Annotated in this window: 54 protein-coding genes (2 of these 54 running past the window's edge); 43 read left to right on the top strand and 11 right to left on the bottom strand. The window is 51.1% G+C overall.

The window, feature by feature from the left end; genetic code table 11:
• From BCV73_RS24255 to BCV73_RS24200, 12 genes are all read left to right on the top strand, one after another.
• Positions 1-950: the 3' portion of an epoxide hydrolase family protein gene (locus BCV73_RS24255; protein ID WP_089548854.1), read on the top strand. 214 nt of this gene lie to the left of the window's left edge; 950 of the gene's 1,164 nt are visible here — the last part of the coding sequence; the start codon falls outside the window, past its left edge; its stop codon occupies positions 948-950.
• 215 nt (positions 951-1,165) lie between these two features.
• Positions 1,166-1,726, top strand: coding sequence for a helix-turn-helix domain-containing protein (locus tag BCV73_RS24250; RefSeq protein WP_089548853.1), 561 nt, complete (start codon positions 1,166-1,168; stop codon positions 1,724-1,726).
• Between the two features lie 228 nt (positions 1,727-1,954).
• Positions 1,955-3,184, top strand: a complete 1,230-nt coding sequence (locus BCV73_RS24245) for a CynX/NimT family MFS transporter (protein ID WP_089548852.1) — start codon at positions 1,955-1,957, stop codon at positions 3,182-3,184.
• 5 nt (positions 3,185-3,189) lie between these two features.
• The gene (locus tag BCV73_RS24240) at positions 3,190-3,621 is read left to right on the top strand and encodes a universal stress protein (RefSeq protein ID WP_089548851.1); all 432 of its coding nucleotides are present in this window, start codon (positions 3,190-3,192) and stop codon (positions 3,619-3,621) included.
• Positions 3,622-3,891: 270 nt separating this feature from the next.
• Positions 3,892-6,666, top strand: coding sequence for an Ig-like domain-containing protein (locus tag BCV73_RS24235; RefSeq protein WP_143811892.1), 2,775 nt, complete (start codon positions 3,892-3,894; stop codon positions 6,664-6,666).
• 527 nt (positions 6,667-7,193) lie between these two features.
• Positions 7,194-8,363: an ROK family transcriptional regulator gene (locus tag BCV73_RS24230; RefSeq protein ID WP_089548849.1), complete on the top strand. Its 1,170-nt coding sequence runs from the start codon at positions 7,194-7,196 to the stop codon at positions 8,361-8,363.
• A gap of 255 nt (positions 8,364-8,618) precedes the next feature.
• Positions 8,619-9,698 carry an extracellular solute-binding protein gene (locus tag BCV73_RS24225; protein WP_089548848.1) on the top strand — a complete coding sequence of 360 codons (1,080 nt, stop codon included), beginning with the start codon at positions 8,619-8,621 and terminating at the stop codon, positions 9,696-9,698.
• Positions 9,699-10,082: 384 nt separating this feature from the next.
• A complete protein-coding gene (locus BCV73_RS24220) occupies positions 10,083-11,165 on the top strand; it encodes an ABC transporter ATP-binding protein (RefSeq protein WP_089548847.1) in 1,083 nt (360 codons plus the stop codon).
• Positions 11,166-11,181: 16 nt separating this feature from the next.
• Complete coding sequence (locus BCV73_RS24215; RefSeq protein ID WP_089548846.1) at positions 11,182-12,924, top strand: ABC transporter permease; 1,743 nt, start codon at positions 11,182-11,184, stop codon at positions 12,922-12,924.
• A gap of 202 nt (positions 12,925-13,126) precedes the next feature.
• Entirely contained in the window at positions 13,127-15,676 is a 2,550-nt protein-coding gene (locus BCV73_RS24210; protein WP_481855844.1) for an NEW3 domain-containing protein, read from the top strand.
• Between the two features lie 166 nt (positions 15,677-15,842).
• The gene (gene argH / locus BCV73_RS24205; RefSeq protein WP_089548844.1) at positions 15,843-17,354 is read left to right on the top strand and encodes an argininosuccinate lyase; all 1,512 of its coding nucleotides are present in this window, start codon (positions 15,843-15,845) and stop codon (positions 17,352-17,354) included.
• On the top strand, positions 17,351-18,397 hold the full coding sequence (locus tag BCV73_RS24200; protein ID WP_089548843.1) for an N-acetylglucosamine kinase: 1,047 nt from the start codon (positions 17,351-17,353) through the stop codon (positions 18,395-18,397). The genes argH and BCV73_RS24200 overlap by 4 nt, the downstream gene beginning before the upstream one ends.
• On the opposite strand, the gene BCV73_RS34830 is transcribed toward BCV73_RS24200, so the two are convergent.
• Together BCV73_RS34830 and BCV73_RS24195 are read right to left on the bottom strand one after the other, a co-directional pair.
• Positions 18,394-18,543: a helix-turn-helix domain-containing protein gene (locus BCV73_RS34830; RefSeq protein ID WP_256993169.1), complete on the bottom strand. Its 150-nt coding sequence runs from the start codon at positions 18,541-18,543 to the stop codon at positions 18,394-18,396. The genes BCV73_RS24200 and BCV73_RS34830 overlap by 4 nt on opposite strands.
• Before the next feature lie 92 nt (positions 18,544-18,635).
• Positions 18,636-19,028, bottom strand: coding sequence for a RidA family protein (locus tag BCV73_RS24195; protein WP_089548842.1), 393 nt, complete (start codon positions 19,026-19,028; stop codon positions 18,636-18,638).
• A 105-nt stretch (positions 19,029-19,133) separates the two neighbouring features.
• Between BCV73_RS24195 and BCV73_RS24190 the strand changes: the two genes are divergently transcribed.
• The 5 genes from BCV73_RS24190 to BCV73_RS24170 all read left to right on the top strand — a co-directional run bounded on the left by BCV73_RS24190 (position 19,134) and on the right by BCV73_RS24170 (position 23,200).
• Positions 19,134-19,478: a winged helix-turn-helix transcriptional regulator gene (locus BCV73_RS24190; RefSeq protein WP_089548841.1), complete on the top strand. Its 345-nt coding sequence runs from the start codon at positions 19,134-19,136 to the stop codon at positions 19,476-19,478.
• An 85-nt stretch (positions 19,479-19,563) separates the two neighbouring features.
• Complete coding sequence (locus BCV73_RS24185) at positions 19,564-20,487, top strand: GNAT family N-acetyltransferase (protein WP_089548840.1); 924 nt, start codon at positions 19,564-19,566, stop codon at positions 20,485-20,487.
• A 123-nt stretch (positions 20,488-20,610) separates the two neighbouring features.
• The gene (locus BCV73_RS24180; RefSeq protein WP_089548839.1) at positions 20,611-21,186 is read left to right on the top strand and encodes a dihydrofolate reductase family protein; all 576 of its coding nucleotides are present in this window, start codon (positions 20,611-20,613) and stop codon (positions 21,184-21,186) included.
• Between the two features lie 235 nt (positions 21,187-21,421).
• On the top strand, positions 21,422-21,775 hold the full coding sequence (locus tag BCV73_RS24175) for a hypothetical protein (protein WP_089548838.1): 354 nt from the start codon (positions 21,422-21,424) through the stop codon (positions 21,773-21,775).
• A gap of 198 nt (positions 21,776-21,973) precedes the next feature.
• A complete protein-coding gene (locus BCV73_RS24170; RefSeq protein ID WP_089548837.1) occupies positions 21,974-23,200 on the top strand; it encodes a multidrug effflux MFS transporter in 1,227 nt (408 codons plus the stop codon).
• A 164-nt stretch (positions 23,201-23,364) separates the two neighbouring features.
• Here BCV73_RS24170 and BCV73_RS24165 read toward each other — a convergent pair whose 3' ends face one another.
• Complete coding sequence (locus tag BCV73_RS24165; RefSeq protein WP_089548836.1) at positions 23,365-24,327, bottom strand: NAD(P)-dependent alcohol dehydrogenase; 963 nt, start codon at positions 24,325-24,327, stop codon at positions 23,365-23,367.
• A 105-nt stretch (positions 24,328-24,432) separates the two neighbouring features.
• Here BCV73_RS24165 and BCV73_RS24160 point away from each other — a divergent pair, with 105 nt between their 5' ends.
• Positions 24,433-25,005 carry a Crp/Fnr family transcriptional regulator gene (locus BCV73_RS24160; protein WP_089548835.1) on the top strand — a complete coding sequence of 191 codons (573 nt, stop codon included), beginning with the start codon at positions 24,433-24,435 and terminating at the stop codon, positions 25,003-25,005.
• A 219-nt stretch (positions 25,006-25,224) separates the two neighbouring features.
• A complete protein-coding gene (locus BCV73_RS24155; protein WP_089548834.1) occupies positions 25,225-26,127 on the top strand; it encodes an AraC family transcriptional regulator in 903 nt (300 codons plus the stop codon).
• A gap of 72 nt (positions 26,128-26,199) precedes the next feature.
• On the opposite strand, the gene BCV73_RS24150 is transcribed toward BCV73_RS24155, so the two are convergent.
• Positions 26,200-27,153: an SDR family NAD(P)-dependent oxidoreductase gene (locus BCV73_RS24150; RefSeq protein ID WP_089548833.1), complete on the bottom strand. Its 954-nt coding sequence runs from the start codon at positions 27,151-27,153 to the stop codon at positions 26,200-26,202.
• A 198-nt stretch (positions 27,154-27,351) separates the two neighbouring features.
• On the opposite strand from BCV73_RS24150, the gene BCV73_RS24145 reads away from it, so the two are divergent.
• Together BCV73_RS24145 and BCV73_RS24140 are read left to right on the top strand one after the other, a co-directional pair.
• The gene (locus BCV73_RS24145; protein WP_256992975.1) at positions 27,352-28,338 is read left to right on the top strand and encodes an AraC family transcriptional regulator; all 987 of its coding nucleotides are present in this window, start codon (positions 27,352-27,354) and stop codon (positions 28,336-28,338) included.
• Positions 28,339-28,393: 55 nt separating this feature from the next.
• Positions 28,394-28,939, top strand: a complete 546-nt coding sequence (locus BCV73_RS24140) for an HAD-IIIA family hydrolase (RefSeq protein ID WP_089548832.1) — start codon at positions 28,394-28,396, stop codon at positions 28,937-28,939.
• Positions 28,940-29,102: 163 nt separating this feature from the next.
• On the opposite strand, the gene BCV73_RS24135 is transcribed toward BCV73_RS24140, so the two are convergent.
• A complete protein-coding gene (locus BCV73_RS24135; protein ID WP_089548831.1) occupies positions 29,103-29,948 on the bottom strand; it encodes an alpha/beta hydrolase in 846 nt (281 codons plus the stop codon).
• Between the two features lie 185 nt (positions 29,949-30,133).
• On the opposite strand from BCV73_RS24135, the gene BCV73_RS24130 reads away from it, so the two are divergent.
• The 7 genes from BCV73_RS24130 (at position 30,134) to BCV73_RS24100 (ending at position 34,403) form a co-directional block, all read left to right on the top strand.
• Positions 30,134-30,364, top strand: a complete 231-nt coding sequence (locus BCV73_RS24130; RefSeq protein WP_089548830.1) for an AbrB/MazE/SpoVT family DNA-binding domain-containing protein — start codon at positions 30,134-30,136, stop codon at positions 30,362-30,364.
• Entirely contained in the window at positions 30,358-30,699 is a 342-nt protein-coding gene (gene mazF / locus BCV73_RS24125) for an endoribonuclease MazF (protein ID WP_089548829.1), read from the top strand. The genes BCV73_RS24130 and mazF overlap by 7 nt, the downstream gene beginning before the upstream one ends.
• 295 nt (positions 30,700-30,994) lie before the next feature.
• Positions 30,995-31,306, top strand: coding sequence for a rhodanese-like domain-containing protein (locus BCV73_RS24120; RefSeq protein WP_089548828.1), 312 nt, complete (start codon positions 30,995-30,997; stop codon positions 31,304-31,306).
• A gap of 108 nt (positions 31,307-31,414) precedes the next feature.
• On the top strand, positions 31,415-31,813 hold the full coding sequence (locus BCV73_RS24115; RefSeq protein ID WP_343219997.1) for a rhodanese-like domain-containing protein: 399 nt from the start codon (positions 31,415-31,417) through the stop codon (positions 31,811-31,813).
• A 64-nt stretch (positions 31,814-31,877) separates the two neighbouring features.
• Positions 31,878-32,261 carry a DUF302 domain-containing protein gene (locus tag BCV73_RS24110; RefSeq protein WP_089548826.1) on the top strand — a complete coding sequence of 128 codons (384 nt, stop codon included), beginning with the start codon at positions 31,878-31,880 and terminating at the stop codon, positions 32,259-32,261.
• Positions 32,262-32,478: 217 nt separating this feature from the next.
• Complete coding sequence (locus BCV73_RS24105) at positions 32,479-33,561, top strand: Gfo/Idh/MocA family protein (protein ID WP_089548825.1); 1,083 nt, start codon at positions 32,479-32,481, stop codon at positions 33,559-33,561.
• The gene (locus BCV73_RS24100; protein WP_089548824.1) at positions 33,558-34,403 is read left to right on the top strand and encodes a Gfo/Idh/MocA family oxidoreductase; all 846 of its coding nucleotides are present in this window, start codon (positions 33,558-33,560) and stop codon (positions 34,401-34,403) included. The genes BCV73_RS24105 and BCV73_RS24100 overlap by 4 nt, the downstream gene beginning before the upstream one ends.
• 378 nt (positions 34,404-34,781) lie before the next feature.
• Here the strand turns inward: BCV73_RS24100 and BCV73_RS24095 are convergent, their stop codons facing one another.
• On the bottom strand, positions 34,782-35,978 hold the full coding sequence (locus BCV73_RS24095) for an acyltransferase family protein (RefSeq protein ID WP_089548823.1): 1,197 nt from the start codon (positions 35,976-35,978) through the stop codon (positions 34,782-34,784).
• Positions 35,979-36,074: 96 nt separating this feature from the next.
• Between BCV73_RS24095 and BCV73_RS24090 the strand changes: the two genes are divergently transcribed.
• The 8 genes from BCV73_RS24090 (at position 36,075) to sigJ (ending at position 45,491) form a co-directional block, all read left to right on the top strand.
• Positions 36,075-37,001 (top strand): helix-turn-helix transcriptional regulator, encoded by a 927-nt coding sequence (locus BCV73_RS24090; RefSeq protein ID WP_076173907.1) that lies wholly within the window; start codon positions 36,075-36,077, stop codon positions 36,999-37,001.
• 134 nt (positions 37,002-37,135) lie between these two features.
• Positions 37,136-38,449 (top strand): ABC transporter substrate-binding protein, encoded by a 1,314-nt coding sequence (locus BCV73_RS24085; protein WP_089548822.1) that lies wholly within the window; start codon positions 37,136-37,138, stop codon positions 38,447-38,449.
• Between the two features lie 76 nt (positions 38,450-38,525).
• A complete protein-coding gene (locus BCV73_RS24080) occupies positions 38,526-39,476 on the top strand; it encodes a carbohydrate ABC transporter permease (protein WP_089548821.1) in 951 nt (316 codons plus the stop codon).
• A gap of 3 nt (positions 39,477-39,479) precedes the next feature.
• Entirely contained in the window at positions 39,480-40,313 is an 834-nt protein-coding gene (locus tag BCV73_RS24075; protein WP_089548820.1) for a carbohydrate ABC transporter permease, read from the top strand.
• Between the two features lie 173 nt (positions 40,314-40,486).
• Positions 40,487-42,208 (top strand): outer membrane protein assembly factor BamB family protein, encoded by a 1,722-nt coding sequence (locus BCV73_RS24070; protein WP_218828181.1) that lies wholly within the window; start codon positions 40,487-40,489, stop codon positions 42,206-42,208.
• 198 nt (positions 42,209-42,406) lie between these two features.
• Positions 42,407-43,099, top strand: coding sequence for an aspartate/glutamate racemase family protein (locus BCV73_RS24065; RefSeq protein WP_089548818.1), 693 nt, complete (start codon positions 42,407-42,409; stop codon positions 43,097-43,099).
• A gap of 207 nt (positions 43,100-43,306) precedes the next feature.
• On the top strand, positions 43,307-44,608 hold the full coding sequence (locus tag BCV73_RS24060) for a phytoene desaturase family protein (protein ID WP_256992974.1): 1,302 nt from the start codon (positions 43,307-43,309) through the stop codon (positions 44,606-44,608).
• Complete coding sequence (sigJ, locus tag BCV73_RS24055) at positions 44,586-45,491, top strand: RNA polymerase sigma factor SigJ (RefSeq protein ID WP_089548816.1); 906 nt, start codon at positions 44,586-44,588, stop codon at positions 45,489-45,491. The genes BCV73_RS24060 and sigJ overlap by 23 nt, the downstream gene beginning before the upstream one ends.
• A gap of 159 nt (positions 45,492-45,650) precedes the next feature.
• Here sigJ and BCV73_RS24050 read toward each other — a convergent pair whose 3' ends face one another.
• Complete coding sequence (locus tag BCV73_RS24050) at positions 45,651-46,289, bottom strand: TetR/AcrR family transcriptional regulator (RefSeq protein ID WP_089548815.1); 639 nt, start codon at positions 46,287-46,289, stop codon at positions 45,651-45,653.
• A gap of 184 nt (positions 46,290-46,473) precedes the next feature.
• On the opposite strand from BCV73_RS24050, the gene BCV73_RS24045 reads away from it, so the two are divergent.
• From BCV73_RS24045 to BCV73_RS24035, 3 genes are all read left to right on the top strand, one after another.
• Positions 46,474-47,232, top strand: coding sequence for a glucose 1-dehydrogenase (locus tag BCV73_RS24045; RefSeq protein WP_089548814.1), 759 nt, complete (start codon positions 46,474-46,476; stop codon positions 47,230-47,232).
• Positions 47,233-47,321: 89 nt separating this feature from the next.
• Positions 47,322-48,206, top strand: a complete 885-nt coding sequence (locus BCV73_RS24040; protein ID WP_089550385.1) for an SDR family oxidoreductase — start codon at positions 47,322-47,324, stop codon at positions 48,204-48,206.
• A 240-nt stretch (positions 48,207-48,446) separates the two neighbouring features.
• Positions 48,447-48,626 carry a hypothetical protein gene (locus BCV73_RS24035; protein WP_089548813.1) on the top strand — a complete coding sequence of 60 codons (180 nt, stop codon included), beginning with the start codon at positions 48,447-48,449 and terminating at the stop codon, positions 48,624-48,626.
• A 191-nt stretch (positions 48,627-48,817) separates the two neighbouring features.
• On the opposite strand, the gene BCV73_RS24030 is transcribed toward BCV73_RS24035, so the two are convergent.
• Positions 48,818-49,279: a copper amine oxidase N-terminal domain-containing protein gene (locus BCV73_RS24030; RefSeq protein WP_089548812.1), complete on the bottom strand. Its 462-nt coding sequence runs from the start codon at positions 49,277-49,279 to the stop codon at positions 48,818-48,820.
• A gap of 138 nt (positions 49,280-49,417) precedes the next feature.
• On the opposite strand from BCV73_RS24030, the gene BCV73_RS24025 reads away from it, so the two are divergent.
• From BCV73_RS24025 to BCV73_RS24015, 3 genes are all read left to right on the top strand, one after another.
• The gene (locus BCV73_RS24025) at positions 49,418-49,933 is read left to right on the top strand and encodes a DUF4241 domain-containing protein (RefSeq protein ID WP_089548811.1); all 516 of its coding nucleotides are present in this window, start codon (positions 49,418-49,420) and stop codon (positions 49,931-49,933) included.
• A gap of 18 nt (positions 49,934-49,951) precedes the next feature.
• Positions 49,952-50,809 carry a copper amine oxidase N-terminal domain-containing protein gene (locus tag BCV73_RS24020; protein ID WP_089548810.1) on the top strand — a complete coding sequence of 286 codons (858 nt, stop codon included), beginning with the start codon at positions 49,952-49,954 and terminating at the stop codon, positions 50,807-50,809.
• Positions 50,810-50,987: 178 nt separating this feature from the next.
• A complete protein-coding gene (locus tag BCV73_RS24015) occupies positions 50,988-52,406 on the top strand; it encodes an N-acetylmuramoyl-L-alanine amidase family protein (protein WP_089548809.1) in 1,419 nt (472 codons plus the stop codon).
• A gap of 319 nt (positions 52,407-52,725) precedes the next feature.
• Here the strand turns inward: BCV73_RS24015 and BCV73_RS24010 are convergent, their stop codons facing one another.
• Positions 52,726-53,256: a GNAT family N-acetyltransferase gene (locus BCV73_RS24010; RefSeq protein WP_076173894.1), complete on the bottom strand. Its 531-nt coding sequence runs from the start codon at positions 53,254-53,256 to the stop codon at positions 52,726-52,728.
• A 185-nt stretch (positions 53,257-53,441) separates the two neighbouring features.
• Positions 53,442-53,936 carry a DUF1036 domain-containing protein gene (locus tag BCV73_RS24005; RefSeq protein WP_089548808.1) on the bottom strand — a complete coding sequence of 165 codons (495 nt, stop codon included), beginning with the start codon at positions 53,934-53,936 and terminating at the stop codon, positions 53,442-53,444.
• A 453-nt stretch (positions 53,937-54,389) separates the two neighbouring features.
• On the opposite strand from BCV73_RS24005, the gene BCV73_RS24000 reads away from it, so the two are divergent.
• Positions 54,390-55,517, top strand: a complete 1,128-nt coding sequence (locus tag BCV73_RS24000) for a beta-ketoacyl-ACP synthase III (protein ID WP_089548807.1) — start codon at positions 54,390-54,392, stop codon at positions 55,515-55,517.
• A gap of 137 nt (positions 55,518-55,654) precedes the next feature.
• On the opposite strand, the gene BCV73_RS23995 is transcribed toward BCV73_RS24000, so the two are convergent.
• On the bottom strand, positions 55,655-57,671 hold the end of the coding sequence (locus BCV73_RS23995) for a glycosyl hydrolase (protein WP_089548806.1). Its footprint extends 2,462 nt past the window's final position; only the last 2,017 of its 4,479 coding nucleotides appear in the window; its start codon lies off the right edge, out of view; its stop codon occupies positions 55,655-55,657.

Genomic DNA, 57,671 nt, shown 5'->3' with positions numbered 1-57,671 from the left:
AATACGAGGCGCAATTGAACGAGTATCCGCAATTTACAACGACAATCGACGGAGCCCAGATCCATTTCATGCATGTTCGCTCGCCAGAGCCAGATGCATTTCCTTTACTGCTTACCCACGCTTGGCCCAGTTCGATTGTCGAATTTCTCGAATTGATTGGACCGCTAAGCGATCCGCGCAGCCACGGCGGCGATCCGGCGAACGCTTTCCATCTCGTTATCCCTTCCGTTCCCGGATTTGGATTCTCTGGTCCGGAGCTCGGCTCCGAATGGAATATTGCCCGCATTGCAAAGGCGTGGGATACGTTAATGAAACGTTTGGGATATACAGAGTACGGAGCACACGGCAGCGACTGCGGCGCACTTGTATCCAGAGAGCTTGGTATACAAAAGCCGGAAGGCCTTCGCGGCATCCATGTACTGCAGTTATTTTCTTTCCCTTCTGGAGATCCTGCGGAGATGGCGGATTTATCGAAAGATGATCAGAAGCGGCTTCAATTTCTGGCGAATTTTCATGAACGGGCGGGCTTCAATTCGATCCAATCCACCCGGCCGCAGACGCTCTCCTATGGGCTTGCGGATTCGCCGGCAGGTCAGCTCTCTTGGATAGCCGAGTTATTTAACGGATTCGGCGATCATGTGGATTTTATTGACAGGGATGCACTTCTGACGAATGTCACGCTGTACTGGTTGACCAATACGGCGGAATCGTCCGCCCGGTTATATTACGAGAACGCGCATCAGCAGCAGGAGCCGCAAGGACCGAATTCGACTCCGACAGGAGTGGCGGTGTTCGGTGATGATTTCAAATCGATAAAACGGTTTGCCGAACGCGACAATACCAATATTGTGCAATGGTCGGAGTTTGAGCGCGGCACCCACTTTGCCGCTATGGATGCGCCGGATCTTCTGATTCCTGACATCCGGTCATTCTTCAGCCGATTCCGCTGATATCAGAGATATGGGAAAAAGCCAAGAGGGTGATGTTCACCTTCTTGGCTTTTTCATCAAACGCCATTCAGCTGCTCGGCAAACAGCTTGGGCTACTCCGGGTAGCCGTATGGAAAAGAATGCAGATAAACAATATACTGTATAGGATGAACTAAAGAAATGAATGTCATAGATCTATATCACTATAACTGTTTTTTATTGAGGTGAACATCAATATGGAAGAAATCGATGATTCAAAACAAATTGTATTACAAATCGGCGGTGCCTTGAAAAAGTACAGAAAAGAAAAAAATATGAGCTTAGACGACTTAGCGGAGTTAACGGGCGTCAGCAAGCTTACTCTGGGGAATATCGAACGTGGCGAGACAAATCCAACTTTGGGGATGATATGGAAAATTTCAAAAGGCATATCTTTACCGCTATTGGCTTTGTTCAAATCAGAAGAACCTGTTAGTTTGTATCGAGCAGGGGAAGGATTGCGATTTTCTAATGGTCAAAAAAATTGGGTCATTGAACCTGTCTTTAAAAGCAACGATATTGAAATGTGTCGGGCATACTTACAGCCAAAAAGCTCGTATTACCCGGAAGGTCATCATGTGAATACAACGGAAATTGCGACAGTCATGACGGGTTCCATTGAAATACAAGTCAACGGAGAGAATTACACATTGAATCAATACGATACGATGAGTTTCCGTGCAGACTATGCTCACTCTTATACGAATCATACGAATAGTGAGACCGTACTCCATATCTCCTTAAAGTATGGTTTCTAAAAATCGAAATTCCACTTATTACATACAACTCCGAATTCCATGATAGGGATTCAGAGTTGTATTTTTGTTTTATATGAGATTCGGTTTACTATAAAATACTTCTTGTTAAAAATAGTATATTATAATATACTTTTGTTGTTCGCGCGAATGTACTTGCATCGGTTTTTCATTTTTTTCAATCGATAGGAAACAAATCATAGGCATGAATTCAGGAAGGAGAATGGAAGAATGCCGAAACAAAATATAAAAGGGGTACCATCCTCTATAGGGCTGATCATTCTCGGCATTATTGTTATTGCAGCTAATTTACGTACTCCCTTAACCTCTGTCGGTCCTTTAGTGAGTCTCATAAGGGATGACGTTCATATTTCAAATACATTAGCGGGCCTGATCACAACGGTACCCTTGCTTGCGTTTGCTTTATTATCTCCTCTAGTACCGAAATTAGGACGAAAATATGGGGTTGAACGGATCATCTTGATGGCCCTCATCTTTCTGACCGTTGGTATTGTCATACGTTCTTTATCTGGCGCAGTTGATCTGTTTATTGGAACAGCAATTCTTGGATTCGCCATTGCCGTATGTAATGTATTACTGCCAAGTATAATCAAAAGGGATTTCCCGAATAAAATTGGCTCCATGACAGGAGTTTACTCCATTTCAATGAGTTTATGCGGAGCAATCGCATCGGGAATCAGTGTACCGGTCGCCGTGAACGCAGGTCTAAAATGGCAGGGAGCATTGGGAATATGGGGGATGCTAAGCTTTGTTTCGGTCCTCTGTTGGTTACCCCAATTAAGAAATCAAACGAAGCAAACGGCCACGACGAGTCAACAGGTGGCCGGCAACGAGGTGAATGTTTGGAGATCCCCGCTTGCCTGGCAAGTAACCTTGTTTATGGGGATACAGTCCATGGTTTTCTATGTGTTGATCGCTTGGTTGCCTGAAATTTTAAAGCAGCAAGGAATTGACTCCAGCCAATCTGGATGGTACCTCTCGATCATGCAGTTGGCTATGCTTCCATTTACCTTTATTGTCCCCGTTATTGCGGGGCGCATGTCTAGCCAACGTTTGTTAGTAGTCATTACAACCATTTTGCTGTTGACGGGAACGCTCGGGATCCTTTACGGTAGCTCCGATATCATTCTGTTGTGGATCATCTTACTCGGAATTGGTGGAGGCTTCGCCTTTAGTTTGTCCATGATGTTTTTCGGGTTGCGTACTGAAAATGCGCATCAGGCAGCGGAACTGTCCGGCATGGCACAATCGATCGGATATCTGCTCGCCGCAATCGGTCCTGCCCTTATCGGATACCTGCATGATGCGACAAATAGTTGGAACCTGCCGCTTTTCATTCTGCTTGGCGCTTCGGTCTTACTCTTTCTAGTCGGTTTAGGCGCAGCCAAAAACCGTTATGTAGGTAGCCGAAATCGTTACGAGCTGCCACGGAGAGGATGATTGGAATGTTTGACAAAATGATGGTGGCCATTGATCAAGCTGAAATAACGAACAAGCTCCTTGATGCAACTGTTGAAATCGCCCGAAACAAACAAACGCAAGTAACCTTGGTTCATGTCAGCCAGGAATATGTGTCGAATGGCATGACCTATGTACCAGAGAATTTCTTGGAAGAAATATTGAACGAAATGGAGAAAGCGGGTTTGGAACAGCTGCAGCAAGCCAAATCTAAATTGAAATCTGCGGGGATTAACGCGGAAACCGTTCATCTTAAGGGTGATCCTGCACATGAAATATTAAATTATGCAAGGGATACCGAGCAGCAACTTATTATTATCGGAAGCCGCGGGCTAAGGGGCATCAAAGAAATGATGCTTGGAAGCGTCAGCCACAAGGTTTCACAGCTATCCCATTGTCCAGTCCTCATTATGCATTAACTCCTTCGGGAACTGCAGAGATGATGTGGGAAAAGCCAAGAGGGTGAAGATTACCTTCTTGGCTTTTTTGGTGTCGTCATGAGGCTGATCGGGCGATTCTATGAAAATATTATGTTTAGATTCCAGGCAAGTCGATTGTTAGATTCGTTGCTAAAACCTATAATGGAGAGTGACATGGAAGGAATAAAATAACAGTTTGATAGATGAATAGAAAAACAAGGAGAGGTCTATGTGTACCATGTGAAAAAAATATGGAGGTTATTTCTGTGTTTGATCATTATAGCGGGGGCGCTTCCTTTAACAACAATCAATGAAGCGTCCGCCGGTGATGAAGCAGCCGCTGTCCAGTCGTCAGGGAGCGTGAACACGCCAGCCAGCGACGAAGCGGTTAGTTTGGCCGAATCCCTCTCTCAGGGAACGAGCGAATCTGATACGGAACTGCTAACGGCAACCGTTGTGGTGGCCAAGGATAAGCTAATCATTGGAGATTCTTCAACGGTTACGATCACGTTCTCGAGAGCGGTGACCGGATTTACGAATGCTGACTTGAATGTGGATTACGGTACATTAGGTCCCCTAACCTCTTCTTCAGACAAAACCACCTACACGGCGACGCTGGTTCCGCTTCCCGACACCCAAGCCAAGGATAATGTCATAACGCTCGACTTGGCGGGTGTGAAAGATGCCGCAGGCAATCCGGGGACGGGAACTGCGAAATCAAACAACTATGAGATTGATACAAAGCGCCCAATGGCCACCGTTGTGGTTGCGGACGATAAGCTGGGGATCGATCAGACTTCATTGGTAACGGTCACATTTTCGGAAGCGGTGAAGGGTTTCATTCTTTCCGACATGACTGCGGAAAACGGCATATTAAGTGAATTCAGCACTTCAGACAATATCACCTATACGGCGAAGCTTACTCCGACTTCGCGCATTAACGCCCCTAACAATGTCATAACGCTTAATTACGCGGGTGTAAAGAATGCGGCTACAGGTAACCCGGGAATGGGAACAACGAAATCCAACAACTACGAGATTGATATATTACGCCCAACAGCCACGATTACGATTGCCAATTCCAAACTGATAGCCGGCCAGACTACAACCGTGACGTTTACGTTCTCGGAAGCGGTGACGGGTGTCGACCTATCTGAGCCGACTGTGGCTAACGGTACATTAAGTAACCTCAGTTCGAGTGACGGCGGCAAGACGTGGGCGGCGACCCTGATGCCGACTTCGGGTATACAGGATAACACCAATATCATCACGCTAGATAATACAAGAGTGAAGGATCTCGCCGGCAATGCGGGTGAAGGAACTATCAATTCCGCCAACTACGAGATTGATACTGTACGCCCAACAGCCACCATTGTGGTTGCTGACAATGAGCTAAAGACACGCGAAACTTCACTTGTGACCATCACTTTCTCGGAGGCGGTGTCGGACTTCAACTTATCCAGCCTTACGGCGAGTAACGGGACACTAAGTAATCTCACTTCGATCGACGGGGGAACGACTTGGAACGTTACGCTGACGCCTAAAGCCAACGTTAATGCGGCTGACAATTTCGTTACGCTCGACAACAGCAAGGTGCATAATGCGGCCGGCAATTCATTGGGGGAGGGAGTGACAAAATCCAATCCCTATACAGTCGATACGGTGCTTCCATCTGCGGCATTGAGCCATTTGACCATATCGAGCGGCACATTAAGCCCTGCTTTTGTACCCGAAACGACAAGCTATACTGCCAATGTTCCTTATGCTGTATCCAGCATAAAAGTACACGCGACAATGAAGGATAACAGCGCCACGATGACCGTGAACGGAAGTCCGGTAGCCAGCGGGCAACCAAGTCAGGATATTTCATTAAACGTAGGTGTAAATTCCATTACGGTGGTTGTAATAGCTGAGGATCATTCGACTAAGACCTACACGATCTCCGTTACACGTGCTAATCGCGAGACAAATGAGGGCGGGAGCAGCGACAATGGTGGCAGTAGCAGCGTCAGTAGTGGTGGAAGTGTAAGCAGCGGCTGTTCAACCACACCGGTAATCCCGAGCGATAACAAAATCATCTCTACGGATGGTCAATTAACCCTTCCTCCAGGTAAAGCCGGAGAGGCTCGATTAGGAGATGCCATCTCGATCTCTGTTCCAGCATGTGCGACAAAGCAAGAGCTGAAACTAGCGATCCAAAAAGTACCGGACACGCATCAATTTATAACTCATCATGAAGTTTTCCTTAGCCCGGTATTCGAGCTTTCAAAAAATGTACCGGCATACTTCGATAAATCGGTAACGTTATCTTTTGCATTTGACCCGGCAAGCTTGAAAAGCAATCAAACGGCGGCTGTTTTTTATTATGATGAAGCGAAGAAAATTTGGATCATGGTTCCGGCCGGCAGGGTACAGGAAAACCGCATTGCTGTCACTGTCGATCACTTCACAAAGTTTGCAGTACTTGCCATAGATCAGGTAACTGGGTTAACCGTCATCAGCAACCCAGCGGAATTTGGCGATATCTCCGGACACTGGGCGGAAGCCAGCATCAAGCAGGCGGCAGGCACCGGAATCGTCACCGGTTATCCGGACGGCTCGTTTAAACCGGGCAAAACGGTCACCCGCGCAGAGTTCGCGGTAATGCTTGTAAATACGCTAGGCCTCAAAAAGACAGGAGCTGAGCTAACCTTTATCGATTCAGCCAGTATCGGTGCTTGGGCACAAAACGCGGTCGCACAAATGGTGCAGCTAGGCATGATGAAAGGATACGAAAACGGTACTTTCCGTCCGAACGCAGAAATCACACGCGCTGAGATAGCCGTAACCATTACCAATGCTGTGGGCCAGATCAGCAAGGGCACTCCGGAAGCAGGCTTCGCGGATGACAGCGAAATTCCGGATTGGGCCAAGGGCAGCGCTGCATTTCTGAAACAAAACGGGATTATGCTTGGGAAAGACGGCAACCGGTTCGCTCCCCAAGAAGCTGCTACAAGAGCTGAGGCTGTGACGGTCCTGCTGAATATGTTCGTACTTCGAGGGTAGATGAAATTTTAACCCTATGAACGATTGATGTCATGAAGAAGGCTTCCGGCATAAAACGCTGGGGCCTTTTTTGTGACGATTTGAAAAAAGATATTCGATCAGAAGGTATCATGCTAAAAGTGTGTAAAAGTTACCCGAAGAGGAGCCGGTCGATACCCAGGTATTTACGCCTGATTTTCGCCCGGCTTTTTCTCGTTATTTAGTGGGAATTTAATTTCAACATAGGAAAAAAGGGTGCGGGAAGAAAGTCGTATCCCACAAAAACGGTTTAACTCTGATTCGATCCTAAGAAAAGGGATATTCTACAGATGGTGGAGACTGGAAAAAGCGTATCATTCCGGGGCAGGCGAGAATTTGTGCGTTTGGAAAGAGGAGTAGGGAAACATGGATTTCGATCTTTTTCGACGCTTAGGAATGATTTCTCATTTTTGGGAAACTGCATTGACTATTTGAAAACGCATTCATATACTTGAGCCTAAATTTGGATTTGTTAGTTATTTTAACAAAGTAAGGTGGTGGAAGACATCGTGATCGGTAGGGGGAAAACCGGGAACGCCAAATTCGTCAAGCAGATGAACCGGGAAGGCATATTGCATCAGCTCCGGCAGGAGCCCCGCTTGTCACGAGCCGAACTGGCAGTAAAAACGAAGCTTAGCCGTCCTTGTGTCTCGGCATTGGTGGAAGAGATGATTCATGAAGGGCTCATTCGTGAGGTGGGAACAGGAGAATCCAGAGGGGGGCGCAGGCCGATCCTGTTGGAATACAATGTGCAGGCGTATGCGGTCGTAGGCGCCGTGTTTGAAGGCAGCGAGCTTGAAATGGCGGTAGCCGATATGAAGGGCGAGCTGATCGCCCAAATGCATACGCGTTTGAAGCAGCCGGTGGATGGGGAATCCGCGCTTCAGGCGCTCGAAGAGACGCTGGAGCGTCTGCTGGATATGAGCGGGACGGACCGGGGCCGGGTGATCGGAATTGGCGTTGGGCTTCCGGGCATTACGCAGCGCCGAAGCGGCACCGTCAGCCATGCTCCAAGCACGGGCTGGATGGACCTCCCCGTAGGCAAGGAGATTGAAGAGCGCCTTCAGCTGCCGGTAGTGCTGGATAATGACGTCAACATGATGACGCAGGGCGAATTTTTCGGCGGGGCCGGGTCTGGCGTATCCAGCCTGGTGTATATGTACGTCGGAACCGGGATCGGCGCCGGTATTATCCTTGACAAGCAACTGTACCGCGGAAGCAAGGAAGCCTCCGGAGAAATCGGGTATATGCGGATCGGTGACTCGCCGGGAAGACGCAAAGGCGAATTCGGCGTGTTCGAGAAAAATTTCTCGGTGAACGGCATACACGGTAAAGCGAAGTCGCTTGGGCTTGAGGTCGACGCGGAGACGAGCATTCTCCGGCAGTTAATCCGGCTGAGCGAGGAAGGCAGCTTGCAGGCGGAGGGACTGCTGAATGACGTGTATCACGGCTGGGCTTCGGGAATCGCCAATACGGTCAGCGTGCTCGATCCCGAGATGCTTGTTTTGAGCGGCGAGATGGTCCATTTGAACGAAGCCGGAATGAACCGGATCCGTGAGCTGCTGCTGGATTGGGTGCCGGTGATGCCGGAAATCCGCTTGGCGGCGCTGCGAGAGCGCGCGGGGCTCATGGGTGCGGTGCACAGCGTGCTTGAAGCGCATTCGTACGCATCCAGGTAGTTAACATTTTGAATTATAAATTAGCACAACATCCTAATGAGTACTTAATCATGAGCAGAGTAGCGGAGGGGCCGGAATCGATCTGGAGAAGCGTTAGCGTTCGCCTTTGTTGCCGAATTTCTACCTTGTTGAAAAGGTGAATCAAGAAATTTGGGGACAACAGCGATCGGAAGAACGATCCGGAACCGCAGCGGCCGCCCTGCACCATACTAAGAACTCATTTCAATGTTGAGCCTAAAATTAGGGGGATTAACAATGGCAAAGAAATGGTTCAAGCTCGGCATGATGTCCATCGCACTGACAATGACGGTCGGTCTGACCGCTTGCGGCGGCGGAGACAAGGAACAGGCAGCCTCCGGTGAAGCGGGCGGGGATAAAGGATCACAGAAGCTCGTCATCTACACCGCCCGCGACAAAAACGTCGTCGAGCAGATTCTGCCGAAGTTCGAGGAGCTGAACCCGGATATCGACGTCGAAGTGATGACGATGGGCGCCCAGCAGATCATGGAGCGGGTGCGCGGCGAGAAGGCCAACCCGCAGGCTGACTTCTGGTGGGGCGGCACGCAGTCCTCTTTTATCACGGCGGCGAATGAAGGGCTGCTGGAATCGTATAAGCCGAGCTATGCGGACAGCATTCCGGCCGAATACAAAGACGAGCAGGACCGCTGGTACGGGGAGATGCTGCTGCCCGAGGTCATCATGTACAACTCCGAGGCGGTGAAGAAAGAGGATGCCCCGAAGGATTGGGATGATTTGCTCGATCCGAAATGGAAGGATCAAATTCTGATCCGCGGCGTCATGGCGTCTGGCACGATGAGAACGATCTATGATGCCATGATATACCGCCAAGATCCCGCGAATCCAGAAAAAGGCTACGAGTGGCTGAAAAAGCTCGATGCCAACACGAAAGAATATACGCAGGACCCGACCCAATTGTACTTGAAGCTGGCCCGTCAGGAAGGAAAGCTGTCGCTATGGAACCTGCAGGACATTCTGATCCAGAAGGAGCTGCAGAAGCAGCCGTTTGACTACATCTATCCGACCAGCGGTGCACCGATTCTGGTGGATGGCGTCGGCATTATCAAGGGTGCCAAAAACCTGGACGCGGCGAAGAAGTTCTTTGATTTTATTTTTGATGAAGGCCAGCTTAAGGAAAAGGCGGACAAGCTGTTCCAGATTCCAACCCGGACCGATATCGACAAAAGCCAGTTCCCGGACTGGTACAAAAACCTTGATACCAAGCCGCTGGACCTGGATTGGACAGTTCTGGCGGATAAAGAGAAGGAATGGATGCAGTATTGGGATGAGAATATCAAAGGCAAGGGCGGCAAATAACGGATGCAGCTTTCAGGGTGAGCAAGGGGGCTGGGATGGGAGACCACCCGCCCCCGGGCCTGCGCGCAGGATGATGAATATCTCCATTTCAAGCATACGGCTTGAAGAGCAGAGGTTCTACAACCATATAAGTTAAATCAAAAAATACGATGAAGGCAAGGGAGTAAAATGATTCCGAAGAAGCGGAGCGGTCGCATTTGGCTTTCGGATTTCTACCTTAAGGGTCATATACAATCAAGAAATCCGAAAACAAGAGCGATCATAGGAACATTTTACGTACTTGCCCCCATCATCCATTTCAATAGATCAACTTATGTAGCTACTTATTACATGAAGACGGTCATGCTTGCATCTGAACGTGAATGACTTGAAGGAGGACGAATGATGATCGGAGTCACGCTGGACCGCGTCAGCAAAACATTCGGTGGGGCCAAAGGTGTGGAGGAAGTTGACGTACATATCAATCCAGGCGAGTTTTTTACCTTTCTGGGTCCGAGCGGCTGCGGCAAAACGACCACTTTGCGCATGATCGCCGGTTTCTATTACCCCAGCGACGGACGAATCTTGTTCGGTGAGCATAATGTCACCCACATGCCGCCCAATAAGCGCAACACGGGCATGGTATTTCAAAACTACGCTTTATTTCCGCACATGACCGTGTTCGAGAATATTGCTTTCGGTCTTCAAGTCCGGAAACAGGGAAAGGCTGAAATTAACGAGAAGGTCACGCGCGCTCAAAAGCTAGTGCATCTCGACGGCTACGGGCAGCGCCGCATCGATCAATTGTCCGGCGGGCAGCAGCAGCGGGTTGCGCTTGCTCGTGCACTGGTGATCGAGCCGAATATCCTTCTGCTCGATGAGCCCTTGTCCAATCTCGATGCCAAGCTGCGGGAAGAGACACGGCAGGAAATCAAACGGCTTCAGCTGGAGCTGGGCATTACTACGATTTACGTTACGCATGATCAATCGGAGGCGATGTCCATGTCGGACCGGATCATGGTCATGAAGGATGGCGTCGTGCAGCAGATCGGCACGCCGCATGAAATTTACAACCGCCCGGTCAACCGTTTCGTTGCCTCGTTTATCGGCGAGTCCAATTTGTGGGAAGGCACGGTGGAGCGGCTGGAAGGCGGGATGGTAGATGTACGGCTCGCACCGGATTTGCGGCTGACCGGCCTCGCCAAAAACGCCTCGCCCGAATGCAAGCTGGCGGTGGGACAGAAGGTTACATTGTCGGTACGCCCGGAGGCGGTCCGGGAGGCCGCCGCGTCCGAACGCGGTGAGGCCAATACGATGGCTGTGAAGGTGCTGCTGTCGGAATTCACCGGGATCAGCGTGAATTATATTGCTCAGACCGGCCCGCTGTCCGTGAAGGCGATGTTTGTCGGGCAGGGGCACCGGATGAGGGAGCGGGACGAGGAAGTGTTGTTTAACGTGGCGCCGGACAGCATTTATTTTTTGGAATAGGGGGTGACCCGAAGCGATGAACAAACCTCAGCCTCAATTGGCACCGCCGCCTATTCGCTCAAGCAGCCGCTGGAATTCGCTGACGAGATCGCCGCATTTTGTATATGTGCTGATTGCGCCGTTATTTCTTATCCTTTTGGCATATGTCATCTATCCGTTCTTCCAGACGTTCCGGCAGAGTTTGCAGTTGGACGGCGGCTTTTCACTCCAAAACTACTCCCGTTTCTTCAGTCTGGAACATACGGCAAATCTGGAGGCCCTGTGGACGAGTGTATACATTTCGGTACTCAGCGTGATCACCTGCGGCATCGTGGGGGTGGCTATGGCATTTCTGCTCGAAAGGTACGAGTTTCCCGGGCGCAAGCTCTTGTCGGTGCTTGTTCTCGTGCCGATGACGCTGCCGCCATTGATCGGGGTGTTATCTTTTGAATTTTTGTACGGTTCCAGCGGGATTATTCCGCGGGGGCTGCAGCATCTGCTTCATCTGGACAAGCCGCCTTTTACCCTAAAAGGGATTTGGGGCGTACTGGTGGTCCATACGTTTACGATGTACACCTATTTCTATATGACGGCGTCTTCGGCGATCAAGGGGCTTGATCCGTCGCTTGAGGAAGCCGCAGCGAATCTGGGGGCGAACCGGTTCACCATCTGGCGGCGGGTGATTCTGCCCATGCTGACGCCGGCCATCGTTGCGGCATCGCTGCTCGTCTTTATGATCTCGATGGCGTCGTACACCGCGCCGCTCATCTTCGGCATTGAACGGACGATGACGATGCAGATTTATCTGTCCCGCACCAACGGCGACTTGGATATGGCGGCGACGCAGTCGACACTGCTGTCTGTCGTGTCCATTCTGTTTCTCATTCTGATGCGTTGGTACCAAGGCGCGCGGAACTACCAGAACATGAGCAAAGGCGTCAGCGTTCATCGGACCGAGGTGAAAAGCAAAGCGGGCAGAAACACCGCGATGGTGCTTTCTTTTCTGGGGGTGCTTGTGCTGATGCTGCCGATCCTTGTGATCGTGCTGCTTGCTTTTTCCGAAGACGGGAAATGGACGACCCAAGTGCTGCCGCCGTCTTATACGCTGGACCATTTCAAGGATCTCTTCACTGACAGCAAAACATGGCGTCCCATCGCCAACAGCTTCAAAATCAGCATCGCGGCGACGATCGGCAACTTGCTGTTCGGCGTCGCAGCCGCCTATGCCATCGTGCGCATGAACTTTAAAGGGAAAACGCTGCTCGATATTCTGATCATGCTGCCTTGGGCGCTTCCGGGCACGGTCGTGGCCGTGAACCTCATTACCGCGTTCAGCGAGCCCAATGCGTTTTCCTTTGGACAGGTGCTGATCGGGAGCTTCTGGATTTTGCCGCTGGCTTATTTCGTCCGGCATCTGCCGCTGATCTTCCGTTCGACCTCGTCCACGCTGATGCAAACTGACCGTTCGGTAGAGGAAGCGGCGCGAAATTTGGGAGCGTCCTGGTGGTACACCTTCCGCCGCGTCGTGTTTCCGATGGCGCTGAGCGGCATTCTGGCGGGCACGCTGCTGGCACTTGTGGAAGGCATCGGCGAGTTCGTCGCCTCGATTCTGCTGTATACCAACAAGACGACGCCGATCTCGGTCGAGATTTTTCAGCGGATGTACGCCTTTGAGTTCGGAACCGCCTGCGCGTACGGCGTGCTGCAAATCGTCATGATTATTCTCGTGCTTTACGTTTCCCGGAGGCTGACCGGCGGCAATGCCGGCTCCGCGATTTGACGATCCATTTCCCTGAACCTGAAGCGGTAAAAGAACACCTTTTTTCATTACGCGGCGACCTGCCCGATAAAAGGCGAGCCTCCACGATAATGATACAGGCCGGCAGCGGCATTTGCCGATGCAAGCCAACACTCACGCTTGAATGAGGAGAAGTAACTTGAGTCAACGTGAACGGAGTAAGAAACGCAGGGCGAAACAATGGATGGCGGCATCGATGAGCCTGGTGATGGCAGGAACGCTGGCTTTCCAAGCCGGTCCAGGAAAGGCATCTGCTGACAGGGGGGTGGTCGATTTATGGAAAGCTATCAAACCCCTCACCACCATTGCCAGCGCGATGAATACGGGAGCTCACCCGGATGATGAGCACAGTGCGACACTTGCGTATCTTTCGCTCGGACTCGGCGTGGATACATACAGTGTCATCGCCAACCGCGGAGAAGGCGGGCAGAATGAAATCGGAAGCGAGCTGGGCAACGCCCTCGGAATCATCCGCACACGGGAGCTTCAGGAAGCATCGAAGATTACGAATGTGACGCTGGCGAACCTGAGCCAGAAGCTGGACGATCCGATCTATGATTTCGGATTCTCCAAAAGCCCTGACGAAACGTTGGAAAAATGGGGCGAGGACGTCGCTTATGAACGGCTGATCCGCCAAATCCGGGAGAAACGTCCGGATGTGCTGATTCCGGCGTTCTTGAACGAGCCTTCGACGCACGGGCATCATCGGGCGATCAACGTACTGACCGTACGTGCCTTCAAGGATGCGGGCAATCCGCAGATTTTCCCGGAGCAGTTGAAGGAAGGGTTGCAGCCTTGGCAGCCGAAAAAGCTCTATGTACCAGGAACGGAGAAGGCATACGATGTCTCTTTGCCGGTCAACGAATATAATGAGCTGTACGGCGCTTCCTATGCCCAGCTCGGAGAAGAATCCCGTTATATGCATAAGAGCCAGGGCATGGGCCGGCAAGTGGACGAAGGCCAAGGAACGGCCTATTACACACTGCAGGCGTCGGCGGACGGAAAGAAGGCGGACGAGAAGCCGGCAGCGTCGTTGTTCGGCGGGATCGCCTTTACGTTTGACGATCTGGCCAAAGAAATAGACGCCAAAGGAAAAGACAACAAAGTCGCCAAGCAGCTGAACACGCTGCAAAAGGATGCCAACGAAGTGATTGCGGCTTATCCTGCATTTGCAAAAGTCGCCCGCGAAGTTCATGAGATGAAAGCGGACGTACAAACCGCTGTGGAGCTTGTCAAGTCCTCATCTTTAGATTCATCGGCGAAAAATGATCTGCTGCATCGCTTGGACGTGAAGGAAAGACAGCTCAATAAAGCCAGCCAGGAGGCGACTTCCGTCGTCGTCAAGGTGAAGCCGGAGACGGGAGAGCTTATTCCGGGGCAAACGACGAAGGTGACGGTAACGGTCTTTAACGGCGGAGACGTGAATGTCGGCAAGGTCAGCCTGAAGCTGAATGTTCCTGAAGGCTGGAATGCGAAAGCGTCAGGAGCGGCGACCTTCGCCAAGCTGGACAAAAACAAGACGGTCCAAACGGAATTTGAGGTCACCGTGCCGAAACAGGTGGAGGACTTCAATCCTTATGCGCTTCCGCTGATTTCCGCGGATATCGGGTATGAGGCGTTCAGAACGGCGGCAACACTGCATGCGGTTCCGGATAATGCGGTAGCCGTGCTGCCGCCGGTTGCGCTGTCCCTAAGTCCGGAAGCGGCGGTTCTGAATACGCTGAAACCGGGAGACGCCGTATCGGTCAAAGTGACCGCGACGAATTATGCGCCAGGCGCAGAGAAGACCCAAGTTTCGTTAAAAACGCCGGAGGGCTGGACAGTGGAGCCTGCGGTGCAGGAATTGAGCTTCGCGGCAAAATACGAAACCAAGACGGCTGAATTTACCGTCAAGGCGCCGGAGGGCGTGAAGGCGGGAAGCTACAGCTTATCGGCTGTATCGAGCGATAGAACGCAGGACAGCAGCAGAACGGTACAGGTCATCCAGTATCCGCATATCGGCAAAACCTATTACGTTAAGCCGGCCAACCTGGCCATTCAAGCGTTCGATCTGAAGGTGCCGGAGGGATTGAAGGTCGGCTATGTGTCCAGCGGGTTTGATAACATTGATCAGGTGCTGCGCCAGGTGGGCATCAATGTGACGAATCTGGATGCCAAAACGATTCAGTTCGGCGATCTGTCGCAGTACGATACGATTGTGCTCGGCATTCGGGCCTATGCGTTCCGGCCGGAACTGATTCCTAGCAATCAGCGTCTGCTCGATTACGCCAAAAATGGCGGCAACCTGGTGGTCCAGTATCACAAACCGGAAGACAAATGGTCGCCGGACCTCGCTCCGTATCCAATCAAGATTGGCGCGCCGCTGATCGAATGGCGCGTCACGGACGAAAACTCCAAGGTGACGATGCTTGCGCCGGATCATCCGATCTTTAACACGCCGAATAAGATTACATCGGCCGACTGGGAGAACTGGATCCAGGACCGCTCCGCCTACAACCCGTCCGAATGGGGCAAGGAGTACACGGAGCTGATCTCGAACGGCGACCCGGGTGAGAAAGAGTTTACGGGCACGTTCCTCACAGCCCCTTATGGGAAAGGGAATTACACGTACAGCTCCATTGTCTGGTACCGCGAAATGCCAAGCCTTGTTCCAGGCTCGATTCGCATGTTCGTGAACATGATCAGCCTGAAGCAGGAAGGGACGGTTTCCACCGGAACCACTCCCCAGAAGTAATGGATGATCGGGCCGGAATGTAGGATGAATCGTTGAAGGATTAGCTTGAAAGGGAATGGCGCGGAGCGATAGGCTTCGCGCCGGACCCTGGATTTTCAAACGGATAAAGACTTTGGCTTACGTACATAAACACAAAAACACAAACTATGGAGGGGACTGGGGCAACATGAGGAATCGGGAACAGATTTTGGAACGGGAAGGCGGACATTTTCCGGGGCGTACCTATACGGAAGCCGTGCTCGAGCCTGCTTTCGATGAAGCGAAGAACAGCTTGCTCGGGGCGATGATGGCGATCAACAAAGCGCATTTGATCATGCTGAAGGAGCAGGGACTCGTAAGCGGGGAAGAAGCCCTTCAAATCGCGTCGGCCATTCGCGGCCTTGACCTGGAGGGGCTGCGCCAAGCGGAATATACGGGACAGTACGAGGACCTGTTTTTTCAGGTTGAGCATGAGCTGCATACAGCGGCCGGAGACATTGCCGACAATTTGCATCTGGCCCGCAGCCGTAACGATATGGGGATCGCGATTTACCGGATCGTGCTGCGGGAGAAGCTGCTCGTAACGCTTCGCGGAGCCCTTGCACTCAAGAGTCAGCTGCTTTCGTTTGCAGAGGAGCATAAAGGCACGATCATGATCGGGTATACGCATACGCAGCAGGCGCAGCCGACGACGTTGGCCCACTATATTTTGGCGATGGCCGACTCGCTGGATCGCGACATCCGCCGGCTGCAGGCGGCTTATGCCAACTGCAACCGAAGCAGCATGGGAGCGGCAGCACTGACCACTTCCGGCTTCGCCATCAGCAGGGAGCGGGTGAAGGAGCTGCTGGGCTTCGACGAGCTGATCTATAACTCCTACGACGCGATTGGCGGTGCCGATTACGTCGGCGAGATGATGACGGCCGTGCAGCTGGCCGCGATTAACCTGGGCAGGTCGTCGCAGGACTTCCTGCTGTGGTGCACACAGGAATTCGGCATGCTGCGCGTGGCCGATCCTTACGTGCAGATCAGCTCGATCATGCCGCAGAAAAGAAATCCGGTATCGTTCGAGCATATGCGTGCGCTGCTCTCCAGCTGCGTCGGCAATACCCAAACCGTGCTGACCATGATGCACAACACGCCATTCGGCGATATCGTCGATACCGAGGATGACATGCAGCCTTATGCCTGGAAGGCGCTGAAGGTGCTGGAACGGATGTATCGTCTACTCTCCTGCGTCATCGGGACCGTGGACGTTAATAAGGATGTGCTGCGGAAGCGGACCGAGGGCAGCTTTGCCACGGTGACCGAGCTTGCGGATACGCTGGTGCGCTCCGACCGTTTGTCGTTCCGCGGCTCCCATCATATCGTAAGCCGTCTCGTGAAGCGTGCCGTCGCCGATGGACTTGCCGCTAACCAGATTACGCTGGATCTGGTCAATGAGATCGCACTGGAAGTCATCGGCCGCAAGCTCTCGCTGACGGAGGAGCAGCTGCGAATGGCGCTGGATCCGGTTCATTTTGTGAATATCCGTACGCTCCCCGGCGGACCGGCTCCTTCGGAAATTCAGAGCGTGATCACGAAGCGGAAAGGAGCCCAGCAGACTCAGGAGCAATGGCTGGACGCAGCCCGCAAACAGGCGGAAGGAGCCTTGAAGAACCTGGATGACATCCTCGCCGGCTGGAGCGGCAGCCGATGAACATGGCAGCAATTCCTCTGCTGGCCGTAGACGGCGGGGGGACGAAGTGTCTGGCCGTGTTTGCGGATGCCGAGGGCCGGGTGCTGGCGAGCGGGCGTGCGGGATCATGCAACTACCAGGGAGTAGGGCGCGAAGCCGCGGCGCGTGAGCTTATGCGTGCGATCAAGGAAGCCAAGAGGCAGCTGGCGGATCTGGATGTTCAAGGGAATACGCAGTCTGCGTTTGACGGGGATGCTGCTCCTATCCTTTCTCAGGCCGAAGATCCTTCACCTGCCGTAACAGTAGAATCACCGCTGCATGTTGCCTGCGCGGTGTTCGGCCTCGCCGGCCTGGATACTGACTATGACCGTCAAGTGATTGAGGAGCTTGTCCATGAAGCGCTTCGAAACACGCAGGTGCAGGCCGACCGCATCATCGTGGAGAATGACGGCGTGGCGGCTCTGCTCGGTGCCACGGGCGGCGCCCCCGGCATCCTGATCATCGCCGGCACCGGCTCGATCGTGTACGGGATCAATGCGAGCGGGGAAAGCGCCCGTGCAGGCGGCTGGGGCCACCGTGTCGGCGATGAAGGCAGCGGCTATTGGATCGGTAAGCAGGCCATCATCGCCGCACTGCGTGGATATGACGGAAGGAGCGGCGCCACGGCGTTAACGGGTAAGCTGCTGCATCATCTGAAGCTGCGCACGGAAGAGGAACTGTTCAACTGGGCCTACTCCGCAGCATACAGCGTAGAGAAAACAGCCGGGCTCAGCAAGCTCGTGAGTGAAGCGGAGCAGGAGGGAGACGCGTCTGCACGCATGATTCTCGAGGCTGCTGCCGACGAGTTGTTTCTAGGGGCCCGAGCCGTGATCGAAAGAATCGGATTGGCTGCAGCGGAAGAGCCATTTGCCCTGATTTTGCAGGGAGGCGTGCTGCAGAACATTCCGCTTGTGCGAAGCCGATTGGCGGAACGAATCCGTTCCATCTCGCCTCTGGCCAGCGTTGACGAGGCAAAGATGGAGCCGATTTATGGGGTGATTGCGCAGGGGATGCGGCTGCTCTAGGCAGCCGGGGAACGATCTGTCCCATACCCTTTAATAAAAACCAATGGCTTAGCTTGAAGCGCCTTTGCTAATGCAGTCACTGTTAGCATAGAAGGCGCTTTTTTCCCGTTCTCTAGTTCATCGACGCTCCGCTTACTGCAATCAATACTTTGTCGATCGTCAATAAAAGACTGAGGCCCGGAATAGGGCGTTCAGTCTTTTTTCGTAAATGCTGCGCCTTGCAGTCCGGCCAACTACGTTAGCCGAGTTCGTCCGTGTGTGCGACGGCTCTGATTTCGATCAGCTGCTCGGGAGACGCCAGATATGTTACGCCGATGCAGCTGCCGGCCGGCCTGTGTTGTCCGATGTATTCCTTGAACAGCTGAATGCAAAGGTCGAAGTGCTCTTGCGCATTTGTCAGATAGATCTCAACATAAGCCAGGTTCGACTTTGTGACACCAAATCCCGCCAGTACTCGATCCAGATTTTCCAGCGTCTGCCGGGTCTGTGCCTCGATATCTCCCTCGCCAACAAACGCTCCCTCTGTATCGTGGGAAAATTGTCCCGAAATGTAAATCGTGCCGTTGACGCTATAGCCCTGGGTGATGCCGTGATCCCAAAGATCGTGATTGTAGGTTTTCACTGTAGTCATTTTTTTCTCTCCTTTACTTCAAAGTAAGGCAAGTATAAGATGAGAAAAAATAAAAATATAGTACGCACTTTATTGATAGGTACTATCAGAAAGGGTAGTGCAATTATGAGCATGGCTGAGTATAAAGGCAAAGTGAAAAATATTCAGGATACCCCATTTGGGTACACATTATCCGTTATTGGCGGCAAATGGAAAATGGTGATTATCTACCTCCTGGCCGAAAATCAGACGGTTCGCTTTAATGATCTGAAGAGACAGATCGGGGCGATTACTTTTAAAACATTGAGTTCACAGCTTAAAGAATTGGAAGCGGATGGGATGGTGAAACGGAAAGAGTATCCTCAAGTTCCTCCAAAAGTCGAGTACAGTCTTACGGATAAAGCGGAAACGCTGTTACCCGTTTTGGAAGGGTTATGCGAGTGGGGAGTAAAAAATCAACCGAAGACATGAGCGGCTTTCAATTAACGGGAAACGTTAGTTCAACGCCGGCAGCATTGTTATAAATCGTAAATATGCATTGGAGGAAAAATACGGGATGAAGCTTTCGGATGATGATTTGGTAATTCGATTACATAAACGGTCAGATACAGCAAACATTGTAACCATGATCAATCGTGACCCATTTCATATGTTGAACGGGCTAACGGCCGAAGCGTTTGAGCAGGATTTAGATGAACCCGGGGAACGAATTCGGGATAACACGTTCGTTGTTGAGCTTGGACAGACAACCGTCGGTTATTTTTCATTATGTTTCGTTGAACGGACTACACACATTTCCGTGTATTGTTACGGGACGGTGGACGTGGATTGGCGCAGGCGAGGCATTGGTACGGCAATGTTTAAGTTCATTTTCGCTCGACTGGAAGCAATCGCAAGGCAAGAGGCAAAACAAATCCACTTTATTCATCGTGCACTCACGAGTATTTCTGGAGAAACCGCTCTTGGTGCTAATTTTGGCATGCAGGTGCAAAACAGCCTGAATATTTTGTGCTTAAACGACCTAAACCACATCAAAGTTTCGAGCCCTCCATCAGAATTTGAATTCCGTCCCCCTACGCTAGAAGATGCTCCAATTTGGGCAGAGATTTATAACAATGCATTCGGTGGTAACAAAACGGTTGAGAGCGTCATCCACGAATTTCAGGGAGAAGGTTTTTCCAAAAACCTGTATATGCTATGTGAAAATAAAACGGGGACAGCGGTTGGCCTCCTCTGCGCTACACTTCGAGGAATTCACGCCAGAATACCGACCCTTGCAGTAAAGCGTGAATGGTACAGACGGGGTATTGGGGAAGCGATGCTATCCGAAATACTGCAAAGGCTTCAGGTTTCAGGTGCAGTCGATGTTCGGTTAAGCGTAGACAGTAGCAACGATGCGGCTAAAGGGCTTTATACAAAATTTGGTTTTCAGGAGGAATATCAAAGAATTCATTATGAAGCGATCTTCTCACAAAATTAAAAATGGACGAATGCTGGTCAAGAGGATGGTTTAAATTAGCAATCCATAATAAACGGACTGAATGGAAATGTTGTAAAGTGTAGTCAATGGAAGTACACCACATCAACAATAGGAGAACTGAAAATGAGAAAACTTGTTTTGTTTTTGCATTCATCGCTTGACGGATTTGTAGAAGGGCCAAACGGCGAAATGGACATTGGCTGGGTTTCCTACGATGCTGATTTGGAAAAACTCGCGAAAGAAATTCTGAGTACTGCCGACACTGTCATTTGGGGACGTGGGACTTATCAGATGATGCACGGTTACTGGCCATCTGTGCCATCGAACCCATCAGCTTCGCAGCATGAACTGGATCATGCCGAGTGGATCGAAAAGACCAATAAAGTCGTTTTTTCCACAACGCTGGAGAAAGTCGAGTGGAACAATTCCAGACTGGTGAAAAATAATGTAAAAGAAGAGATCATGAACCTTAAACAGCAGCCAGGCAGAGATATGGTCATCCTCGGCAGTCCTAGGTTTGCGCATTACCTTATGGAGCTTGATTTAATTGATGAGTATAAGATCACAGTTTCTCCAGTCCTGATCGGCAGCGGGTTACCGTTATTCCAAGGCATCAAAGAGAAGATCAATCTTAAACTTATCGACAACAAAACTTTTGATTCTGGGGCCATTGGTCTCTTTTACCAGGCGGTTAGATGACCTTGCTTTCGTAAATTAGAATGCGTAGATGAAGAAAAATAGCTCAATCAGACAGAACGGCAGCCGGCGAAATTGCTCGGCTGCCGTCGTTCCGTAAACGGGCAGTTAAACGTGAATAAAACAGGCACCATGAGTGCATGTTTGCCTATTCTGAACGAACTAAACATGTAGAGTTATGTGTCATTGATTATTATGAAAAACCGAGGTGATGATTGTGGAAGAGTTACTTTCACGAATGAAACATATTCACGGAAGGATGATTGACGGAAGGCATCATTTCTGGGACGTAGAGAAACTATGGGAGTTATCTAAGGACTTACCCGTTCATACCATCAAGATTGATTCAATAAAGGAACTGGATCAGGATTGTTGGTTTAAAGATAGCAGGAGGACCCCAATTCCAACGATACGCAATGTTGCGCTTCATTGTCAGCGGATTGTCAACGCCAACATGGAGTACCCCATATTATTGTGTTCAGACGGACAATTAATTGATGGGGGACATCGAATTGCAAAAGCATTAATGGATGACAAAAGTGAAATTGATGCCGTGTATATTACATTGCCGACGGCGGATGTGATTCAATGAAGAAATTCTATAAGCGAAAATCCTTGACCTACAGTTAACTCTAGGCCTTATACTTCAACTAAACATGAAAAAAATCGCAGAAGATCTAACGAAGACTAGGAAAGGAGACTGGAGAAAAGATGTGAGCTGCATCATCGGCATGTCTGAAAATGATCTTAGAAAATAGAAACCATACTAGAATTGGAGATTCAATTCATAATGAGCAAAAATAATGCAGGGAATGTTTTCGGCCTGGCTTTGCTGCTGGGTTTATTTTCGACGTTAGGCCCGTTTACGATTGATATGTATTTACCGGCATTTCCTGAAATCGCACAGAATTTCAATACGAGCGCGTCACTTGTCCAGTTTAGCCTGACGGCTTGTTTGCTTGGATTAGGCATAGGTCAGCTCGTTATGGGCTCGCTAAGCGATGTGTATGGCCGGCGGAATCCGCTGCTGATTTCCATGGCCGTGTATATCATCTCCTCGTTGGCTTGCGCATTCGCGCCCAATATTGGCTTGCTGATCCTGTTCCGATTCGCCCAAGGGTTTTCCGCTTCCGCGGGAATCGTTATCTCGCGAGCCATAGCCCGCGATCTGTACAGCGGCCACGAACTTACTAAATTTTTCTCTTTGCTGCTGCTCGTAGGTAATTTGGGTCCACTTGCTGCACCGATTGCAGGCAGCGGCATTCTTTCGTTCACAACGTGGATCGGCGTGTTTATCGCGCTGTCTTTGCTGGGGATTTACTTGTGGGCGATGACCAAGTGGCGCTTGAAAGAGACGCTCCCAACGGAAAGACGCGAGAAACCCAACTTCGCGAACCAGCTGCGCAGCTACGGAATGCTCTTGCGTGACCGCCAGTTCGTCGGCTACATGCTGGCACAGGGAATTATGATCGCGGGCGTCTTTGCTTATGTTTCAGGAACACCTTTTATTTATCAAAATATTTATGGCGTCACACCGGCCGTTTTCGCCTTGCTATTCGGATCAAATGGCATCAGCTTGATTATAGGCTCGCAATTGGTCGGGCGGATGGCGCATCGCATATCTGAACAGGCTTTTCTGCTGTTTGGCCTATGGGTAGCCTTATCTGCAAGTATCGTTGTTCTAGTGGTCGCTGTATTCCATGGTCCGCTGTTCGCCTTGGTCATTCCGCTGTTTTTCTTTGTTTGCTCCATAGGCATTACATCCACTGCAGCGTTTCCGCTTGCCATGGAGAGACAGGCCAATATGGCGGGAAGTGCTGCCGCACTCCTGGGGGTCATCCCTTTTCTGCTAGGTGCGGTGGTTGCTCCTATGGTTGGGATTGCCGGTGAAAATACCGCCGTTCCGCTCGGCCTGATTATTTTAGCGACGAGCACGGCAGCCATGCTCGCTTATTTCGGACTGGTAAGAAAAGCTCCGCGTGCATCACAACAGGCACACTCCGAGCCTAATTTTTAGATCGGACAGAGCTTGTGCGGTTAAAAGGATGGGAATCAATAGTTCAATCCTAACAGGACGGCAGCCGGCGAAAACGCTCGGCTGCCGTTGTTGTGTTAACGGGCAGGATAATTTAAAATCAACCGCGGAGAACCTTATCGTAAGTAACGGCAAGTTGTATGGCTTTAGAATTGAATGATCACGTTACCTTTTTTACGTTCGGTCTCTACATATTTGTGGGCATCCGGCAGACGTTCCAAAGGATAGCGACGATCGATTACGGCGTTCAGTGTTCCATTGTTGGCGAGTTCCATAAGAAATGTCAAATTCGCTTTGTTCTGCATAAGGCCCGCTGTTGCAAAAACAGCCCTTTTGCCTCTAAGCAGAGATGTCCTAATCATTTGCAAGAGGATCGACAACCCGGGTGCGGTTGTCAGATATACTCCCTTGGCCGTAAGCACGCGCTTGCAAGCCGAGAAGGAGCGTTTGCCTACGGCATCAAAAACGACATCATAGGCTTTGACTGCCTTCGTAAAGTCTTCCCGGGTATAATCGATAACGAAGTCAGCCCCTGCTCTTCTAACCAGATCTTCGTTGGCGGCAGAGCAGACACCGGTTACTTCAGCGCCATAGTATTTAGCCAACTGCACAGCGTAGATACCGACGGCCCCTGAGGCGCCATTAATCAGCACTTTCTGTCCCTTCCGCAGCTTTGCCTTATCTCTTAGGAACGTCAATGCGGTGGCACCCCCATCACAGACGCCAACGGCTTCTTCATAGGTGATGTTGTCCGGTATAACTACAAGGGGGCTTTTTTCGGAAAGACACTTATATTCAGCATAAGCTCCGAAGTTTTTGGCGCTCATTCCCAAAACACGGTCCCCCGCTTTAAAATGCTTTACCTCTGTGCCGACCGCTTCAACCTCTCCGGCCAATTCGGTTCCTCCAATTGCAAATTTCGGTCTGGACAGTCCGTATAGCAATTTAATCATAAACGGATCGCCCTTGCGAAAAGCGCAGTCAGAAGGCCCCACTTTGGCGGCATGGACCCGTATGAGAATTTCCTTGTTTCCAGGCGACGGTGTCGCGATTTCTTGTAGAACAAAGACTTCCGGTGGACCATACGAGTTCTGAATCATAGCTCTCATGTGTTTTCCCCTCCTAAAGGCAATATCATGGTCACGGGCATTTACAAGTGGCTCCCCAATATTAGAAAATATATAGGGGAAAGAACGGAAGACAGGAGATGAATAATGAAAGACATTCTATACAAATACATGTCGAGATGGACTTCTCTTAACGAGGAAGATCAGCAAGCCATAGTGAACGAAATTCGTATAGAGGAATTTACAAAAGGTACCGTTCTTTTCAAACAAGGAGACGTCCCTACAGCATGCTATTTCATCTTGAAAGGCTGCGTAAGGCAGTATTCGATCGATGAAGATGGAAGAGAGGTCACGTCTAATTTTTACACTGAAGAGCAAGCCATCGCGATTTTCAATCATCATAAACCAGATAAGTCTTCCGATTACACTTTCGTGTGCGCAGAAGATTCGGTCATGGTCGTTGGCGATCTGGATCAGGAAAAGGACATGTACAACAAACACCCTCAATTGGAATCCATGACCCGCAGGATGATGGAGGAGAACTTTAGTCAGGTCCAAGAGGAATTCGCTGCTTTTATCGCTTCTTCGCCTGAAGAACGCGTCAAGACACTTCTCATGAAGCGCCGCTCTCTTATCGACAGGGTACCTCAACATCAACTGGCCAGCTATCTGGGCATCACCCCCGAGTCGCTAAGCCGAATTAAGAAGAGAATCCAGTAAGCTCTTAACTGGTTCGAACACCCTAATTGTAACTAGGGAGATGTTACCTTTCATTGACTTAAGTCAATAGACGAGTCTGGATATACATAAAGGGCACCCTCCAAGGTGCCCTTTAAACTTACCGTTATCGTTAGAGCGGAGAACCCTATTTGTGCAACTCGAATCAAATATACGAAGATCGCCGGTGCTATGATCGAAGGGAAAGGAGGGAGGACTTCCATGTACGAATGGAACGAGATGGTCCAGCATATGGTGGATTGGATCGAAGCCAATATAACGGAGAGTTCGTCTTTATTGAAGATGTCGGACCAGTTAGGCTATTCCCCTTATTATTGTTCCAGGCAGTTCAACCAATTGACCGGGATCACACTACGGGATTACGTTTGGACTCGAAGAATCAGTCGAGCCGCCTTGGAGCTCCGTGACACGGACCAGCGGGTTCTGGATATTGCCTTAAAGTACGGGTTCTCATCCCAAGAGTCGTTTACGCGTGCGTTCAACAAAGCTTTTCAACTCACCCCCGCAGCTTACCAAAAAGCTCCCCGACCTATTAAGTTGGCTATTCGTCAGGAAGTATTCTCGCCTTATCATTATTTGATCAAGGAGCGGGATAAGATGAGCAAGGTGCATTTGCAACCAGCGGAGATCAAAGTCGAGTTCATTCCGGCGCACAAATTTATCGGGATTTGGGACCTTTCCGCAGCAAACTTTGGGGAATTCTGGGGAAGGGGACATTCTTGTGACGAGATCTGTGGCACGCTGGAGAGTATGTCCAACCAGGCCCTCCCTGGACAAATGGGTCAGACGGCGGGATGGTTTTACCAAAATGGTCAAAAGGGGTACCTATATGGAATCCCTGTTTCACTGGAGTACGAGGGGCCCATTCCGGAAGGGATGGAGTGCAGGGAAATTCCGGAATCGGAGTATTTGGTCTTTTTTCACCCGCCTTTCGATTATTTGAAGGATAATGGCGCTGTGATGAGAACCGTTGAAGAAGTGGCGTGGAACTTCGACCCCACAGGTATGGGCTACGAATGGGATGAAAGGATCAAACAAGACTACCAACGGCATTACCCAGAGGGATATGGCTATGCTGTGCTGCGGCCGGTAAAAAAGGTATAGCCGATTATGTAATAACGTAGCGTAAGACCCCTAGTAAAGGGGTCTTTTTGTATGAAGTAGGCTAGTGACTCATTAGCTATTGATCCATTCCATAGACACATTCCACAATTCATCAGCCGCGTCGGGATCCATTGCGTAAGAGGCGAGCCTCGACTGAGTTTCTCCAACACGAGGTCCGACCTCGTTGCAGTTTTCAAAATATCGGCCGCCGATTCCGTTTAACAAGGGAGACGTTGCCAATAGCGCGGAAGTAGCGGCTCCCTGTTGAGGGGTCTTCCAGATGATTTCCGGATAGCCTGTTCTAGTCTCGTTTAGCTTTTCGATCTGCTCGGGAGTGATCTGTATACGGTCAACTCCCGGAGTTCGCACACCGCCAGGCATCAAAGCATTTGCTGTGATACCCTCATTGATCCAACGTTTTGAAGCTTCCACGGCGAATAGTATGTTAGCTGTTTTGGATTGGCCGTAGGCAAGAAACGGGTCATAGGGACGGCGCAGGAAGTGAATATCATCGAACACCACCGGCGAGCGGAGATGCCCCGCTGAACTAACTGAGACCACGCGAGCGCTATCTGCTGCAGCTAGAGCATTGTGAAGTCCGGTGGCTAGAGCGAAATGTCCCAAATGATTGGTAGCGAATTGAAGCTCCCAGCCTTCAGGAGTTCGCGTCTCGGGCGTTGCCATGATACCAGCGTTGTTGATCAAGATGTGCAGCGGCCCTCTCCATGAAGCAACGAATGAGGCTATCGAGGATCGATCGGTAAGATTTAATGGCATTACCTTAACGAGTGGATTGCCCGTGGTTACAGCAATATCTTCGGCTGCGAGCTTTCCCGCATTGAGATTGCGAACAGCTAGTGTCACTTCGGCGCCCGCTTCAGCCAAAGCCCGGGCTGTTTCAAGGCCGATTCCGGATGTAGCTCCCGTCACGACAGCTCTGCGACCCGCAAGATTGATCCCTGCAACGACATCGCTTGCTGTCGATTCGGAATGAAATGGGGTTGTAATTAATGAGGACTCCGGCATTGTGATTTCCTTCTTTCTTGATTTTCTAATCTCAAGGTCATTATGACTTGAATGGATATATGGAAATAGTTCGTTTCTGCTTAAAACTTGCTCAAAACTGCAAATGATAGAAACCGTTCTTTGCCTTTATCCAGAATTAAGTTACGATTACAAGAAAGGTTTTCAACGAGCATCTGAGGATCTATCAAAGTAAAGTTGGTGAGTATTGTGGGAGAGCGGCAAATCAAGTACTACCACTTATATTCAGAAAGCCCCCAATCCAAAATGTATTTGGATCAAATGCTGGAGATCGCGAAACGGACTACCCTGGACGAGGGGCGTACCCAAACGATGATTCCGTTTCTAACGACGATGCGGTATAGTCGGCAGACTTCGGAAATTTCTGGTGTTTTGACTCCTTCGATTTGTCTGATTCTACAGGGTGCCAAAAAACTTCATCTTGGCCATGAGGTCATCGATTATCATGCTGGAGATTACCTGGTATCTGTTATTGATATTCCGGCATCCGCAGAAATTATTGGGGCTACCAAGCAATCACCCTATTTTGGTCTGCGCGTTGAATTTATGATGGAAGAGATCGCTTCTGTGGTTATGGAGGCTGGCCTTGATTTTAAACCAAGAAATAAAAACTTGAATACCGGAGCATACGTCGGGACAGCCGACGAAGGTTTGGTGGAAACTTTTTACCGTCTGCTCAAGTTAATTGAGAAACCTGATGCGAATCGTTACTTGTCTTCTCTGATGAAACGCGAGATGATCTTTCGGCTGCTATCTGGGGATTCAGGGCATATTTTTTTTCAACAAGTCATGCTGGATCAGCAAGACGAGGGGATCGGCAAAGCCATCGCATGGATCAAAGAGAATTATGCCCAATCGCTAACCATAAAGGAACTAGCAAAATTATCGAACATGAGCGTATCCGGGCTGCATCATAAGTTTAAGGCCGTAACAACATTAGGACCTATACAATATCAAAAGCAGCTTCGGCTCTATGAAGCCAGGCGTCTTATGCTGGGTGGCGCAATTCATGTGACTGCAGCAGCTATGGAAGTTGGTTATGAAAATGTCTCGCAATTTAGCCGGGAATATCGCAGACTTTTTGGATCTTCACCATCTAAAGATATCAAAGCTTTCAGGAATAGCCCCGGTGTAGAGGAAAAACATAGTCAAAAAACTCACAACTGAGCTATAAAATAATAACCGAGAAGAGAATTATTAAGAACAATTTGGTGGTGATCACATGTCAACTTCGAGGAAAATTCAGGCTGTATTTATTGACAGGGATGGGACTATTGGTGGTTCTGAAGAGGTTATATACCCCGGTACTTTTAAATTATTTCCTTTCTCCAAACAATCGTTTGAAGTCCTTGTGAGTGCTGGGATACCAATTTACGCTTTTACAAATCAACCCGGTATATCTCGTGGAGATGCAACGATTGGCGACTTTCAGGATGAACTAACTTCCTTTGGCTTTGATCATGTATTCATATGCCCGCACCAACATGAGGAGGGCTGTACCTGCCGCAAACCCTCGTCGGCTTTGCTCATTCAGGCAGCAGTAGATAACAATCTGGAGTTGAAGAATTGTGCTGTTATTGGAGATAGGTGGACCGATATGATTGCTGCCCAAAGAGCAGGGTGTATCAAGGTGTTAGTAAAAACAGGTTCTGGCGAGAAGGACTTGGCCAAATACCGCAATAATCAATTTTTTGGAGAATGGCTTGAAGCTGCTCCAGATTTTGTAGCTGAAAATGTACTAGAGGCTGTTAACTGGCTCTTAAAATAGCTATTCAGTTAGTCCAACGTCGGCGCAGCTACCAACGTTATTATCGCTGACATTCATCTGTTTATATAAGATGTGGGAAAAAGCCAAGAGGGAGAACATCACCTTCTTGGCTTTTCTTGCGTAGTGGCGGTAGAGGGCGGGCTTTAAAATAAGTTTTCGTACACTACCCTAGTGAGCTCAAAACCTCTTTCAGCCGCTCGGCAAACGACTTTGGCTGAACCTGGTAGCCAATGTGATTTTCTGGGAACTCGGCAATGTTTACCTCCAAACGTTCTGCCAATCCTTCGGCGGAGCGGGCGGGAAAGTAATGTCTGGAGGTACTGCCTATAGCGGGGCGGACTTGTGCCGTAGAATGAGATAGCGCAGTTTGGAGCTGCTCCAGCTTGAAAGCATATCCGAGCACGCCCGGAGCTTCCTTCGCCATGAAGTATTCCATATTTGCAATCATGCGTTCCTTTTGCTCATCGCTCGGCGGCGAAGAAGGGCTGGGGCCGTCATCATCTCGAAGTCCAATGGCTGAAGTGAACTTGATAAAAGCCGGAAATAAGCCTAACTTGCGGTGATCTGCGATTAGGTCCTCCATAATCGTCTTGGCCTGTAATCGTTCATCCCCGTGTAAAAGATCCAGCAAAGGCGGTTCATGCGGAATCAACACACGCACTTGTCCGGGATAGCGCATCGTCAGATCAAGTCCAATGACAGCCCCGGAACTGCTTCCGAAAACGTATGCCGGCTCATCGGTTAAAGCGGCCAAGAGTCGGTGAGCATCGTCACTGTGCGTCTCGATCCGGTAATCTTCAGCCGGATTGGTGAGTTTGCTGCGGGAGTGGCCCCGGCGGTCGTAAGTGACGACCGTGTACTGATCGGCGAGATGGTCCGCGACCTCCTGAAATACATCGGAATCACCGCATCCTCCGTGAATCATCAGAAGTATAGGTCCCTCCCCGCGCACCTCATAGTGGATACTTGCTCCAGGCACAGATAAAATATCCGTCTTTATCCTACTCATTTCATCTCCTCCTTATAGGAAGATCATAAAGCAGCTTTATGAACTGAATATGAACCAAGGCTAAGGGATGAAGTGGTCATAGGTACAGGACTTGATGACACCTTACCGATATCGAACCCACGATTTGACTTCGTTACGAAATAAAGTATATACTTTGTATATACAATCGAGGGAGGCGGTTTTCCATGTTTCAGGTTCAAAAATGGGGGAACAGTTTGGGTATTCGCATACCGAAATCCCTAGCATTGAAGGTAGGTCTGGAGGAAGGCTCTGAAGTCGATCTTGACGTAGAAAACGGACATCTGATCATCAAACCGAAGTCGTCCTCGTTGGAGGAACTCCTTACCCAAGTTACACCCGAGAATATTCATAAAGAGATCTCCACGGGGGACCCGGAAGGTAGGGAAGCATGGTAGCCAACGAGTATGTACCAGACCGTGGCGACTTGGTTTGGCTGCAGTTTAATCCGCAAGCTGGTCATGAACAAGCTGGTAAGCGGCCGGCAATTGTTATTTCTCCAGCAGCTTATAATGGGAAGGTTGGACTTTCCTTGTTTTGTCCGATCACTTCAAAACGGAAGGGCTACCCTTTTGAAGTGATGATTCCGCAGAGTTTGCCGATTGAGGGGGTAATCCTTGCCGATCAGGTCAAATGCCTTGACTGGCAATCGCGGAATGCCGTGTTCATTTGTAAAGTTCCACAGACGACCTTGTCGGAGGTTATTTCCAAACTGAACTTACTAATCCAATAACGATATATAGAATGAACTAAAGAAATGAATGTTATAAGCCCCGAGGACGACGATCCCGGGCTTTTTTGTTGTCTTGTCACCACTAAGCATTGCTTACCCGATTAATTATAAAATAGGTGATTGAAGGTTATGGTTCCGCTTAAAAATGCCAGCTCAGTTGATGAGCTGGCATTGATTTTGCTTTCTAAGCACTGGTAATTCCTTCATAGGGACTTACCAAAGTTGACAAAGGGGAAAATCGAAACTAATATACCTATAGGGGTATATGTATAACATCGATAAGGAGTGAAACAGCATGGCATTCAAATTTCCCAAAGCAACGACACCGCAGGAAGTGGCATCAAGACTGAATCATGGGGAGAAGTTGTATATGCTGGATGTTCGCGAGCCCGAGGAATGGGCTGCGGGTCATCTAGAAGGCGCCAAGCATATTCCGCTCGGGCAGCTTTCCGGACGTCTGCATGAGCTTGATAAGTCGAAGGAGATTATCGTGATTTGCCGCAGCGGCAATCGCAGCGGCCTTGCCTGTGAATTGCTGAGTGAAAAAGGATTTGACGTGGTGAATATGACGGGAGGCATGAACGACTGGAATGATGTTGTCCGCTGACCTCCGGCAAAACCATATAAATGGCCCGTATTCAGCATAAGTGTGGGTTCCGGCAGCTGTTAACGGTATAAACTCATGCTTTTCTGAAACAAGCGAAAGCTAAAGGATGTGAAAACTTTGCAAACAGGAACAATCATCAATTTCGTTATCATCGTGCTCTTTGGATGGTTTATATTTTCGAGGTTAAAACCGGTTAAGGGACTCCGGAGCCTGAACGCACAGGAGTTTAGTGACGAAATGAAAAAGCCGGGTAAACCTCTGCTGATCGATGTCCGTGAACCGGGTGAATTTAAGGGAGGTTTTATTGCCGGGGCGCAAAACATGCCTCTGTCCCAGCTGCCTGGATCGCTTACTAAAATCCCGAAGGATCAACCGGTGCTCCTTTACTGCCGCAGCGGTATGCGCAGTAAAAACGCGGCGAAGATGCTGCTCAAAAACGGGCACAAGGAACTGGCGCATCTACAGGGCGGTCTGGGTGCCTGGAACGGAAAACTGTCGCGTAAGTAATATCCATGTTTATGTTTGGTTAAGTTAACCTAATGGTGAGATAAAAACGGGAGGCTGACATGCGATGTTTCATTACACGGTTGAAACGAACAAAACGATTGAACAAGCGATTGAAGCTCTGACGGAAAACCTGAAGGCGGAAAAGTTCGGCGTCCTTTGGCGGTTGGACATGAAGGCGAAGCTTCACGAAAAGGGTGTTGAGTTCGATATGCCGTATGAGATCCTGGAGGTTTGTAATCCGGTTGAAGCTAAACGGGTATTGTCTGAAGATGCATTGGTCGGATATTTCCTGCCGTGCAAGCTGGCTGTGTACGTGGAGAACGGAACAACCAAGATCGGCATGCCGAAACCAACGGCATTGATCGGGTTGGCAGAGAATGACGCCTTGATGAGCATTGCATCGGATATCGAAAAGCGCCTGACGGCATGTGTAGATAAGAGTATATAAACGGATACGATAATCCTATTTTCCCATACGATAGTAAAATCAACTAAACCGCTTACATGATAACATGTCGGTAAGTTGGCCGTGAACGATAGACAAATGAAATGCTGTCAGCTGAGAAGGCTGATGGCATTTTTTTTATGAATCGTATATCGGTCAAACTATTCTCTGCAATCCGGATCTGCCTAACCGGGTTCAGGACCATCGGAGGGAACAGGTTATGTCAAAAACGATTGTAGCCGTGATCGGCTGCGGGACCATTGCCAACAATGCGCACATCCCGGCGTACATGGCGAACAAGGATGCTGAGATCAAGTATTTCTGCGACATTCGCAAGGAGCGGGCTGAGAAAGCCGTCGAGCAGTACGGTTGCGGCACGGCGGTGGAGGATTATCAGGTCATTTTGGAGGACCCGGACGTGGTGGCGGTATCAATCTGCACGCCGAACAACGTTCATGCTCAAATCGCGATCGACTGCATGCGCGCAGGCAAGCATGTGCTGTGCGAAAAGCCGGCGGCGCGGACGTACCGGGAGGCGCTGGAGATGCAGAAGGTGCAGCACGAAACCGGTATGACGCTGAACATCGGCGTCGTCAACCGCTTCAATAAAGGCGTCAACATCATCAAGCAGATGATCGAAAGCGGCGAGCTTGGCGAACTGTACCACGTCGTCGTAAGCTTCCGCGCGCATCGATCCATTCCCGGGCTCGGCGGTGATTTTACGACCAAGGCGGTCGCCGGCGGCGGGGCGCTGATCGACTGGGGCGTTCATTACCTGGATATCGTCATGTACTGCGCGGGCGATCCACGGCCGAAGACGGTGACGGGGCAGGCGTACTCCAAGCTGGGCAAAGACATGCAAAATTACGCTTACCTGAACATGTGGGCGGGTCCTCCAAACTATGCGGGCAGCTATGACGTCGACGACTTCGTGACAGCGATGATCCGGACCGAAGGCCCGTCGATTTCGGTCAACGGCGCCTGGGCGCAAAACATCGGAGTCGAAGAAACGTACATCGATTTCCTCGGCGACAAGGCTGGCATTCGCCTCCAGTACGGCCAAGAGTTTACCCTGTATTCGGCGAAGCATGGCGCATTGATTGAAAGCACGCCGAACTATCCGAAGACCAATGCGTTCCAGGAGGAGATCGACGGCTTTATCGCGGGCATCCATTCCGGTGAAAAGCTGTCGTCGCACATTGACACGGTGATTTTGACTGCGCAAATGATCGAGGCTATTTACCAATCCTCTGAAGAAAGCCGCGAGATTTCCTTAACGGAAGCTGGAGTGGCGCAGGCATGAAGAAAATCGGCTTTATCGACTATTTCCTGGACGAATGGCACGCCAACCAATATCCCGGATGGATCAAGGACGCCTCGGGCGGGGCGATGGAGGTCGCCTTTGCGTATGCGGTTAAGGACGCGGAGCATGGGATGACCAATCGGGAATGGTGCGCAAAGCATGGCGTGGCATGGTGCGACACGATCGAAGAGGTAATCGCCCAAAGCGACTATCTGATCGTGCTGTCGCCTGACAACCCGGAGCAGCATGAGGCGCTGGCGGAGCTGCCGCTCGTCTCGGGTAAACCGACGTACGTGGACAAGACGTTTGCCCCGGACCGGGCAGCCGCCTTGCGTCTGTTCGAGCGGGCCAGGCAGCATCACACGCCGCTGTATTCATCTTCCGCGCTGCGTTATGCCGACGAATACGGGGAGATTGAGCGCGCGGGGATTCGGGTGATTGCGAGCCTTGGCCCGGGCTCGTTCGAGAACTACTCGATCCACCAGATCGAGCCGGTTGTCGCGCTTATGGGTACAGACGCGAAGCGCATCATGTTCATCGGCACGGAGGCTGCGCCGGCACTGCTAATCGAGTTCGCGGGCGGCCGGCAGGCCACGATCCAGCAGCCGGGTCCGGGCTGTCCGTTCATGATGGCCGTCAACTATGATTCCGGTACCTGCCGCGTCGTGCAGCCGGTTTCGGATTATTTTCAGCGCTTCATTCGGGATCTGGTGGCGTTTTTCGAGAAAGGACAGGTGAGCGTGCCGCCTGCCGAGACGGTCGCCATTATGTCGATCATCGAAAACGGCCGGATCGCCGCCAAGCAGCCGTATCGCTGGATCGATCTGCCGGAGAGCCGGTAGGCGGCAGGAACAGAACAAAGCAGCCATTTTCGCGGAGAACGGGAATGGCTGCTTTGCGTTGCGCCTGAACATTAATATAGGGCGCAGTATTCAATCTCCATGGAGACTCGCCCTAGCGCACGATGGCACTGGAAACGAGTCTCCGGAGATTTTTTTTGCATTGGAACGGGTTGGCCAGCGAACGATCACGGACGGAATCGATCTGTAGAAGCGTTAGCGTTCGCCTTTGTCTGCGAATTTCTACCTTTTGGTGATATAAAATCAAGAAATTTGGAGACAACAGCGATCGGAAGAACGATCCGTAACCGCAGCGGCCACCTTGCACAATGTTAAGAATTTTGTTCCCTTTTTCCGTCGCATAAACGCCAGAAGCTAATGCTATATCCCCTTCGATTTTTCAACCGGCATGCCGCCGGACTTTTTCCGAACCAGCCGATCCATGACCCGCCTGCTCCACGGACTAAGTGTTGCCAGCGTGGGAGCATCGACGAACCGGCAGAAAAGATGGGCTAATGCAAAGATAAAAGGAGTTGTTAGGATAACGGTGAGGACTGTGCTAAGGCCGTAAGAGAACAGGAGGTGGAACTGATAGAACAGATAGGAACCCAGTGAGCAAATGATGGTGAAGTGAACCAGGTATAAAGAGAAGGATATCGTGCCGAGGTAGAGGAAGGGCTGCCGGCCGAACAGCGACTTGAGGCGGGGCGAGATGAGCAGGGCCGTTAAGGTCAGGCAAGCGCCCAGCGTATGGTAGAACACGAAGAACGAAAAGGTGGACGAGCCTTTCCATACCAGGATGGAGTAAATAGTGTTTTGGGTTCCCACGTAAGGGAAAGAGCCGAGATACAGACCGGCCCCCAGAAACAGGGGAGCGCTCCAGGGCGGAAGAACGGCGGTCAGCCGGTTGCGGCCGCTGTACGTCAAGTCGCTGAGTGCCATGCCGAGCACAAACCCGAGGTAATAGGAATCGGCGAGAAGCACCGCAAGAGCGGCGTAACCGATGATCCGCAGCCTGAAGCGGCCGAGGGTCAACAGAAACCCGAAGATGAGGAAGGAACCCAGCAGCTCGTAGGTCATGGTCCATAACACAGGATTGTAAGCGGATCCATAAGTGAAGAAGGTGTGGTACAGCGCCTCCCGGATCATGTCGAGTACACGGGGGCTGGCCGTGAACGGATCGGGCATCGACGATTGGGTCGTTTGGCGGATGTCGTCATAAAATCCCCAGCCCAGCCGCATAACCGCGAAAGCGAGGCAAACGGACAGCGAAGCCGGAATGGCGAGCCGGAAAAACCTGCGCAGCGCGGACGCGTAAATATGCATCTTGTCCTTCGTGAGAAAATAGCGCCAGCTCAGCACGTATCCGCTCAGTACGAAAAAGACACAAACCGAGAAGTTGCCGTTGAACATCAGGTTCATCGGCGTTCGCGCGGCCAGGCCTTCAAAGGGAAAGTGGGCGATCTCCGGTTTTCCTTCGAAGACAGACGGCGCGAAGACCTGAAAAAAATGGGACAACACGACGACGCAGGCCGCCAGTCCTCTTAAACCATCCAAATAAGCGATTTTAGTCTTCATGCAAGTGCAAGCCTCCCTCGATTTTTGAATCCCATTCTAGGCGATTCGCGAGGGGAAAGATTGTACTTACGTATCAAATGAGAGGAGTCGTGCCGAATGAAAAAGCTCGATATCGATCGATTGACCCGCGCTGGAGTCATCTATTTCAATTCGAAGCTCGAGATGCTGGAGAATTTGCACTGCAAGATGTACCGGATGAACACCCTCGTCAGCCTGTCCACCCATTTCCATGACTATTATCAGATTTGGTACGTATCCAAAGGCGAATTCGTGCACACGATCTCCAATCGGCAGTACCGGATCCGACAAGGCGATTTGTTCCTCGTTCCCCCCTTTACGCTGCATCGCGTGCAGGCTTTCGAGACAGAGGGGGAGATCCTCGGCTGCGAATTTATGCCGTCCTTCATTAACGAGCGCTTCGCGGATCCTTCGGGAGAGCGGAGATTTTTTGACGCCGAGTATTTGAGGCATTTCTCACAGTCGGACTGCACGCCGCATTCGCAGATCGCCTTCGACGGCGTCACGGACGGCAGAATCCGCGGCCTGCTGCAGGATATGCTCGGGGAATACGAGGAGCGGACGCCCTTTTTTGAAATCGTCCTGAAGGCCAGCCTCCTGCAGCTGCTGTCGATCATCATCCGCCAGGTGAACGGGGAGCTGGTGAAGGCCGGATTCCAAAAAATCGAAAGGTACCGCGACACGATGAACAAGGTCGTCGAATACATCGACAGGAATGCGCATGAAGATATCAAGCTGGAGCATATCTGCGCCATATCCAACATGTCGAAGCCGACGATTTGCCGGCTGTTCAAGGAGTGGACGGGCAAGACCTTCAACCGCTATCTCGTCGATTTACGGATATCCAACGCGCTCGTCCTGCTGCAGCGGCCGTCCATGTCCATCACGGACGTATGCTATGCCACGGGGTTCAACGAGCTCGCGTATTTTTGCCGGATTTTCAAAAAATACACGGGCATTTCCCCAAACCAGTTCCGAAAACAGGTGATGGGCAAGCCATTTTAAGTTTTAACGATAATCCAATTACTAGAGACAATAGTGAAATTAACTAAAACGCTTACATGATAACATGTGGGTAGTTGACGGCGGCAAGCGCGCATTGGCGGCGCTGCCGCCCCAAGATTAAGGAGGGAAGAGACATGATGCGAAAAGGGAGTACATGGGGGCTCATGATGGTTTTCCTGCTGGTCGCGGTCCTGTCGGGCTGCGGCGGCAAAGATGCGGCAAGCGGTGGCCAGGAAGGCGGCGAAGCGAAGGGCGGCGATGCCCCGAAAGAAAAAGTGCAGCTGAGCTTCTGGTACGGCTGGACCGGCATGGAGGCGGAAGCCCTCGAGAAATTGATCAAGAAATGGAATGACGCCAACCCGGACATTCAGGTAAAGGGGCTGTCCCAGAGCGATTACCAGAAGCAGTTGACGGCGATTACCGGAGGTAACCCGCCGGACGTCGCGTCCAACTTCGGTCAGGACGTCGTGCCGTGGGGCGAACGCGGGGCCATGATGCCGCTGGACGATTTCATCAAGAAGGACAACGTCGACCTCGGCGACTTCGTGCCTGCTGCACTGAGCTCTTCCCAATCGAATGGAAAAACGTACGCTTTACCGATCGCGATGCACGTCTCAATGCTTTTCTATAACAAGGAGCTGCTCGAGAAGGCGGGCTTTAGCGGTCCGCCGGAGACGATGGGCCAGCTCAAGGAGTACATTGCGAAGCTAAGCGTCAAGGAGGATGGAGGCAAGCTGCAGCAGCTGGGCCTGTGGCCCGGCGTCGATGCCTATACGTTCAGCTATGCCTATGGCGGATCCTATTACGATGCGGATAAGAAACAGGTCACGCCGGACGATGCGGGGGTCAAGAAGGCCGTGGAATTCGGTAAAGGAATCTGGGACCAATTCGGGTCGAAGGAGCTCGATCGCTTCGCGTCCGGCTTGGGGCAGTACATGTCGCCGCAGAATCCATTCTTTACAGGCAAATACGCGATGACGATCGACGGCGAATGGCTGCCGACGTTCATTAAGCAGTACGCCCCGAACCTGAAATACGGCATTGCGTCCATTCCGTACGATGAAAGCAACCCGAGCCTGAAGGACCCGGGCAACGTCTCGACCAGCGTATTTTACATTCCGAAAGGCGTGAAGCATCCGGAAGAATCGTGGCAGTTCCTGAAATGGATGACCGAGCCGGAGCAGATGGCGGAGTTCACCGCGGCCATCGGCAATCTGCCGACCCGAACCTCACTGCAGACACATGAAATCTATAAGGAGGTGCCGGGCTTCCAAGAGTTCTTACAATATTCCTCCAGCCCAAACCTGCATTCCTTCCCGGCTACGTCCTTTTCGACGGAGTACATGACCGAATTCTCGAACCAGTATAACGCGATTCTGCGCGGGGAAGTCGGCTTGGACGAAGGGCTGAAACGGGTGAAGGACAAAATTCAGCCTTTAGTCAAATAATCCGGTTCTTTGCATTCGGGCTCGGTCCGCTTCTGGGCCGGGCCCGCATTCCAACAATCACGAGGAGGACGTGCAGATGATTGAAACGATATCCTCAGCGGCGCCTAGGCGGAGAAAGGGCTGGACGAGGAAGGAGTGGCATTATTTTTGGCTGGGGCTGATCTTCGCTTCCCCATGGATCATCGGGTTTCTGATTTTTACCGTGTATCCTTTCTTCAGCTCCCTCTACTTCAGCCTGACGGAATACGATCTGTTCAATCCGCCAAAATGGGTGGGTATGGACAATTACGCCGCGATCATGAAAGACCGCAGCTTCTATAAATCGATCAGCAACACGCTGTTCATGGCGTTCATATCCGTTCCGGTCACGCTGTTCAGCTCGCTGCTCATTGCGCTGCTGCTGAACTTCAAGGTGAAGGGCATCCGATACTACCGCACGATCTTTTATCTTCCGGCCGTTATTCCAGGCGTGGCGAGCGCCCTGCTCTGGACCTGGATGCTGAATCCGGACTTCGGCCTGGTCAACATTTTCTTGCGCTGGCTGCATCTTCCCGATCCGGCCTGGCTGCTTGATCCCCGGTTCACCAAGCCTTCCCTGATCCTGATGGGGCTCTGGGGTTCCGGCGCGGGGGCGCTCATTTTTCTCGCGGCGCTGCAAGGGGTTCCGCAAACCTACTACGAAGCGGCCCATGTCGATGGCGCCAACTGGTGGCACCGGTTCTGGAGAATCACGGTACCGGCGCTGTCGCCGATCATTTTGTTCCAGCTGATCATGGGACTCATCGGGGCTTTTCAAATTTTCACGGAATCTTACATTCTGGCGGGTGGCAAATCAAGCGGCGGCGCTCTCGGCGGTCCCGGGCAGTCGTTATTGTTCTATGCCGTCAATTTGTACCAGGAAGCCTTTATCAATCTGAAAATGGGATACGCCTCGGCGCTGGCCTGGATCCTGTTCGTGATCGTCATGCTGATTACGCTGCTGGTCCTGAGAACGTCCAAACGCTGGGTCTACTACGGGGGTGAATAGCGGATGAGCGCTGGCAAGCTGTTTCGCACGAAAATTTTTCCGCATACGATGCTGATTTTGTTTGCATTCTTTTTTCTCTTTCCGTTCGTTTGGCTCGTGTTCACTTCGCTCAAGTCGTCGAACGAAATTTTTGAACTGCCGCCGCGCATCCTGCCGGAATCGTTTCAATGGTCGAATTACAAGGCCGCGTTCGAAACGGTGCCGTTCGGACACTATATGCTGAACACCCTGGTTATCTGCGTCGTTTGCATTATCGGGCAACTGTTTGCCTCCCCGCTGGTGGCCTATTCGATCTCGCGGATTCCGTGGGTGGGGAGCAAGATCATTTTCGCGATCGTCCTGGCAACGATGATCCTGCCCTCACAGGTGCAGCTGATTCCGCAGTACATCATTTTCGCCAAGCTGGGCTGGATCAACACTATCCTGCCGCTGACGATCGGGGCCTTTTTCGGCGCGCCGTTCTACATTTTCTTATTGAGGCAATTTCTCTTAGGCATCCCCAAGGAGCTGTCCGAAGCCGCGAAAATGGATGGGGCCTCAGAGTTCCGCATCTACTCGCAAATTATTATGCCGACCTTAAAGCCGGCGCTGGCGACGGTGGCCTTGTTTACCTTCGTGGGTGCTTATACGGACTTTATGGGACCGCTCATTTACTTGAACGATGCCGCCAAGTGGACGCTGACGCTCGGTCTGCAGGGATTCCAGCAGGATCACGGGGCGCAATGGGAAAAGCTGATGGCCGCGTCGACGATCATGGCGATTCCGATGATTTTGCTCTATTTTTTCGGGCAGAAGTACTATATGCAATCCGGATCTGCTTTTACGGGGTTCAAATGATTCATGCACCCCTTGGCGATCTCAAAGGGAAGGCAAGTCTGTGCCGCGCATATAATGGCTGGTTGGAAACCCCAATCAGCCTTTTTCAATTCTCCAACCTTGTAACTTTGCCCCGGCTCGCAGCGTCCATAAACAGTAGGTAAATTTCGTTAAAAGCTGGGAGGATATCGATGATGCGAAAATGGACTATGGCCGCTGCCGGGCTGCTGCTTGCCGGGACGCTCGGGAGCGCCTGGACAGGCCCGTCCGTGTGGGCTCAAACCTCCGGACCGAACGCAAGTTATTCGAGCCCGGGCTCGGAATTTTATTTGACGAATCCGATACCGCTCGCCAAGCCGAAATGGACGGCGGCGCTTGATGCGCCGAAGGACTCGTCCGCCTCCAATCCTTCCGTCGTTATAGCGGGGCAGGGGAAGGTCTACTACATCGCGGGCGGCAAGCTGATCGCGAAGGAGGCCGCGACCGGGAAGACGCTGTGGTCGTTCGGGACGGGACTTGGCTATGCAACCCTCACGAGTACCGATGGAACGAAACTCTACGTCGGTGCCAAAGACGGCTCGGTTTACCGGGTCGATAAGGCGACCGGCAAGGGCGCGCGCATCTACCGTGCTCCATCGGGGCATGCGCCCGAGATATCCGTGGACGGTGGAACCTTGTACGTCTTTGCCGCCGGTTCACTCATCTCGGTCGATCCTGCTACAGGCAAGGAGAAATGGCGGAATCAGGACGGTAAGTCCCTGCCTCAGCGCGTGGGCGGGACGCTGCTCTCGGGCGCCGTGGAGTCGGGAGCGATTACCGTCAATACGACTTACGCGATTGATCCCGCCACGGGCAAGACGCTGTGGCGGCTGTCGGGTGACCATTCAGGTCTTCTCAAGTCGGAAGGGAATAAGCTTTATTTCCAGGACCAATGGCCGGATTCCGATTATGTGGAGACTGCGGCGAACATCGACGAGGTGGATGTGAAGACCGGCAAGATTACGGCAAGCAAGAAGTTTGTTGCCTTAAAGGCTGATGGCAGTCCGGTCTATCCCACATCCAAAGTGGTGATGGAAGGGAATAACATCTATGCGACCGTTGCCGGCGAGGGCGTCTTCCGCTTCAATTACGACGCCGACCCCGCTGTTGTGAAGCCGGAATTGATACCGGATCGGGGGGAGTTTATCGCGGGCCCCTATAACGGCAAGCTGTTTTTCCTGGACGAGGACAGCCGCGGGATTCATGCGCGCAAAATCGTGGATCGTTCGTATGTGAATTATAACGGCCCCGATAATCCGGCCAGCCGCGTCGATATGATCCAATCCGGCTTGTACGTCGGGCAGAGTGACGGTACCGTCTATGCGCTGAACGTCTCGACAGGGAAGGCTTTGTTCCGTGCGCAGACGAAGGCGCGCAGTTACGGAGCTTTTCAGGTTGAGGGCGGCATGCTGCTCGTCCAGGCGGAGAGCCAGCTGTATGCGTACCCGCTGTCTTCCGAATTGGCGAAGCCCGCTGCTGGGGGCAGCGCGGCGGGAGCCTTCGCGAAGTCGGATGCCAAGGTCACGCTGGATGGGAAGGCACTTCCGCTGCGGGTTGGAGCGGGCGTCATGTCGGCAGATAACCGGATGTTCATCCCGTTCCGGTCGCTGACGGAAGCGCTCGGAGCCAAGGTCGCTTACGACGCCAAGACGAAGCGGACGACCGTGACCTACGGAACGCGCGTTTTCTCGATCGCCGACGGCTCCCCTTTTGCTCTCATAGAAGGGAAGCAAGCCGCACTGTCTTACTCCCCGGCGACGCTGAACGGCTCGCTCTACGTGCCGATCAAGGATTTCGGCGATCTGCTGGGTGTGCAGGTGAAATGGAACGCCGGCAAGCGTACGGTGGAGGTAACCAAGGCGGCTGCCACGAAATAAGGTTGACGATTCTTTGAGGTTAGAGCAGAAGTAAGGAACACCGAACGAATGGAAAAATTCCTATTGTCCTTAAGCAGCCTAATGTATACTGAAAACGGCGGGATGACCGCCGTTTTTTGCACATTCACTTTACAGAATTGAAGGTTAATCGGAGCTGATTTTTAAAGATAAACCAAGGACAATGGAGATGAGCATAAAATGAAAGTAATCGGTCTTATTGGCGGAATGAGCTGGGAATCTTCTGCTTTGTACTATCGAATGATCAATGAAGAAGTAAGAAGTAGGTTAGGCGGGCTGCACTCTGCGAAATGCCTGTTATATAGCGTTGATTTTGAAGAAATTGAACGTTACCAAGCGGAAGGAGCCTGGGAAAAGGCGGGGGAAGTGCTAGGCCAAACCGCACGCGCTTTGGAAAAAGGGGGCGCTGACTTTATCGTCATTTGCACCAATACGATGCATAAAGTTGTCGATGATATTCAGTCCCAGATCAACATTCCCATTTTGCATATAGCGGATGCTACAGCAGCCCAAATCAAAGAAAGCCAGATTCAGAAGGTTGGGCTGCTTGGCACGAAGTACACTATGGAACAGGACTTTTATAAATCACGCTTGGAGCTGACCGGGATTCAAGTGATCGTTCCAGATCGGGATGACAGAGAGGCCGTAAACAAGATCATCTACGAAGAGTTATGCCTGGGCAAGATTCATCAGGAATCCAGAGATTATTATAAAGAGGTTATTCAGGGCTTAATCGAATCTGGATCCGAAGGGATTATATTAGGCTGTACAGAAATTGGACTATTGGTGAAGCCGGAAGACGCAGAAGTTCCTCTGTTTGACACAACCTACATCCATGCTTGCGAGGCTGTAAATATGTCTTTGAAAGCGTGAGATTGGAGCTGAATCCCGTACGGACCAATTAAAATAGGAGTTCACCGCAGCGCGCCCGCCAGGGCGCTTTTTTAAATGATATAGGGTTTGAAGAACGCCAGTACAGCCAAAAAATAGTTAAAGAAATTTCCCGGCCGATGTTGTCACATCCCATCCTCACTCCCCGTCATACGGGTAAAATCACCGGAAGGGATGATCGAGATGGAGATGGAATACGATTATGATGTGGCGGTAGTTGGCGGGGGCATAGCAGGTCTGACGGCAGCGGTGTATGCGGCGAAGGCGGGAAAGCGGACGATTCTGATCGAGAAGCAGGAGCGCCTCGGCGGGCGAGCCATCACGGTGAAAAAGAAGGGAGCATACTTCAATCTGGGCGGGCACGCCCTGTATCACGGCGATGCGTTTGCGACCTTCCGCGAGCTGGGGCTAAGTTTGCAGGGAGGTCAGCCTTCCACCGATGCACTCGGCATTTGGAACGGGAAGCTAGTGACCATGCCGATGGGGGTCAAATCGCTCTTTACCACGCCGCTGCTGTCCTGGAAAGGGAAAGTGGAGCTGGCCTCCTGGCTGGCGAAGCTTGGCAAACTGGATACGCTCCGGTACGAGCGGGTCAGTCTCCGGGAATGGCTGGAGGGGAATATCAAGGACCCCATGCTGCGGCATTTGTTTTATTCGCTTTTTCGCACGGCAAGCTACGTGGTAGCGCCGGATTTGCAGGCGGCGGGTCCCGTACTGCGGCAGCTTCAGAACTCCCTAAAGGGCGTGCTGTATCTTGACCGGGGCTGGGGCGCGATGGTCGACGAGCTAGGCAAGCTGGCTGAGGATGGCGGCGTGAAGCTGCTCTCGAAGAGCAATGCCGTGTCCATTGGGCACGCTGAAGGCTCCGTACGGCATGTGCTCTGCGAAGACGGAACGACAATCAAAGCGAATTCCATCATCGTCGCCGCATCGCCCACGATCGCTCACCAGCTGGTACCCGGAGCTGAAACGACCGCCCTTCATACCTGGAAGGAGCAGGCGGTCGAAATTACGGCTGCGTGCCTGGATGTCGCGCTCCGTCGCCTGCCGAAGCCGAATCAGCAATTCGTGTACGGCATCGACAGGACGGTCTTTCTTTCCAACCAGTCGCGTGCTGCTGATCTTAGCGACGATGGATACCAGGTCGTTTCCGTGATGAAATACAAGGGGCTGGAAAGCGATCCTAAACGGGATTTGCAAGACCTCGAACAAACGTTGGATCTCGTGCAGCCAGGCTGGAGGGATGAGCTGGTCGTCCGGCAGTATTTGCCGAAGATTACGGTTTGCCACGATTTTATGCACCTGAACCGTCAGGAGAACCCGGGGCCCGCCGTCCCGGAAATCAAGGGGCTGTATGTGGCAGGAGATTGGGCTTCGCACGGGGAATTACTAACCGACGCCGCGACAGCGAGCGCGAAAAGAGCCGTTCGGCACATCCTCTCCCTGGAGAGCGAGGAAAGGGCGACCCATGAGCATAGAAGAATTGTATGAAGCCTATAGAAAACCGCTGATATCCTATGCCTACCGGATGCTGGGCAGTGTCATGGACGCGGAGGATATCGTGCAGGAGGCCTTTATAAGTTATGGCCGGCTGGAGGAGCCTGATGCGATACGAAATGAGCGATCCTTTTTGTACAAAATCGTCACCAACCGCTGCTTGGATCTGCTCCGTTCCTCGGCGAAGAAACGGGAGCTCTATGTCGGTCCCTGGCTTCCTGAGCCTCTGATGGGTTTGCTGGATGCCGCCGAGGCCGACCCGTCCGAGATCTATATGCGGCGCGAATCCATATCAACGGCATACCTTTTGCTCCTGCAGCAGCTGAGTGCCGTCGAAAGAGCCGTTTTTCTCCTCCGCGAAATTTTTCATTATTCGTTCGACGAGATTGCCGGGATGGTTGGCAAGAGCACCGCGAACTGCCGGCAAATTTTCCACCGGGCCAAAAAGAGCATCCAGGTGGATCCTGAGCAAAGCCTGCCGGTTCACATAGCCGAAGAGAAGCTGAGGGATTTCGTCAGTTCCCTTCTGCAAGGAAATACAAGCCGATTACTGGAACTGGTCAGCGAGGGCGCTGTCATGATCTCCGATGGCGGCGGCAAGGTCAAGGCGGCACGGGTGCCTGTCATTGGATTCGAGCAGGTTACCAAACTGCTGCTTAATCTGCTCAAAATGCATGAGGGTAAATTTGCGTATTCGTTCGTTTCTGTCAACGGCATACCGGGCTTCCGGCTTGCGATGGATAATGGGGATCAGTACGTGTATTCTTTTTCTTTTAAGGATGACAAGATTCAATCGATCTATGCCGTAGGAAATCCGGAGAAAATAAGGCACCTGCCAGCATTCGAGCAGCGGGATGATGAACTTGGCACGCTGTGACATCCGCGGATAATAAACCAAACGATGACTTAACCGCGATTATCGTTAACCTAGAGGAACAATAGAAGAAAGTGTGAAAAAGCCCCTGCCGGCGCGAGCCAGCGGGGTTTTTGGCGTTCATGGATCAGGTCGTGTTGGAACGATGAACAAAATGATGAATTATATGGTTTGCAAAATTCTAACGACCTCATCCTCAATCTGGGATTCATCAACCTTGTCCCAATGCTCAGGGCGAATCATTTGATATTTTTTCATACGGTAAAACTCCATCACGGCTTGTTTCAAGGTGAGGTCGTACCACTGGATGCTGAACGTCGGTTCCATAATCCGCCGCAGCGTAGCGTCGTCTTGAACCAAAGACAGCACTGCATTCATCCGGTTGAAAATTCCCTGATCCATCCCGGCTTCAAAAAAGCCTTCCAGATTTTTATTCCGATTCTGCTGGGCAATGACAAGACTTTCAAATAACCGCGGATAGAATTCCTTGAGGTCCTCCAGGAACAAATCGGATATAAAAATGACGCAGATCAGCGATTGCAGAAACGTTTGCTGAAAACGCTTGATATAAGAAACGGTTTCGTCGTTCACCACAGCATCGGCCTGCTGTAAGTAGTTCATCTCATACTCTACAACCTGCTGAATGATGTCATCTTTGGATGAAAAATGCTTATACAGCGTCACTTTGCTGATGTCCATATATTTGGCGATATCGTCTATTTTAAGTTGGCTGAACTTGTTCTTTCGGATGACCTGTTTTATTTTCTCGATGTAATGATCGGCGCTTACCGCTTTTCTCACGAAATGAAGCCTCCTTTGTGCTTATACAACATATTATAACGATTTCGCTGGGATCACAAACACTTTTTACTAAAATTAATAAATTAACTTTTTTTATTAATTTTGTTTACTTATTTAATTTTCCGGTCTATAATCGGTCTTGCAAAAATAAATGAGCTTCTAAGCCAAGGGAGGAAGTGAAAAGATGAGTACTGTGGAAAAAGGGAAATACGAGGGCAAGCGGGTCGTCATTACAGGAGGAAGCAGCGGTTTCGGCCTGAAGACAGCGAAGTTGCTGGTGGATGAGGGAGCGCGTGTATTGGTTACCGGCCGCACCCAGTCCACGCTCGATTCGGCTCTGAAACAATTGGGGAACAACGCGGTTGCTATCGTGAGTGACGCCTCATCGTTGAGTGATATTGAAGCCCTGGCAACCCGGGTGAAGGCGGAGTTTGGTACGATCGACGCCTTGTTCGTAAATGCTGGCGTGACGCGCTTCGTTCCTTTTGAGTCCGTTACCGAAGAGGTGTACGACGAAGTTCTCGCCATCAATACCAAGGGGCCGTATTTTACCGTGCAAAAGCTCGTCCCGCTGCTTAACGAGGGGAGCGGCGTGGTTCTCACGACTTCGGTCGCGAACGTGCTTGGAATTCCGATGATCAGCGCATACGCTGCCAGCAAGGCAGCGCTTCGTTCCATGACGCGCAGTCTCGCCCGCGAGCTGCTGCCTCGGAAGATCCGTGTGAATGCGGTCAGCCCCGGTCCGATCGACACAGGCATTCTGGACAGATCGATGCCGGCCGAAGCCGCGGAACAGACCAAGGCACAAATGAGACAGGAGAATCCGATGCTGCGTTTTGGTGAGCCCAGCGAGGTGGCCAAAGCTGTCGCATTCCTTGCGTTCGACGCGACTTACACAACCGGGGCCGAGTTCCCCGTTGACGGCGGCGGCTCGCAAATCTAAGTACGTCTAAACCCGCGGTTGGCTGGCCAACCGATTTTAATAAACGAACCAAGGAAGGGAAAGTGATCAATATGGAAAATACAAAAAATATGCGCGTCTTTGTAACGGGCGCAACGGGGTTTGTCGGCACCGCTGTTGTTCGCGAACTTATTGCTTCAGGACATCAAGTCGTCGGGCTCGCCCGCTCGGAAAAGTCTGCCGAATCGCTGACGGCTGCCGGGGCTGAAGTGCACCGTGGTTCCCTGGATGATCTTAGCAGCCTGCAGGAAGGAGCCGCCGCAGCGGACGGCTTGATTCACCTGGCTTTTAAACACGACTTCGCGGATTTTGCGGCAGCCGCTGAGGCGGACAGCAAGGCAATCGAGGCGATCGGGGAGGCACTTGAGGGTACTGGAAAGCCATTCGTGGCGACCTCGGGAACGCTGATGCTTACGCCGGGGCGGCTCGGGAAGGAAGAAGAGGCGTCGACACAGTCTACGCCGCGCCGCTCCGAGGAGGCTGCGCTCGCGCTGGCTGGACGCGGAGTGAGAGCTTCCGTCGTCCGCCTGTCACCGTCCGTGCATGGCCCGGGCGAGCAGGGCTTTGTTCCGACTCTGATCGGCATCGCGCGGGAGAGAGGTTTTGCGGCGTATGTGGATGAGGGGCTTAACCACTGGCCGGCGGTTCACCAGCTTGATGCGGCGCGCCTGTTCAGACTGGCGTTGGAAAAAGGGGCCGCAGGCGCCGTGTACCACGGGGTTGGCGATGAGGGCGTGCCTTTCCGGGAGATCGCTGAGATCATCGGCCGGCACCTGAACCTGCCGGTGCGCAGCATTCCCCGCGAGGAGGCAGACGCTTACTTCGGGTGGCTCGCCTTCGCCGCGTCAACCGACAATCTGGCGTCGAGCGCACTGACCCAGGAACGCTTAGGATGGCAGCCCGTGAACCCTGGTTTGATCGCGGATCTGGAACAGGGGCACTACTTTAACCGTTAAAATTGATGGATTGGGTGAATGAAGAGGTTTTTTAAAGGTTATCTAATGAAATCGCCTGATCGTAACATTTATGAATAAAAAGGTCTTGGCTTGTGACTCGGTACCTCCTACATGGAAGTATCGGGCACAGGTCAAGACTTTTTTGGTAGGGAAACGATTAGTTCCAAACCGTCTATGGAATCTCGAAGGCTATGATATGATAGCGTTAATATGAATAACCTATGGAAAGGAAGATACACCATGGATATTATCCAAGATCTTCAAAAGTTAATTAAACTTACAGGTGAACGTGCAAGGTTAGAGGCTAAAGTAAATGGGACATACATTGTATACAAGACAAATAGCGGTCGGATTATTAAGGAATTTGCAAACGGTGAGATTCAGACAGTGAATAGTCCGGGATCTTCTTCCGATGAATAAATTTTCTCCAATCAAATGGGTATTGGTAGACCATTACTCTATTTATTGTTTCTAATTTAAAGTCATTTCAGTTGTCCTTAACAATCATTCTAGGTGAGTTGCTCTTCTAACTCACAAAAAAGCACCTTCAAGTTAAATCTACATATCTTTTGATATGGTTGATTATCTTGAAGGCGGTTTTGTTAACTAATTCATTTATTCTGGAAATCAATTTGTATCGTTAGGTTGGTTTTATCAAATTGAACCTTTCCACCAAAAGCTTCAGCAATAAACCGAAGATTTACGTACATAAGACCATCATCAACAAGTTCTGGACCTTGTAAAAGCTGTACTTCCTTGCCATTTAGAGTAGCAATCTTTTTTCCGGCAGTTAACGTAACCGTTGTATCATTATTTTTAGCCGTAACAGTTTTGGTTTGATTATCAAACTGAGCGTCCATCTTTAACGCCGAGAAAAATGCCCTGAAAGGAACCAAGGTTGATCCGCTCGGAGGAATTGCCGCAGTTGAGGTTTGTTTGTCCCCATTAATGTATATCGTAGGACGGTATACTCCGCGGGAATCCGGGCCCGCTGAAGCAAACACAGCTTGTGCACCAAAGACTAAGATGTAAACAGTCAGCACAGCAAGGGATAGAAAAGAACGGCGCTTCATCAAATACCATCTCCTTTTTTAAGTTTAATAGCATCAAACAGGACGCTTCATTTGGACAAATCCTATCAGTACAGACGCTTTTTCCCCCACACATGTTACAATAAACCCAAATCATCACAGTTATTGGAGGTATCCTCAGTGGTCATTCAACTAGGCAATTTTGAAGTGAATTCCGGGCAATTGGTCGTAGCGGATCCTTGTTACGAATTGGATCGGGATACGATTATTATGGGCGTATTGGAATCGGCCTTAACTGGCACATGGGTAGGAGAAGTGGAGAAGGTCGAGGTTCGCGACTGGGGCGAAGCCAATGCCAAGCTGACGGCTTACCATCACTCCGTGGCGGAACAGGCAGCGTCGCTGGAATGGATCAAGTGCTCTTTTGTGGCGGGAGTGGACAGCGGGCAGGCCGGGATTTTTGATATCGACAAACACCGGATTCCGGATGCGGATGCCCCTGACGGTAAACAGGACCAAGATACCGAATGGTATTTCGCCTGCTGCGATCTCACCGAGAGCGGGGAGGAAGCAGGTGTCATGGATGGCGGCGTCGTATCACGGACAGGCATGGGCGACGGGGCGTATGGGGTGTATAAAGCCGTAAATTCAGACAATCAGGTAGTTGGCGTGAAGATTGTGTTTATTAAGGGTTAGTTTAAAGGCGGCTGGTTTTTGTACGAGAAAGATCTCGAAGGTGAGGCGAATTCTGTGCTGAAGAAAATCCTTCTATTTGTTCTAAGTGCGATTTCATTGATTTTTGTCACCCATGTAAATCAAGCGTCGGCTGCATCTCCTGTACTGCCTCTTCCTTCAAGTGCTCACGTGTATTTAAAGGCAGGCCCGTTTTATATTTTATATACTCATCCTACTGCTCCTTATATCGATTCGAACAATCGGCTTCTCGTTCCTCTTCGATCACTCGAAGAATTATTTGGAGGGAGCGTTTCATACTTACCCGAGAGCAAAACCGCTCAGGTCGAATGGCTGCAGCATCAATTTAAATTTGTTGTAGGTTCCAATCTTGCAGAGATTGATGGTAAAAATTACGTTATGGATACGAAGCCAGTGATGAAGAATGGAGCAATTTCATTGCCTATCCGCTTGTTTCTAGACGAAACAAACCTCGATTATCACTGGGATAATAAACTCCAGATGCTGGTTCTGGATGATGATCGTATTCTTGTGGGCGAGCCGTTTACTGATTTTAAAGGGAATGATTTGAAGAGTACAAATATAGATAACGTATTCCAAATCAAAAGTTATTCGATTGAAAAGTCCAAGTATGATACCTTTGCTCTGAAAATTACAGCTAATAATCAATCAGGGAAGGATATTCCGAAGGGAAAAGCAGATATTCATCCGCTCGTTTCTTACGGAAAAATGTATGGCGGTTTTGCTACCGATTCCTACAGCCGCCCAGCATACCCTGCTATTCCAGGAGTGAAAGCTGGGGAGGATGTTACCATACAGCAAAACTTCCCTTTACGGGATGTCGAATATATCATTACGGTTGCTAGAGTTTTTAAATAGATTTATAGGTAGATGACTCTCTCGAGGGTCATCTTTTTTTTATTCTATAGAAGGAACTCACCTCATTTTCACTTCGAGCGCAACTATTTTCCGTTTTTATTGTTATATATTGTAAATGGTAATTTGTCGCTTTTACTAGAATCATGATAGAAAGTTCAAATCATAATAGAGGTGCCCAATGAAGAAATTTTTGTCTCTGCTGTTCCTGTCTTTGTTTCTACTGATTCTGCTCCCCAATTCAATCAGTGCCGCATCCAAGCCATCCAAAATTGTATTAGACGGCCAGGAACTGGCCCTGCCGGCTGATGTGAAGGTCTCGATCATTGATCAATCCATGATGATTCCACTTCGGGTGGTGGCGGAAAATTTAAAGTTTCAGGTGAACTGGGATCAACGGTCCCGTAGCGTTACAATCCAGCAAAACGCCAAAGCCATGATGTTAACCGTCGGCAAAAAAGAGGCAAAGGTCGCGGATCAGCTCGTACGGCTGGATACGGCTCCCCGGAATATGAATCAAAGCGTGGTCGTTCCGATCCGATTCGTCACCGAACAAATGGGACTGGCTGTCAATTGGGACAATCGCAACAAAACGGTATACCTGACAAGCCCGCCTCAAAACCCGGATCAAAGCAAAGTTCCGAACTCCGAATCCGAAGCAGACAATACAGAGCCGTTGACGCATGTGAGTCAGATCCATTATTTAAACCAACAGCTCGTCATTCGTATGGATGGCCAAGTGACGCCCAAGATTTCAACTTTAGCCAACCCCGCCCGAATCGTTGTTGATTTACCCAATACGACCTTCGGGGCTCTGACTCAGCCGCTGGATTCGGCCATGATGGGGAAATTGGACGTGAGCGGACAGCCGGATGTATCTGAAGTCAGATATTCTCTATTTAGCAGAGACCCCGAGCAAGTCAGGGTCGTGGTGGAATTAAGCCAGGGTAACCCGGCTTCCTATCATCAGGAGTTTATCGGCGATCAGCTCATTATAGATCTATCTGGGACGGGCAGCGATCCCCAGACTCCCATGTCTTCAGGCGACGAGAATGAAAGAAAAATCGTAGTCATTGATGCGGGACACGGGGGCAGCGATCCGGGAACGACGAGCATCAGCAACAAACATGAAAAAGACTTTAACCTCGCGCTTGCTCTGAAAGTGCAGGAACTGCTTCTTAAGGAACCCGATATTGAAGTCATCATGACCCGTGACAGCGACGTGTACCCTACCCGGACAGAACGCGTGCAGCTGGCCAATTCATTAAATGCGGACGTTTTTGTATCGATCCATGGCAACAGCGTACTGGAATCGCCGCAAGCAACCGGTACAGAGACCCATTATTATCAGCGGAGCAGCAGCAAAAAGCTCGCCGATGCGATCCACAAGCGTTTGGTCCAGGCGATGGGTCTGAAAGACCGCGGCGTTAAAAACACCAGCCTGCAGGTGATTCGTGAGACCCATATGGCTGCGGTTCTATTAGAGGTCGGATTTCTAAGCAATGTCTCGGATGAACAAGCCATGCTGTCGGACACCGTTCAGTATAAGGCAGCACAAGCGATTGTTGATGGCATCAAAGAGTACTTAAGCATTACATAGGGAGAACATCGCAGGGAGAGAGAGAAACAAAAAAGAACGCTCGAAGAGCGTTCTTTCAGAGAGCATTAATAGAATTTCCAATGATCATGCCGATGCTTTTTCTTTTTCTTACAGATGACTACAGCTTTTTGACCGGGGTGCAGCTTGACGACGATTACTTTTTTTCGATTACAACACATAATGATCACCTCCTATATTAACAATCTATGCTTTTACGAATAGATTTGACTGGACAAACAGGCACAATTTGATAGGTTATGAGATCAATCGATAGAAAAGCCCCCCATATCCTTGGCTGGAACGGGGGGCTTTCGCCTGATCAATAGACTAGTGGTTTTTGCATAAAAATAACAATATCGGAGCGGGTGCTTGTTCCGTGCTTATCATGATATTCCCAACTGATCTGAAATTCACCGTAACCCCAGTCGATATAACCCAGGTGTTCATACAGCCTTCTTGCTTCGGGATTGTCTTTGCTGCTCACTTCCAAACCGATATGGGTGCAGCCTCTTTCGCTTGCTAATTTCTCAGCCTCACGAATGATTGCCGTCGCTACCCCTTTTTTGCGATAGTCCTCTTTCGTCAGTCCTCCCTCCAGAAAGGCACTGTGAGTCACATCGATATATTGAGTTACACGAGGATCCTCAGGGCCACTCCATCGCAGTAAGAAATGTCCAATCGGTTGATTTGTATGCCATGCGATCAGAAATACGCCCTCACCTTTCCTCTGTACTTCGAATCGCCGATGCTGGGGATACGTCAGATTCCCGGGGCTGAACACTTCCTCAAGCAAATCCAATTGAGAATCCTCGGCTGGTTTGACCACAATATCAAACTCGTGTTGATTCATCACTCATCACTCCTACCGGTTGATATGGATACTAATCATTCTGAATACGGGTGGCCTATTCCTTCGTCGTTATCTTAATTATTATGTAAAAGAATCTAAGCAGACTAATGACTATAGCATGATGTGTGAAAAATAGCAAAAGCCGCGATTCCCGATAAGAATCTTTGCGGCTTTGGAATGAAGCGTTATTTCCGTTTACCATATCGCGGCTTTCTAACTTTGCCCAGTTTGCCCAATTTACCAGGAGTTTTTCTCAAGCTGGCCTTGCCTAATTTAAACTTTCGTGTACTCTTTTTTGGTGCTCTCATATTTTTTGATTTCGCTGCGCCTGCGGCCTCTACCAGGGTAATGGTATAGTTTTGGAAATTGCCGACGTTGACCTCGTCAAACCCTACTTCTCTGCAGCCCGTACCTTGGCATCTTTCAATCCAGCACATATTGAAAGCCGTACTCGGAACATAGGTGGGGAAATCTCCGCTCCACGTATTGCCGAATTGGTCGTAGGCATAGTAATAATACGTTTGATTTACGGAGGATCCCGTTACGAGGAGCATACGTCTTCCAGGGGTAATCCGGTACCAGCCAGCTTTTGAATAAGTGATCGGACTGCAATCCGGATCATAGTACCCCACCGCGACCCATACGGGGTTCGGCGTACTGTTTCTAACATAAAAACTCATAGCATCCACTCCATTCTGATCAAAGAATCGGTACTGCACTATTAATCTATGTGAGTATCTTTGAAAGGGTCATAGACAAATGGAAGATGAAAGAGTCTAAATTGAAGACAGCCGCATGGGACCGATTGTAAAGGCAGACAACCATTTTGATCTGAATCCCGCCTTTACCCAACACGCATGAACGCTTTTCCAATAAGATGTGGTATGCCATTCTTGATTGAGCCTTCCTGGATTATCTCCATTGTCTGCGCTGCATTCGAACCGGCTTCCTTCATCCCGTGACTGCAACGGTAAAAGAGTGGATCGCAGAGGCTGCCGCTGCCTGAATAAAGCGGTTTTTTTGTTGTTTAAAAACACACCTGGAGAGTATTTGAATCTACTAATTTTTCATCTACTTTACAATTAGTGGGATTAATATCATAATTAGTAATCATATCTTTAGTGAGGTGTTATATGAAATCCGTTTATATCACGAGCATGGGGAAGTTCCTTCCCGGCGCCCCGGTGGGCAATGAGGAAATGGAAGATTACCTTGGCAAAATCGGAGGCAGATCCTCCAAGACGAAGCGTATCATTTTGGAAAAGAATCAGATCAAGCAGCGCTATTACGCGATGGACAAGGAGCAGAAAAGCTTGTACACCAACGCGGAGATGGCGGCCCTGGCCATACGCCAGGCGTTGGAGCGCAGCGCCAGTGTCCGTCCGGAGGACGTCGAGTTCTTGGCGACCGGTACGACACGAGCGGACCTGCTGCTGCCGGGTTTTGCGAGTATGGTGCATGCCGAGACGGGACTGCCGGTGATGGAGATTTCTTCGCACTCGGGGTTATGCGCGAGCGGGATGCATGCGCTGAAGAATGCCTTTTTACATATCAAGTCAGGAGAGCACCGGACCGCCATCGCTTGTTCCAGCGAGTTTCTGAGCCGTGAGTTCAAACATACGAAATTCGAGGCACAGGGCATTTACAGTAACGGCCGGGTACCGTTTGACACGGACTTTCTGCGGTTCATGCTGTCGGACGGAGCGGGGGCAGCCCTATTGCAAAATGAACCCTCCGCACAGGGGCTCTCGCTGCGCATCGAGTGGATCGACAACAAGTCGTATGCCAATGAGTACGAGACCTGCATGTATTCCGGCATGAGCAAGGAGGATGGCGGCCGTTCGTGGCTGGACTACGCCTCGATTCATGAAGCGGCCGATCACGGCGCGCTGAATTTGAAACAGGACGTCCGGCTGGTGAATGAAATTACGAAGGTCGGGACGCGGCGGTTTTTGGAGCTGGTGGAAGAAGGGCGGCTTGACCCGGGCGCGGTCGATTGGATGGTGGTCCATTATTCGTCGCATGTGTTCAGGGAAGAGATCTTCCAGCTGCTGGAGCAGGGCGGCGTGACGATCCCTGAGGAAAAATGGTTTACAAATCTGTACACCAAAGGAAATACCGCGGCGGCTTCGATTTACATCATGCTGGAGGAGCTGCTGTATTCCGGACGCCTCTCCGCGGGGCAGCAGATCGTGTGCGTCGTTCCGGAAAGCGGCCGCTTCCAGGCATCGACGATGCTGTTGACGGTGGTTGGGGCTTGACAGCCTTCTTGTAACAATGTATTCAATGCAATTTCCATAACACGCATAAAAGGACCCTCAGCGGAGGGTCCTTTTTGCATTGTTGATTAAGGAGAGTTTAGTAATGAAGATGGTTCCAGGCTTTCATTCATCGTTCCCTAATGCTCGCTACCTTCATCCACAGTACCTTGACTGTTAGTACCTTCACCAGTGGCGTTACCGGCTTCGCTGGAATCTGCGACGTCACTTCCTGTGTCGCTGTCAGCGCCATCCCCACTGACCTCAGCGTCGCCATTGACCACGGCATCCAGCGTTTTCTCATCCAGTGTTACATCATCCACATACACGGTCATCGTTCCTTCACCGCTTGATGAAGCGATTTGCAGCCCGATGGCCTTGATCAGCGTCTTGTCGATGGCGTCGCCGTTGATGTCCTTGCCGTTCAAATTCAGCTTGATCCACTGGTATTCGCCTGTCAGCTCGACTTCGTCAGTGGAAGCCCATGCCCAGTTCGACCCGGTCTTGATAAACAGCTTCGCTTTGGCTGTACCGCCGGCCACTCGGGCGCGGACCATCAGGGTGCTGCCTTGGCTGAGGTCCTGGTCGCTCATGTAGGCGAGCTCAAAGTGCTTGTCGGCTGCGCCCGCAGACGGAAAGTCCGCGCTGAGCACCTTGCTGCCGCCATCCTCCGGATTGGCGAGGTTGCCGGCTCCGAGCGTGTCGTCGTTCAGCGACCAGCCGGTGATGGAGCTGTTGAAGTCGAACAGCACGCCGGGTGTGGTGCCGCCGCCTGCGCTGCCACTGGGCACGGTGCCAGCGTTCGGATCAAGCAGGGCATGGATGTCGTCAAAATACATCGACGACGTCAGCCGGTTGCCGTCCGGCACCGCGTTCGTATAGATGGAGAACGCCTGGACGTTCTTCAGGTTCGTCTTCGTCAACGTGCCGGTCGCCCCGTTGGCGGGCTTGAACTCGCTGAACGGAGCGGTGATGAGCGCCGGCTCGGTCGTCTTGGTGTCCGGGTAGTACTCGTACGTCTTGCCGTCCGCGTTGATCTGCATCACCAGCTTCTGGCCCTGGCCGTCCGGCTGGTACCAGAACTGCAGGGCGTTGAAGCCGGACCAATCCGCACCGTTCATCGCCTTGGTGATGCCGGCGTAGCCGCTGCCTGCCAGCGTGTACGTGTACTTCAGCCCGTAGCTGCCGCCGTGCTTGTGCGTGCCGTCCAGCGCAGCGCCGGCCGGGTCGCCGCCGGCGTGCACGAACTTGCTTGCCAGTGCGTCGCTGCTGCCCAGGTAGCTCTCGAAGTCGTCGACGACGGACGGGTCGCCCGCCGATTCGGCATAGGCGCTGTAGAGCCTAATGTTATCGACGTAGACCGGGAGCGTATCTCCATCCGATTGCAGCGCGCTGCCCACGATGGACAAGGCGATGTCGTCGGCAGCCGCCAGCGCATCCGCGTTCGTAAAATCGATCGTCGGGCTGAATTTAACGTACTCCACGCCATCGATCGTTTCTTTGGGCAGGGACGCAAATGACGAATACGTTGTGTCCATGCCGTACTTATTAGTCCAGTCCGGTGGGAGCTGCCCTACGGCGCGCAGGCTGGCCTGCTCGCTGGATGCCCCGGCTGCAGCGGGGACCCACACGTCCATTTTGACCCGTTGGATACCCGCGAGCGAGCCGGCGCTGGCTTTAGCCTTGGCGTTCTTCAACTCCAGCTTCAGCTCCTGCCATGAATCGGTTCCGTTCAAATGCGGAGCGCTGATCTTCAGGGATCCGCCGTTAAAATCGCTGTACACCGCGCTTCCGTCATTCGTTTCTTCCGAAGAACTGGTATATTCGCCGTTGTATTGGATGCCTTCCGTGTCAGCGGCGGTATCGAAAGTGTAGGCACCGGCCAGCACCTCGCCGATCTTCACGAACACCGTGTTTGTCTGTTCATGCAGCACGGCCCCGCTGCTGCCATACACTTTGACGGTGATGTCCGCGGTTTTGCCGTTCTGCTCCGCTGCCGGCGTCCACTGCGCCTCGTAGTACCCGCTGTCCGGGTTGAGGGTCATCGGATACTCGGTATCCGAACCCTGCACGCTGTAGACGACACGATCCGGCGTTTCGTTCAGGACGCGGACGCGAATCGTCGTTGAAGCCTCCTTAATGGTGCTTTGGTCCGTC

It is taken from the genome of Paenibacillus sp. SSG-1 (assembly GCF_002224835.1).
GTDB lineage: Bacteria > Bacillota > Bacilli > Paenibacillales > Paenibacillaceae > Paenibacillus_AQ > Paenibacillus_AQ favisporus.
Note: the sequence above shows the minus strand (reverse complement) of the source record. Positions and strands in the feature narration are given on the sequence as shown.

What these genes read in the sequence shown, in the direction of transcription:
- BCV73_RS24005 (WP_089548808.1), bottom strand. Translation starts at nt 53,936, where the DNA reads ATGAGTTTTTATGTTAGAAACAGTACGCCGAACCCCGTATGGGTCGCG.
- BCV73_RS24030 (WP_089548812.1), bottom strand. Translation starts at nt 49,279, where the DNA reads ATGAAGCGCCGTTCTTTTCTATCCCTTGCTGTGCTGACTGTTTACATC.
- BCV73_RS24160 (WP_089548835.1), top strand. Translation starts at nt 24,433, where the DNA reads ATGAAAGACATTCTATACAAATACATGTCGAGATGGACTTCTCTTAAC.
- BCV73_RS24040 (WP_089550385.1), top strand. Translation starts at nt 47,322, where the DNA reads ATGCGCGTCTTTGTAACGGGCGCAACGGGGTTTGTCGGCACCGCTGTT.
- BCV73_RS24195 (WP_089548842.1), bottom strand. Translation starts at nt 19,028, where the DNA reads ATGACTACAGTGAAAACCTACAATCACGATCTTTGGGATCACGGCATC.
- BCV73_RS24045 (WP_089548814.1), top strand. Translation starts at nt 46,474, where the DNA reads ATGAGTACTGTGGAAAAAGGGAAATACGAGGGCAAGCGGGTCGTCATT.
- BCV73_RS24150 (WP_089548833.1), bottom strand. Translation starts at nt 27,153, where the DNA reads ATGCCGGAGTCCTCATTAATTACAACCCCATTTCATTCCGAATCGACA.
- BCV73_RS24090 (WP_076173907.1), top strand. Translation starts at nt 36,075, where the DNA reads ATGAAAAAGCTCGATATCGATCGATTGACCCGCGCTGGAGTCATCTAT.
- BCV73_RS24140 (WP_089548832.1), top strand. Translation starts at nt 28,394, where the DNA reads ATGTCAACTTCGAGGAAAATTCAGGCTGTATTTATTGACAGGGATGGG.
- BCV73_RS24220 (WP_089548847.1), top strand. Translation starts at nt 10,083, where the DNA reads ATGATCGGAGTCACGCTGGACCGCGTCAGCAAAACATTCGGTGGGGCC.
- BCV73_RS24250 (WP_089548853.1), top strand. Translation starts at nt 1,166, where the DNA reads ATGGAAGAAATCGATGATTCAAAACAAATTGTATTACAAATCGGCGGT.
- BCV73_RS24155 (WP_089548834.1), top strand. Translation starts at nt 25,225, where the DNA reads ATGTACGAATGGAACGAGATGGTCCAGCATATGGTGGATTGGATCGAA.
- BCV73_RS24075 (WP_089548820.1), top strand. Translation starts at nt 39,480, where the DNA reads ATGAGCGCTGGCAAGCTGTTTCGCACGAAAATTTTTCCGCATACGATG.
- BCV73_RS24010 (WP_076173894.1), bottom strand. Translation starts at nt 53,256, where the DNA reads ATGAATCAACACGAGTTTGATATTGTGGTCAAACCAGCCGAGGATTCT.
- BCV73_RS24215 (WP_089548846.1), top strand. Translation starts at nt 11,182, where the DNA reads ATGAACAAACCTCAGCCTCAATTGGCACCGCCGCCTATTCGCTCAAGC.
- BCV73_RS24130 (WP_089548830.1), top strand. Translation starts at nt 30,134, where the DNA reads ATGTTTCAGGTTCAAAAATGGGGGAACAGTTTGGGTATTCGCATACCG.
- BCV73_RS24135 (WP_089548831.1), bottom strand. Translation starts at nt 29,948, where the DNA reads ATGAGTAGGATAAAGACGGATATTTTATCTGTGCCTGGAGCAAGTATC.
- BCV73_RS24100 (WP_089548824.1), top strand. Translation starts at nt 33,558, where the DNA reads ATGAAGAAAATCGGCTTTATCGACTATTTCCTGGACGAATGGCACGCC.
- BCV73_RS24165 (WP_089548836.1), bottom strand. Translation starts at nt 24,327, where the DNA reads ATGAGAGCTATGATTCAGAACTCGTATGGTCCACCGGAAGTCTTTGTT.
- BCV73_RS24210 (WP_481855844.1), top strand. Translation starts at nt 13,127, where the DNA reads ATGGCGGCATCGATGAGCCTGGTGATGGCAGGAACGCTGGCTTTCCAA.
- BCV73_RS24110 (WP_089548826.1), top strand. Translation starts at nt 31,878, where the DNA reads ATGTTTCATTACACGGTTGAAACGAACAAAACGATTGAACAAGCGATT.
- BCV73_RS24175 (WP_089548838.1), top strand. Translation starts at nt 21,422, where the DNA reads ATGAAACATATTCACGGAAGGATGATTGACGGAAGGCATCATTTCTGG.
- BCV73_RS24015 (WP_089548809.1), top strand. Translation starts at nt 50,988, where the DNA reads ATGAAGAAATTTTTGTCTCTGCTGTTCCTGTCTTTGTTTCTACTGATT.
- BCV73_RS24095 (WP_089548823.1), bottom strand. Translation starts at nt 35,978, where the DNA reads ATGAAGACTAAAATCGCTTATTTGGATGGTTTAAGAGGACTGGCGGCC.
- BCV73_RS24070 (WP_218828181.1), top strand. Translation starts at nt 40,487, where the DNA reads ATGCGAAAATGGACTATGGCCGCTGCCGGGCTGCTGCTTGCCGGGACG.
- BCV73_RS24085 (WP_089548822.1), top strand. Translation starts at nt 37,136, where the DNA reads ATGATGCGAAAAGGGAGTACATGGGGGCTCATGATGGTTTTCCTGCTG.
- BCV73_RS24240 (WP_089548851.1), top strand. Translation starts at nt 3,190, where the DNA reads ATGTTTGACAAAATGATGGTGGCCATTGATCAAGCTGAAATAACGAAC.
- BCV73_RS24180 (WP_089548839.1), top strand. Translation starts at nt 20,611, where the DNA reads ATGAGAAAACTTGTTTTGTTTTTGCATTCATCGCTTGACGGATTTGTA.
- BCV73_RS24170 (WP_089548837.1), top strand. Translation starts at nt 21,974, where the DNA reads ATGAGCAAAAATAATGCAGGGAATGTTTTCGGCCTGGCTTTGCTGCTG.
- argH (WP_089548844.1), top strand. Translation starts at nt 15,843, where the DNA reads ATGAGGAATCGGGAACAGATTTTGGAACGGGAAGGCGGACATTTTCCG.
- BCV73_RS24185 (WP_089548840.1), top strand. Translation starts at nt 19,564, where the DNA reads ATGAAGCTTTCGGATGATGATTTGGTAATTCGATTACATAAACGGTCA.
- sigJ (WP_089548816.1), top strand. Translation starts at nt 44,586, where the DNA reads ATGAGCATAGAAGAATTGTATGAAGCCTATAGAAAACCGCTGATATCC.
- BCV73_RS24080 (WP_089548821.1), top strand. Translation starts at nt 38,526, where the DNA reads ATGATTGAAACGATATCCTCAGCGGCGCCTAGGCGGAGAAAGGGCTGG.
- BCV73_RS24035 (WP_089548813.1), top strand. Translation starts at nt 48,447, where the DNA reads ATGGATATTATCCAAGATCTTCAAAAGTTAATTAAACTTACAGGTGAA.
- mazF (WP_089548829.1), top strand. Translation starts at nt 30,358, where the DNA reads ATGGTAGCCAACGAGTATGTACCAGACCGTGGCGACTTGGTTTGGCTG.
- BCV73_RS24120 (WP_089548828.1), top strand. Translation starts at nt 30,995, where the DNA reads ATGGCATTCAAATTTCCCAAAGCAACGACACCGCAGGAAGTGGCATCA.
- BCV73_RS24225 (WP_089548848.1), top strand. Translation starts at nt 8,619, where the DNA reads ATGGCAAAGAAATGGTTCAAGCTCGGCATGATGTCCATCGCACTGACA.
- BCV73_RS24065 (WP_089548818.1), top strand. Translation starts at nt 42,407, where the DNA reads ATGAAAGTAATCGGTCTTATTGGCGGAATGAGCTGGGAATCTTCTGCT.
- BCV73_RS24190 (WP_089548841.1), top strand. Translation starts at nt 19,134, where the DNA reads ATGAGCATGGCTGAGTATAAAGGCAAAGTGAAAAATATTCAGGATACC.
- BCV73_RS24200 (WP_089548843.1), top strand. Translation starts at nt 17,351, where the DNA reads ATGAACATGGCAGCAATTCCTCTGCTGGCCGTAGACGGCGGGGGGACG.
- BCV73_RS24000 (WP_089548807.1), top strand. Translation starts at nt 54,390, where the DNA reads ATGAAATCCGTTTATATCACGAGCATGGGGAAGTTCCTTCCCGGCGCC.
- BCV73_RS24060 (WP_256992974.1), top strand. Translation starts at nt 43,307, where the DNA reads ATGGAATACGATTATGATGTGGCGGTAGTTGGCGGGGGCATAGCAGGT.
- BCV73_RS24245 (WP_089548852.1), top strand. Translation starts at nt 1,955, where the DNA reads ATGCCGAAACAAAATATAAAAGGGGTACCATCCTCTATAGGGCTGATC.
- BCV73_RS24105 (WP_089548825.1), top strand. Translation starts at nt 32,479, where the DNA reads ATGTCAAAAACGATTGTAGCCGTGATCGGCTGCGGGACCATTGCCAAC.